The 57,671-nt window shown below is 40.8% G+C and carries 51 protein-coding genes (1 of these 51 cut by a window edge); 35 read left to right on the top strand and 16 right to left on the bottom strand.

From position 1 onward, the window contains the following. Window positions 1-2,030 carry the start of a translocation/assembly module TamB domain-containing protein gene (locus tag FTT74_RS04850; protein WP_179988641.1) on the bottom strand. The gene continues 2,482 nt to the left of window position 1, outside the view, so only the first 2,030 of its 4,512 coding nucleotides appear in the window; its start codon is at window positions 2,028-2,030; its stop codon lies beyond the left edge, outside the window. A 21-nt stretch (window positions 2,031-2,051) separates the two neighbouring features. Continuing rightward, window positions 2,052-4,856: an autotransporter assembly complex family protein gene (locus tag FTT74_RS04855; protein ID WP_179988642.1), complete on the bottom strand. Its 2,805-nt coding sequence runs from the start codon at window positions 4,854-4,856 to the stop codon at window positions 2,052-2,054. 175 nt (window positions 4,857-5,031) lie between these two features. Between FTT74_RS04855 and FTT74_RS04860 the strand changes: the two genes are divergently transcribed. Next, window positions 5,032-6,351: an MFS transporter gene (locus FTT74_RS04860; RefSeq protein WP_167846059.1), complete on the top strand. Its 1,320-nt coding sequence runs from the start codon at window positions 5,032-5,034 to the stop codon at window positions 6,349-6,351. Window positions 6,352-6,355: 4 nt separating this feature from the next. After that, the gene (gene coq7, locus FTT74_RS04865; protein ID WP_004973212.1) at window positions 6,356-6,991 is read left to right on the top strand and encodes a 2-polyprenyl-3-methyl-6-methoxy-1,4-benzoquinone monooxygenase; all 636 of its coding nucleotides are present in this window, start codon (window positions 6,356-6,358) and stop codon (window positions 6,989-6,991) included. A gap of 313 nt (window positions 6,992-7,304) precedes the next feature. Here the strand turns inward: coq7 and FTT74_RS04870 are convergent, their stop codons facing one another. The 8 genes from FTT74_RS04870 to FTT74_RS04905 all read right to left on the bottom strand — a co-directional run bounded on the left by FTT74_RS04870 (window position 7,305) and on the right by FTT74_RS04905 (window position 15,425). Beyond that, entirely contained in the window at window positions 7,305-7,742 is a 438-nt protein-coding gene (locus FTT74_RS04870; RefSeq protein ID WP_167846061.1) for a 2-amino-4-hydroxy-6-hydroxymethyldihydropteridine diphosphokinase, read from the bottom strand. Next, window positions 7,699-8,079 (bottom strand): dihydroneopterin aldolase, encoded by a 381-nt coding sequence (gene folB, locus FTT74_RS04875; protein ID WP_019838257.1) that lies wholly within the window; start codon window positions 8,077-8,079, stop codon window positions 7,699-7,701. The genes FTT74_RS04870 and folB overlap by 44 nt, the downstream gene beginning before the upstream one ends. 152 nt (window positions 8,080-8,231) lie before the next feature. Next, window positions 8,232-9,530, bottom strand: coding sequence for an AarF/ABC1/UbiB kinase family protein (locus FTT74_RS04880; protein ID WP_179988660.1), 1,299 nt, complete (start codon window positions 9,528-9,530; stop codon window positions 8,232-8,234). Window positions 9,531-9,588: 58 nt separating this feature from the next. Continuing rightward, the gene (locus FTT74_RS04885; protein ID WP_096900943.1) at window positions 9,589-10,317 is read right to left on the bottom strand and encodes a HesA/MoeB/ThiF family protein; all 729 of its coding nucleotides are present in this window, start codon (window positions 10,315-10,317) and stop codon (window positions 9,589-9,591) included. 163 nt (window positions 10,318-10,480) lie between these two features. Further along, window positions 10,481-11,191, bottom strand: a complete 711-nt coding sequence (locus FTT74_RS04890; protein WP_004973205.1) for a hypothetical protein — start codon at window positions 11,189-11,191, stop codon at window positions 10,481-10,483. A gap of 255 nt (window positions 11,192-11,446) precedes the next feature. Beyond that, window positions 11,447-13,093, bottom strand: coding sequence for an AMP-binding protein (locus FTT74_RS04895; RefSeq protein ID WP_131260808.1), 1,647 nt, complete (start codon window positions 13,091-13,093; stop codon window positions 11,447-11,449). 276 nt (window positions 13,094-13,369) lie between these two features. Continuing rightward, window positions 13,370-14,506: an acyl-CoA dehydrogenase family protein gene (locus tag FTT74_RS04900; protein ID WP_004973203.1), complete on the bottom strand. Its 1,137-nt coding sequence runs from the start codon at window positions 14,504-14,506 to the stop codon at window positions 13,370-13,372. Window positions 14,507-14,654: 148 nt separating this feature from the next. Continuing rightward, window positions 14,655-15,425, bottom strand: a complete 771-nt coding sequence (locus tag FTT74_RS04905) for a 3-hydroxyacyl-CoA dehydrogenase (protein WP_004973201.1) — start codon at window positions 15,423-15,425, stop codon at window positions 14,655-14,657. A 142-nt stretch (window positions 15,426-15,567) separates the two neighbouring features. Here FTT74_RS04905 and FTT74_RS04910 point away from each other — a divergent pair, with 142 nt between their 5' ends. The 3 genes from FTT74_RS04910 to FTT74_RS04920 all read left to right on the top strand — a co-directional run bounded on the left by FTT74_RS04910 (window position 15,568) and on the right by FTT74_RS04920 (window position 18,319). Continuing rightward, the gene (locus FTT74_RS04910) at window positions 15,568-16,593 is read left to right on the top strand and encodes an AraC family transcriptional regulator (protein ID WP_178865887.1); all 1,026 of its coding nucleotides are present in this window, start codon (window positions 15,568-15,570) and stop codon (window positions 16,591-16,593) included. Window positions 16,594-16,853: 260 nt separating this feature from the next. Further along, window positions 16,854-17,204: a hypothetical protein gene (locus FTT74_RS04915; protein WP_104852119.1), complete on the top strand. Its 351-nt coding sequence runs from the start codon at window positions 16,854-16,856 to the stop codon at window positions 17,202-17,204. 203 nt (window positions 17,205-17,407) lie between these two features. Further along, entirely contained in the window at window positions 17,408-18,319 is a 912-nt protein-coding gene (locus tag FTT74_RS04920) for a bestrophin family protein (protein ID WP_004973196.1), read from the top strand. Between the two features lie 114 nt (window positions 18,320-18,433). Here FTT74_RS04920 and prmC read toward each other — a convergent pair whose 3' ends face one another. Continuing rightward, window positions 18,434-19,264, bottom strand: coding sequence for a peptide chain release factor N(5)-glutamine methyltransferase (prmC, locus tag FTT74_RS04925; protein WP_131260809.1), 831 nt, complete (start codon window positions 19,262-19,264; stop codon window positions 18,434-18,436). Then, complete coding sequence (gene prfA, locus FTT74_RS04930) at window positions 19,264-20,352, bottom strand: peptide chain release factor 1 (protein WP_004973192.1); 1,089 nt, start codon at window positions 20,350-20,352, stop codon at window positions 19,264-19,266. Before prfA ends, prmC begins: the two co-directional genes overlap by 1 nt. A 386-nt stretch (window positions 20,353-20,738) precedes the next feature. Here prfA and FTT74_RS04935 point away from each other — a divergent pair, with 386 nt between their 5' ends. The 5 genes from FTT74_RS04935 to FTT74_RS04955 all read left to right on the top strand — a co-directional run bounded on the left by FTT74_RS04935 (window position 20,739) and on the right by FTT74_RS04955 (window position 24,416). After that, the gene (locus FTT74_RS04935) at window positions 20,739-21,164 is read left to right on the top strand and encodes a hypothetical protein (protein WP_179988643.1); all 426 of its coding nucleotides are present in this window, start codon (window positions 20,739-20,741) and stop codon (window positions 21,162-21,164) included. A gap of 245 nt (window positions 21,165-21,409) precedes the next feature. Next, window positions 21,410-21,934, top strand: a complete 525-nt coding sequence (locus FTT74_RS04940) for a hypothetical protein (protein WP_179988644.1) — start codon at window positions 21,410-21,412, stop codon at window positions 21,932-21,934. A 221-nt stretch (window positions 21,935-22,155) separates the two neighbouring features. After that, window positions 22,156-23,160, top strand: coding sequence for an LLM class flavin-dependent oxidoreductase (locus FTT74_RS04945; RefSeq protein WP_179988661.1), 1,005 nt, complete (start codon window positions 22,156-22,158; stop codon window positions 23,158-23,160). A 72-nt stretch (window positions 23,161-23,232) separates the two neighbouring features. Next, a complete protein-coding gene (locus FTT74_RS04950; RefSeq protein WP_218945593.1) occupies window positions 23,233-23,670 on the top strand; it encodes a hypothetical protein in 438 nt (145 codons plus the stop codon). A 191-nt stretch (window positions 23,671-23,861) separates the two neighbouring features. Next, on the top strand, window positions 23,862-24,416 hold the full coding sequence (locus FTT74_RS04955; protein ID WP_004973179.1) for a hypothetical protein: 555 nt from the start codon (window positions 23,862-23,864) through the stop codon (window positions 24,414-24,416). Between the two features lie 114 nt (window positions 24,417-24,530). Here FTT74_RS04955 and FTT74_RS04960 read toward each other — a convergent pair whose 3' ends face one another. Then, the gene (locus tag FTT74_RS04960; RefSeq protein ID WP_004973178.1) at window positions 24,531-25,367 is read right to left on the bottom strand and encodes a pyruvate, water dikinase regulatory protein; all 837 of its coding nucleotides are present in this window, start codon (window positions 25,365-25,367) and stop codon (window positions 24,531-24,533) included. A gap of 155 nt (window positions 25,368-25,522) precedes the next feature. Between FTT74_RS04960 and ppsA the strand changes: the two genes are divergently transcribed. The 11 genes from ppsA (at window position 25,523) to dnaB (ending at window position 37,095) form a co-directional block, all read left to right on the top strand. Next, window positions 25,523-27,901, top strand: coding sequence for a phosphoenolpyruvate synthase (gene ppsA / locus FTT74_RS04965; RefSeq protein WP_179988645.1), 2,379 nt, complete (start codon window positions 25,523-25,525; stop codon window positions 27,899-27,901). Window positions 27,902-27,975: 74 nt separating this feature from the next. Beyond that, window positions 27,976-28,773 (top strand): RDD family protein, encoded by a 798-nt coding sequence (locus tag FTT74_RS04970; RefSeq protein ID WP_004973172.1) that lies wholly within the window; start codon window positions 27,976-27,978, stop codon window positions 28,771-28,773. Window positions 28,774-29,075: 302 nt separating this feature from the next. Further along, entirely contained in the window at window positions 29,076-30,149 is a 1,074-nt protein-coding gene (gene cyoA / locus FTT74_RS04975) for a ubiquinol oxidase subunit II (RefSeq protein ID WP_004973169.1), read from the top strand. Between the two features lie 3 nt (window positions 30,150-30,152). Beyond that, complete coding sequence (cyoB, locus tag FTT74_RS04980; protein WP_096900904.1) at window positions 30,153-32,141, top strand: cytochrome o ubiquinol oxidase subunit I; 1,989 nt, start codon at window positions 30,153-30,155, stop codon at window positions 32,139-32,141. A gap of 3 nt (window positions 32,142-32,144) precedes the next feature. Beyond that, window positions 32,145-32,762 (top strand): cytochrome o ubiquinol oxidase subunit III, encoded by a 618-nt coding sequence (gene cyoC / locus FTT74_RS04985; protein ID WP_004973159.1) that lies wholly within the window; start codon window positions 32,145-32,147, stop codon window positions 32,760-32,762. Then, the gene (locus FTT74_RS04990) at window positions 32,762-33,088 is read left to right on the top strand and encodes a cytochrome o ubiquinol oxidase subunit IV (RefSeq protein ID WP_004973158.1); all 327 of its coding nucleotides are present in this window, start codon (window positions 32,762-32,764) and stop codon (window positions 33,086-33,088) included. Before cyoC ends, FTT74_RS04990 begins: the two co-directional genes overlap by 1 nt. Window positions 33,089-33,098: 10 nt before the next feature. Further along, entirely contained in the window at window positions 33,099-33,977 is an 879-nt protein-coding gene (gene cyoE, locus FTT74_RS04995) for a heme o synthase (protein WP_004973155.1), read from the top strand. 354 nt (window positions 33,978-34,331) lie between these two features. Beyond that, complete coding sequence (rpsF, locus tag FTT74_RS05000; protein WP_004973153.1) at window positions 34,332-34,721, top strand: 30S ribosomal protein S6; 390 nt, start codon at window positions 34,332-34,334, stop codon at window positions 34,719-34,721. 11 nt (window positions 34,722-34,732) lie between these two features. After that, window positions 34,733-34,960: a 30S ribosomal protein S18 gene (gene rpsR, locus FTT74_RS05005; protein ID WP_004719336.1), complete on the top strand. Its 228-nt coding sequence runs from the start codon at window positions 34,733-34,735 to the stop codon at window positions 34,958-34,960. Between the two features lie 9 nt (window positions 34,961-34,969). Further along, window positions 34,970-35,416: a 50S ribosomal protein L9 gene (rplI, locus tag FTT74_RS05010; RefSeq protein ID WP_004973150.1), complete on the top strand. Its 447-nt coding sequence runs from the start codon at window positions 34,970-34,972 to the stop codon at window positions 35,414-35,416. Between the two features lie 233 nt (window positions 35,417-35,649). Beyond that, the gene (gene dnaB, locus FTT74_RS05015) at window positions 35,650-37,095 is read left to right on the top strand and encodes a replicative DNA helicase (protein ID WP_004973149.1); all 1,446 of its coding nucleotides are present in this window, start codon (window positions 35,650-35,652) and stop codon (window positions 37,093-37,095) included. 21 nt (window positions 37,096-37,116) lie between these two features. Here dnaB and FTT74_RS05020 read toward each other — a convergent pair whose 3' ends face one another. Continuing rightward, complete coding sequence (locus FTT74_RS05020; RefSeq protein WP_026438364.1) at window positions 37,117-37,683, bottom strand: hypothetical protein; 567 nt, start codon at window positions 37,681-37,683, stop codon at window positions 37,117-37,119. A 466-nt stretch (window positions 37,684-38,149) separates the two neighbouring features. On the opposite strand from FTT74_RS05020, the gene alr reads away from it, so the two are divergent. The 5 genes from alr (at window position 38,150) to FTT74_RS05045 (ending at window position 44,058) form a co-directional block, all read left to right on the top strand. After that, entirely contained in the window at window positions 38,150-39,226 is a 1,077-nt protein-coding gene (gene alr / locus FTT74_RS05025) for an alanine racemase (protein WP_167846070.1), read from the top strand. Window positions 39,227-39,756: 530 nt separating this feature from the next. Next, window positions 39,757-40,503, top strand: coding sequence for a beta-ketoacyl-ACP reductase (locus FTT74_RS05030; protein WP_179988646.1), 747 nt, complete (start codon window positions 39,757-39,759; stop codon window positions 40,501-40,503). A gap of 51 nt (window positions 40,504-40,554) precedes the next feature. Next, window positions 40,555-40,899, top strand: coding sequence for a phasin family protein (locus FTT74_RS05035; protein ID WP_004973142.1), 345 nt, complete (start codon window positions 40,555-40,557; stop codon window positions 40,897-40,899). A gap of 125 nt (window positions 40,900-41,024) precedes the next feature. Next, on the top strand, window positions 41,025-42,797 hold the full coding sequence (locus FTT74_RS05040; RefSeq protein ID WP_179988647.1) for a class I poly(R)-hydroxyalkanoic acid synthase: 1,773 nt from the start codon (window positions 41,025-41,027) through the stop codon (window positions 42,795-42,797). Between the two features lie 82 nt (window positions 42,798-42,879). Then, the gene (locus FTT74_RS05045) at window positions 42,880-44,058 is read left to right on the top strand and encodes an acetyl-CoA C-acetyltransferase (protein ID WP_179988648.1); all 1,179 of its coding nucleotides are present in this window, start codon (window positions 42,880-42,882) and stop codon (window positions 44,056-44,058) included. 167 nt (window positions 44,059-44,225) lie between these two features. Here the strand turns inward: FTT74_RS05045 and FTT74_RS05050 are convergent, their stop codons facing one another. Beyond that, complete coding sequence (locus FTT74_RS05050) at window positions 44,226-44,825, bottom strand: hypothetical protein (RefSeq protein ID WP_004973138.1); 600 nt, start codon at window positions 44,823-44,825, stop codon at window positions 44,226-44,228. A gap of 398 nt (window positions 44,826-45,223) precedes the next feature. On the opposite strand from FTT74_RS05050, the gene FTT74_RS13850 reads away from it, so the two are divergent. Continuing rightward, window positions 45,224-46,222 carry a YafY family protein gene (locus FTT74_RS13850; RefSeq protein ID WP_004973137.1) on the top strand — a complete coding sequence of 333 codons (999 nt, stop codon included), beginning with the start codon at window positions 45,224-45,226 and terminating at the stop codon, window positions 46,220-46,222. A gap of 347 nt (window positions 46,223-46,569) precedes the next feature. Here the strand turns inward: FTT74_RS13850 and mnmG are convergent, their stop codons facing one another. After that, window positions 46,570-48,450 carry a tRNA uridine-5-carboxymethylaminomethyl(34) synthesis enzyme MnmG gene (gene mnmG / locus FTT74_RS05060; protein ID WP_096900911.1) on the bottom strand — a complete coding sequence of 627 codons (1,881 nt, stop codon included), beginning with the start codon at window positions 48,448-48,450 and terminating at the stop codon, window positions 46,570-46,572. 242 nt (window positions 48,451-48,692) lie between these two features. Here mnmG and FTT74_RS05065 point away from each other — a divergent pair, with 242 nt between their 5' ends. The 8 genes from FTT74_RS05065 to purD all read left to right on the top strand — a co-directional run bounded on the left by FTT74_RS05065 (window position 48,693) and on the right by purD (window position 56,927). Next, window positions 48,693-49,049, top strand: coding sequence for a hypothetical protein (locus FTT74_RS05065; protein ID WP_004973135.1), 357 nt, complete (start codon window positions 48,693-48,695; stop codon window positions 49,047-49,049). A 187-nt stretch (window positions 49,050-49,236) separates the two neighbouring features. Beyond that, window positions 49,237-50,148, top strand: coding sequence for a bile acid:sodium symporter family protein (locus FTT74_RS05070; protein WP_178319170.1), 912 nt, complete (start codon window positions 49,237-49,239; stop codon window positions 50,146-50,148). An 88-nt stretch (window positions 50,149-50,236) separates the two neighbouring features. After that, window positions 50,237-51,118 (top strand): bile acid:sodium symporter family protein, encoded by an 882-nt coding sequence (locus FTT74_RS05075; RefSeq protein ID WP_004973133.1) that lies wholly within the window; start codon window positions 50,237-50,239, stop codon window positions 51,116-51,118. A 254-nt stretch (window positions 51,119-51,372) separates the two neighbouring features. Then, window positions 51,373-52,275 (top strand): 50S ribosomal protein L11 methyltransferase, encoded by a 903-nt coding sequence (gene prmA, locus FTT74_RS05080; RefSeq protein ID WP_004973131.1) that lies wholly within the window; start codon window positions 51,373-51,375, stop codon window positions 52,273-52,275. Between the two features lie 16 nt (window positions 52,276-52,291). Further along, entirely contained in the window at window positions 52,292-53,146 is an 855-nt protein-coding gene (locus tag FTT74_RS05085; RefSeq protein WP_004973129.1) for a DUF3426 domain-containing protein, read from the top strand. 389 nt (window positions 53,147-53,535) lie between these two features. Continuing rightward, window positions 53,536-53,805, top strand: a complete 270-nt coding sequence (fis, locus tag FTT74_RS05090) for a DNA-binding transcriptional regulator Fis (protein WP_001086304.1) — start codon at window positions 53,536-53,538, stop codon at window positions 53,803-53,805. 92 nt (window positions 53,806-53,897) lie between these two features. After that, window positions 53,898-55,472, top strand: coding sequence for a bifunctional phosphoribosylaminoimidazolecarboxamide formyltransferase/IMP cyclohydrolase (gene purH / locus FTT74_RS05095; RefSeq protein WP_004973127.1), 1,575 nt, complete (start codon window positions 53,898-53,900; stop codon window positions 55,470-55,472). A gap of 171 nt (window positions 55,473-55,643) precedes the next feature. Further along, window positions 55,644-56,927 (top strand): phosphoribosylamine--glycine ligase, encoded by a 1,284-nt coding sequence (gene purD, locus FTT74_RS05100; protein ID WP_004973125.1) that lies wholly within the window; start codon window positions 55,644-55,646, stop codon window positions 56,925-56,927. Window positions 56,928-57,671 lie beyond the last annotated feature (744 nt).

Genomic DNA, 57,671 nt, shown 5'->3' on the forward strand with positions numbered 1-57,671 from the left:
GAAGCGTTTAAATTCCAGCTCACCCCCTGATTCAAATGCAGCAAACCATCCGCCACAATTTGCCCTGCAACACCATTATGGCGTAAGTCGCTAATTTTAATTAGTTCCGGCGTACCCGATAATTTTAGTTTTAAATGTCCTTCACTGCCTTGAATGGCACTGGCATTTAACCCACCATCATAATTCACGGCAAAACTTTTAAAGCCACCACCAGCTTTCACATCATGGAACAATAAAGCGATGGTGCTTTGCCCAGTTAAATGTACGTTTTCATTTTGATTGACCAAACGCCCTGTCAAATTAATATCTTTCAAATGAATAATTTGCTGATTCGGCAATGCAAAACCATTGGCTTTAAACTGCCCATTTAACACATTAACAGGTGCTGCGGTGCTGATACTTTGCGGATTAAAGTTTTTCGCAGCCAATACCGCATTCCATTTCAACTGACGTTTATCAGTTGGTAAATTAATGACGGCGCTGCCTGCCAAATGACTATCTGCAGTATCAAATTTAAAATTAGGAATATTTAAACGATTATTCTTTAAATTCAATTTGGCTTGGTACATGCCCGCAGGTAACATGGTTTTTTCATGTGTGCTGACTTTACTCGCCACAAAAATATCTTGCTGACCTTCTACCAAGGCCAATTGCACATCACCCGATTCACTTTTCAACCAACCCACATACGGCACAGCACGGTCTATGTTGTTCCAGCGCACATCAAGCAACATCGGATTTGCCGCTTTGCCCTGCGCAGGTTTTTGATCGAGTTTTAAATTCCAAGTTTCATATTGGTCAAAATCGACTTGTGCAGTTAAGTGTGTGCCTTTTTCCAAATGACCTTTAGAAGTCAAATTGGCATCTAAACTTGGCGGTAAAAAGTCTTTGACCACTTGAGGAATTATTGGATCTTTAGGATTAATTTTATCCAAACGCCCTGTTAAATCCCAATTGACTTTTTTATCCCAACTGACAATGCCCGCTACATTGGCAGCACCTTGCATAAGTTGTGCATTTAAATTACTGATATTCAGTTGATGAACTAAATCGGTATACATCAAACCTGTATATTGACCTTTAGGAATGTGTTTACCACTCAAATCCGTATTGACATCAATATCTAAACGGTTAATGTCGCCTTTAAATTTGGCTGCGCCCGCTTGAGTAAAAAGTTCCTGCTCGGTCAAAATCGGCCAACGGTAGTCTTTAAATTGTAACTCACCAAACATGGGCACTTGTTTGCGCATAGGGTGCAACACTACCCATCCTGTGAGCAAGTCAGGCGTATTTGTTGCAACACCTGCCTGAATTGTATCGAGCGTGCCTTTGCCCACCACCTTAATATCGTGAATATTTAAGCTGTTATGTAAAGATGGAATATTTAAAACCCCCACCACATTAAGCGGATATTTACCCTCAAACTTCATATTGCCTGTGGCATTACGTACATTCAAATACTCCATATCAATCTTGGAGTCTTCAAATTTAAGCTCTGTGCCTGACCATAAGGCATTGTTTAAATGAATATCGTAAAAATCGACCTGAGTTCCAGAAGAGGTTTGAATCAATAAATGATCGACATCGGCAGTATCTAAACGCAAAACAAAAGGTAAACGGATTTCATTGAATTTGAATGGATCATCACTCGGTGGGCCTTTTGGATAAATCCGCAGATTACGCACATCGGCACTGTTGAGATGGATTTCTTTATCTAAAATCGCACGCCAACCAAGAATGACATCGGCACGGTCAATTTTGACATCAACAGGCTTTAAACTGACGATGATATTGCGCAGAATAATCCCACGCCATAAATTACCGCCTTCATATTCATAATGAATTATTTCTTGGCGCTGCAATACGCTGTCTAATAAGAACTTTGAGCCACGGTCTGTTGAGAACATCACCACCAAAGCGGACACCAATAAAACCAGCATCAACAGCAGTGACAGTAAAACACTCCTGAGTATTCGACGCTTTTTAGGTGGCGTTACTGGAGTTTCTGGTTGCTGTTCAACTTCAGCCATAATGTTCTCTAAGTCTTAAATTTATAGTTGAGAGCCAATAAAGAAATGTAAACGGATTGGATGGTTATCATCTGAAATACCAGAAGCCACATCAATCCGAATTGGGCCAATTGGTGATGCCCAACGTACCCCCAAACCTACGCTATATTCGGTGTCGTTGCTAAAGTCTTTATCGTAAGCATTACCAAAATCACTAAATACTGCTGCGCGCCACCCCTCTTTAAATTGATAGTTATATTCTAATGAACCAACCGCCAAAGCCTGACCTCCAATTTTAAAGCCTTCAATTTGTGGTGTTAAAGACTTGTAGTCAAAGCCACGTAAAGACTGGTCACCACCAGTAAAATAACGCAAATTATAAGGCACTTTATTAAAATCTTCGGTGTAGATATAACCTAAGTCACTGCGTCCGACAAACTGATGATCGTCATTTTCACCCAATGAATAAATAAAACGCCAACCTGCATTTAGAATGGCTAAATCTGCATCGCTGAGCAGTGATTCACTCCCCAGTTCTATTTTATAAATTTGGCGGAAACCTTTGCTTGGGTTAACACGACGGTTACTGTCGGTACGTGAGACTTCATAGCCAAGCAATAACGATTGTTGCTCGACATCACCATTGGCAATAAACGCATCAGGCACTTTTTCCAAAAATACAGTGCCATCTTCAGTTAAGCGATCCAGTCGATAACGCAAGCCAAAAGTATGTTGCCAACTGCCCATTGGGTTTTTAATCACACGGTCTACACCTGCAACCGCAGATTCAATCATCAAGCCGCCACCTTGTGCAACATCGTCACGTTCTTCACGCTCATAACCGCCAACCAACGCGACATAATCATTCAAGGGATGGTTATAAGGAATATTATAACGTCCATCAATGGCTTGACGAATTTGCGAAAGCTCCAAGTTGGCATCGAAAGAGTGACCACGTTTATTGACAATGGCACGGCGATATTGCCCACGCAAACGCACGCCTGTGTCAGTTCCAAAACCTGCACCGACTTCGGCACTATTTAAGCGGTCTGCATTTAAAGTCACAATCACAGGAATTTTTTTGTCGATACGTGCCTGTTGTTTTAAGCGCTCTTCTTCCGATTGTTTATCTTCTTGCTGTGCTTGTAGTATGCGCAGTTTATCATTACTGGTGCTTTCTTCTGTGCCAGCAAATTCAGCTTCGTTCACCACAGATTGCGTCACTTCCTGAGATGACGCCACCCGTTTTTGATCGACGACTGTGGCATCGTAAACTGAGATTTTTTGTTGATCGACCAAAGCCTGAATATCAGGTGGCAATTCCAAAGGATGCTCTACAGGATCAGGACGGATCGTATCAACTAAGGTGTAGTTGAAATAACGCGAGTTGGTGAGGTTATTGGCCAAACCATTTACACGCCAAAAAGTATAGTCAGCATTGTCCTGCCAAGTGACCATACTTTGCAGAATATCCATATCCAAAGGGAATTCTTGATTTGGATCGCTCATACGAAATTCAACATTTCCGAGTTTATAACGCTCGCCTGTTTCATAACGTAAATTGATATCGGCTGTATTTTGAGGTTGAGCGACTTTAACGTCATGCAAACGCCAGTAACTGTCAAAATAACCGTTATCTGAAGCGGCATCGGTAATTCGTTTTTTGGTTTGCTCATACAAACCATGATTAAACACATCATCTACTTCTTGATCAGGCAAGACACCAATAACCTGAAATTGTGCCTCGTATTGTCCTTCACCTGTAAATTCAATATTTTGCTGTTTAATCGCCACAGGTGGATTTGGCACAACCTGCACACGCACGCGGCTATCACTGAGTTTTTCAAACTTAAACTCGGCATTATAAAAACCCACCGCCTGCGCAGCCTGATTTGACAACGTACGCAGTTGCGGCAATGCCGATGGAAAATCTGCAAAAGACTCCTGGGTAAAACTGGACAGTTTGGCCTTAATATTGGCACTTAACTGATCTACCGCTGTACGATAAGCATCGGGCGATACCTCTCCAATTGAGTTTTGTGTACCATTGACACCATTTGCGGTAATGACCACATCTGCACTAATACGCGGCACTTTGGCTGTATTTAGCTCACGCGGTGGACGGACTTTATACAGTAAACGTCTGAAAAAACCGGATTTATCGGCATTTTCCACCTGCGTCATCCAGCCCAATTCAGCCATTAAGGTATCGTTAGGATTGGCTTCCACTACAAAATTACTGTCTGCCTGAATATTGGTTATGAGCCGATCGACATTTACAGGCGCTTGATCAATTTGCAGTAGCTCCTGCTGTGTTGCGTCTTTAACCAACGTTTCTGGCACTTGACCATTGCGGTCTAGCATCGCTTCTTGTTTGGCTTGTTCTGCCACCTGAAAAATTTCATTGGCAAGCCCCTGATCTACAGGTGCAATGGGTAAATCTTCTAAGTCTTCAAATTCGATAGGCTGAAATTCAGCAAAAGATGCCCCTGCCTGTTGTTGCTGTTGCAGCATTTCTAGACTATTAAATTCAGGTGTTTGCGCTTGCTCTAAAGCTTCTTCTATTTTTTGTAGATCTTGGGCACTGTCTTTACCTTGTGCTGCTGCCAGTTGTTTAATTTCTGCAGCTAAATTTTGTGCTTCTTCTGCAGTTGGAGTCTGTAGCGGTACAGGATTTTCAGCAAGCTGAGCGTTTGAATTGGGTACAGTAAGACTTTCTGCAAAACTTGAAGATGCAACTAAACCTAAAAACAGACTTAGTCCGAGCTTTTTCGGCATATTCCAGCATAAAATTGCATGCATACTGGAACACAGTACTGATTTTTTAAAGTTTGTATTTACAAGCATAAAAAACTCTAAACTGATTTAATTTTTATGGAAAAACCCCAATGAACCCGCGTACAAACACCAATTTATTTGATTTTTTCATCAGTGAAAAGACTTGAAACATCATACATGATTTTCTGTACTATTATATCAAGCGGTCACATTTCTTAATAAAACTAAACGAAGTTAATCACGCATGGAAAAAAATGAACATTTGTTGAGGAGTCGTCGCTTTTTGCCGACGTTTCTCACTCAATTTTTTGGCGCACTCAATGATAACGTGTATAAACAAGCGCTGCTTTTAGTCTTTACCTATGGTCTGATTAGCCAGCAATCTGCAAATGTCAGCACCTTGAACAATTTAGCAGCCTTGTTGTTTATTTTGCCGTATTTTATTTTTTCTGCCACCGCAGGGCAATTAGCAGACAAGTATGAACGTGCCCAATTGGTGCGTGCCATCAAACTGCTTGAAATTGTCATCATGCTGATTGGTACCGTTGGTTTTATTTTAGGAAATTTGTGGCTATTGCTGATTGCCTTATTTTTAATGGGCGCACAATCGACCTTTTTTGGCCCAATCAAATATGCCATTTTGCCTGAAGTACTCAAACCGCATGAACTGATGTCGGGCAATGCAATTTTCCAGTCAGGTACATCCATTGCAATTTTATTGGGGATGATTTTAGGCGGTGCAGTGATTTCGGTATCTGCAGGCAATTTAGTCTGGATTAGCTTAACTGTGGTGATTATTGCACTAATTGGTTATGCTTCAAGTCGTTTTGTGCTGACGCAGCGCGTCACGGCACCCGACATTCAAATTGACTGGAATTTTTTCCGTACCAGTTTCCAGACTTTAAAATATGCCAAAAGCCTGCCGATGATTTTTCTAATATTATTGGGCAATTCTTGGTATTGGTTTTATGGGGCAACGTATTTAACCCAAATTCCACAGCTCACTCAACAAAACTTGCATGCTTCTGAAAATGTGGTGAGTTTATTACTGACACTCTTTTCTGTCGGTATTGGCGTAGGTTCTTTGCTCTGCCGTAAAATAGGCGGTACCGAGGTCAATATTAAAATGGTGCCTATTGGCGCAGTCGGTTTAACCGTCTTTGCTTTTTATTTGGCAGGCACATTGGCTTTTGTACCAGAAAAAACAGGCGCACTACTGGGCTTAGCCGAAGTCTTTCAGCAAGGCTGGAGTTATTATCATGTCATGTGTGCAGTCACTTTACTGGGCATTAGTGGCGGTTTTTACATTGTGCCCTTGTATGCCATGATGCAAGCCTATTCCCCTCGCTCGCACCGCGCACGTGTGGTCGCAGCCAACAATATTTTAAATGCGGTATTTATGGTGTCATCTGCCATTTTTTCGATTTTAATTTTAAGCATTTTAAAAATTGATTTAAAAATTTTATTTAGTATTACGGCTGTTTTAAGTGCTGTTTTCACCTTTTGGCTCTTGTTAAAGCTCAAGCCAATGTTAGATACTGCACAGGACTCTTTGGAGGATTAATTTCATGCGTCATTACACAGGCATCGACAAGTTTATTCATTCATTTGACCAAGCCTTACGTAGTTTAGTACCTGGCACAACTTCGGCTCAACGTGAAAACCCGGGCAATACGGTTGAAACCAAATTGGCTGTGAGTGAAGCACGTCATGTTGCAGGCTTAATGCGAGTAAACCATAGTGGTGAAGTCTGTGCACAAGCCTTATATCACGGTCAGGCTTTAACTGCGAAATTGCCCAATGTACGTCGTGAAATGGAACAGGCTGCAATTGAAGAACAAGACCATTTGGCGTGGTGCGAAGACCGCTTAAAAGAGTTAGACAGTCACACCAGTTTGCTTAATCCTGTATGGTATGGCTTGTCTTTTGGGATGGGTGCAATTGCAGGTATTGCGGGCGATAAATACAGTTTGGGTTTTGTGGCAGAAACTGAACGTCAAGTCAGCTTGCATTTAGAACATCATATTAGCCAATTGCCTGAACAAGATGATCGTTCACGTAAAATTCTAGTCCAAATGAATGAAGATGAATTGCATCATCGCGATACGGCGCTCAAAGCAGGTGGTGTAGATTTGCCTGTACCTGTACGTTTGACCATGACTGCGATTTCCAAGCTCATGACCAAGACCAGTTATTATATTTAATGAATTGATAACACTTAAACGCTCACAATTGTGGGCGTTTTTTTATGTCATTGGAATAGAAAACATCTCGATTAAAACGATCAAAAAATAACAGAGAAAGAGCCGATTTTGAGTTATCCCAAGATTTATCCGCAGATTTTGTGGATAGTTTTTAAGTGCAAAGCCGTATAAATACAGAAAAATATTATTTTTGATGGTTTTTCATACAAACATATCAGCAAGATATGACACAATGATGTAAGCCGAAATCAGATCACGTTTCACAGCCAAAATTTAAAAATGCATCACTGATCTGCCAATTTTACTGGCTGATTTACTCTTCACAACTCACAATGGGATAGTCATGCGCAGAATGCACAAAAGCCTCATCTTGCCAAATATCCCACATTGGAATTTTAACATCTAAAGCAAGTGGCATTTTTTTCGGATTGAATTGCATTTGAGCTAAATTTTCACCCCACGCAATAATATCAATATCCAGCGGAATGTCATGCGATGGGCGCACACGCCCTGCTGCAACTTCCAATTCCTTAAGGATGACGTTTAGATGCTCAAAGCTTAAACGGCTTTTTAGCAAACAAGCAGAATTCCAATAGTCTGCACCAATCCCATCACGGCATGGAATCAGATAAATATGCGAAAATTGCACTTCACCCAATGCAGCAATTTGCTGATAGGCACTTTTAAACTGACGTGGTGCTTCGCAGTTACTCGCCAAAGCGAGAGCAAAAATCGTTTCGGTGGCGTTCAAGACGAATTCCTACAGAATTGGCTTCTGGAATAATGGCAGGTTTGCGAATGGTGATGGTAATGGATTCAACTGCGGCAAAAGTCGTAAAAAGTGCATCCAATACCAATTGTGCTGCATGCTCAATCAATTTGGGTGCAGCCTGCTGAATCACTTGCGCTGAAATGCTGCAAATTTCTGCATAATTGAGCGTGTCTTGCAACTCATCTGAAGCTGCAGCTTGGCTTAAATTGGTGGCAATGATCAAATCCAACATGAGTGGTTGTTGAATTTGACGCTCCCATGCAAAACAGCCGACGACTGTTTCCACCTTTAAGCCTTCAATGATAATTGCATCCATGACCACACTCTATATTTCATTTTAAATCCTTCTATCTCTGTCTATTGAAAGGGATATTTGCCGTATTTTAAAGCCACACTGAACTCATAAAACAAAAGATCGGTGGCTTTAAAATATGCAACCAGAAGGCTTGATTCGCCCAATATGGATAATTAATGCTTTAACAACAAATTCGGATCAATGCTTTGTACCATCTGCAATCGTTGATCGGCATAAATATCGGTATAAGGTGCTAAAACGCGCATGAAACGGTCAAAGTACAGCATTTGCTTGAACAGTAAAGCAAAGTCACGCGGGAAACGAATCCCATGACGCTCACCCACAGCAACCATATCGAGCATAATGTCATTTAAATCGGCAGGGTTAGAAGTCAGCAACTCTTGAGGATCGGTCAGCAATACGCCACTAAATAAACGCTCTAAATCTGCTGCCAAAACCTGAGTATCAATTTGCTTGTCGGTCATGCCCATTTTGAGCATATTTTCAGCCATAAGCGTGTAGTTGGTATTTTGTAGAGCATCCATAAAAGCCATACATGCAGTCCACACTTCAGGATTCAGCTGTCCAACAATACCAAAATCAATAAAGCCGACACGCCCATCTTCAAGCAACATCAGGTTGCCTGCGTGTAAATCGGCATGGAAACTGTTACACATCATCAAGCTACCAAACCATGTATTCATGGCAGTAATCAACACTTGCGATGGATCGTTAGATACTTGTTTCACCACGTCAAAATCGGTCAAAGGTACGCCATACAAACGCTGCATGGTCAATACGCGACGGGTGGAATATTGATGATAGACCTTAGGTGCAGTGGCTTTTGTATTTTGGGTTAAATTCAGATAATTAATAAAATCATCTAGGTTACGTGCTTCTTCAATAAAGTCGACTTCACGCACCATACGGGTTTTGATTTCTTCGACAATATCGGCCAATGACGCAAATTTGACTTTAGGTACAGCTTTTTCGAGCAGTTTAGTCGCCCAGTGCAAGACGTTTAAATCGGTATAGAGAATAGTTTCTACCCCCGGTTTTTGCACTTTAATCACCACATCTTCTCCACTTACCAATTTTGCAGCATGCACTTGTGCGATAGATGCTGAAGCTAAAGGCTTTTCATCTATTGAGGCAAATATTTCATCTAAATTGCGCCCTGCAAATTCAGATGCCAATACTTGCTGCACATAGCTAAACGGTAAAGTTGGAGTTTGGTCTAAACAACCTTGAAACTCTTCGACATATTCACGCGGGAACAATGACGGTGTACTGGCAATAAACTGCCCAAGTTTAATGTAGGTTGAACCTAAAGATTCAAATGTTTCGCGCATGAGTTTGGCATTACTTGGCTTTTCAGTGGCATATTTAATGCCTGCTTTGGCTGCCACTACGGCAGTTTCACCCATGCGAGCAACTGAACGTAAACCATCTAACCAGATATTATTTTTCATCATGTCTGAGTCATATTAAAGTAGTGAGAGTTTAACAAAAAATTGCCAAGTAAAAAGGCTATCTTGCCTGACAAACTGGACAGTTGTGGTCTTGATCAAACGACAATAAGCGTTGTTTCATGCTTAAACCATCCCAAAGTAATAGCTTTTGTTTCAGCGCGGTGTTGCCTAAACCCAAGTACAATAAGGCATGATGCGCTTGTAAACTGGCCATGACGTTGGGAGTGGTTGCCAATACGCCACTGTCAGCGCAGCGCAAACTTTCATTGGCATGTTGTTCTTTCGGGAACAGACATTCATAGCAAGCAGAATCACCTTCGACCATGAACATTTGCCCTTGAAAACCAATGGCAGAGGCACTGAGTAAAGGTACATTCAATTGTCGGCAATATTGATTGACCAAATATCGGGTACTGAAATTATCACAACCATCTAAAACTAGGTCTTGTTGGGCAACTAAAGTGCCTGCATTTTGCGCATCTAACAGCGTGGTTAAACAAACAATCTCGATATAAGGATTAATTTGCATTAATCTTTTTGCGAGAATTTCGGCCTTATAAAAGCCTAAATCTGCGGGGGTATAGGCGATTTGTCGTTGCAAATTACTGGTTTCAATCACATCAGCATCAATCAGAGTGATTTTTCCCACGCCTGCACGTGCAAGTAATTCTGCGCTTAAACAGCCAATCCCGCCACACCCAACAACAAGTACGTTGGCCAGTTTTAATTTTTCTTGGGCTTCAATATCCCAGCCATCCAATAAAATTTGTCGGCTATATAGATGCATTTCTGCATCGCTCAATTCCAACTGAGTATCGAATATGCTTTCCAAGAAAATGCCCTATTCTGCAAAACCAAAACGCCAAGTATAACGGGTATTCAAAGCAAACCGCCATGACGGCGGTTGAATTGTTGCGTATTTGAACAGATGGAGATGTGCAACGACTTGCTTAAAAGTGCATCCGCATGCCTACGTTATAAGTAACGCCATCGGCATCGCCTATATATTCATTATAATAGGCAATTCCACCATTCCAGTAACATGCCGTATTCCCGACTTTGTCTGAGGTTGTCCCATCTTTACAGGTGGTATTCGAGGTGCTGTCATATAACCATTTATAACCGGCAGTGGCGTAAATCGAGAAATCAGGAACAAAGTTCAAACCGACTTCTACGCCCACAGGTAAAGTGACAAAATTGACATCATTGGCAAGCAGCTTTGAACTTGCGCCGCTATAACCTAGACCTGCGTATGTATTGAAATAAAAACCATGATAGCTGATCAGGTTTAAATTCCCGCCCATATTGAATTCATAATAATCCAAATCGTATTCATTGTTTTTTAAGAATTCCAATCTGCCATAAAAACCTGAGCGATGTGGCGTGGTGGAAACACCCAAAGCAAAACCATCTAGTTCTACTGTATCGCCACTGTCAAAATCTGCTTCAAAATTGGCGTATTCGGCAAAGACTGCATAATTTTTTTGTGGCGTTTTTGCTGCTGGATAGCTGGAATAGGCTGTACTTTCAGCAGTTGGCGCTGGGTTCCAGTTTTGTGCATAACTGCCAGAGGCACACAACAGTAAAGCTGCGCCCATCCATATCGACTTCGTAAATATCCGCTTTGACGGCTGCGTGAAATTTAAATGAGCTGTTACCATGATGTTCTCCCCCAATATGTATTGCGCTGCCTACATGCTTTTATCGTAATCGAAGTACATGCAGCCTTGTTCATTGTGTCAGCATAAAGTTGAAAATATCACATCACCAATATGATGCACACATTTTCTATCGATTGAGTTCGTGCTTGCATAATCGGGTGGTTTAAATAAAGAATACAGATTTAAAAAAACGCCAATCTGTATGAATGGCGTTTTTCTTATGGCGCAATAATTAACAGGGCCTATTGGCTGAATTTAGCTCACTTTTTTAAAAGCATTTTGTTTTGCAATTTCTTGTTGCTTCAATAAATTACGCTGAATTTTTCCACTGGATGTTTTAGGCAAACTGCTGACAAATTCAATTTCTTTAGGATAGGCATGTTTCGATAAGCGTGAACGCACATACTGTTGCAGCTTTTCCTGCAATGCAGTGCTTGGTTGATATTGATTTTTTAACACCACAAAGGCTTTTACCACTTCTGTACGCTCTGGGTCTGGCTTACCAATTACTGCGGATTCAAGCACTTCCTCACATTCAAGCAAAGTACTTTCTACATCAAAAGGCCCGACACGATAACCCGAAGTTGTAATGACATCGTCTGCACGACCAATAAAATCAATCCCACCAAATTCATTTAAACGTACCGTATCACCCGTTAAATAATACTGTCCCACAAATGATTTACGGTCATCCCCATCGTAACCTTTGAACCACATTAAAGGCGATTGTGATTCATCCAGTGCAAGTGTGCCAATTTCGCCGTGAGCGACTTCCTGATGCTGTGCATTTAAAACCGCGAAACGATGTCCGGGAATAGCATAACCCGCAGAACCTACTTTTTTCTGATGTTCCAGTGCATGATGATTGGCAATCACCATCCCCAATTCGGTTTGTCCATATTGATCATAAATATTGACTTGTAAATCATGCTTAAACCAATGAATCACTTCTGGTGTGAGCGGCTCGCCTGCACTGCTAACCACACGCAGATGTCGTTGAATATCACCATCAAACTTTTCTTTAAAACCAAAGAACATTCTAAATGCGGTTGGTGAACCTGTTAAATTACTCACCTGATATTTACGGATAATTTCCAGTGCATGATCAACACTAAATGGACGTTCATCCATAATAATGCTATGCCCCAAACTCAGTGGCCCTGTAATACCGTAATACAAGCCATAAGCCCAACCAGGGTCGGCTAAATTCCAAAATGAATCTTCTGCTCTTAAATCGACTGCATGCTGCATATAACCTTTAAATGCCACAATGGCTTTTAAAGGCACAGGTACAGATTTAGCTAAACCCGTAGTGCCTGATGTAAACATCATCAGAAAATCATCTTCAAAACTGCGATACACGGTTTCAAAGTAAGTGTCTTGAGTGCTTAGAACTTGCCAAAAATCTGTATCATGGTTTTGAGCTTGATTTGCTGCGTCCACAGTTAAAATTTTCACATTAGACAAGGCATTTAGTTTTGGACGCTGCTCAGTATTGGTCACAATGAGCTGCGTCTTTGCAGTTTGAATACGGTGCTCAATCGCTTTAGATTCAAAGGCTGTAAATAAAGGCTGATACACTGCCCCAATGCGCCATGTGGCAAAAACCGTAATTAACAATTCAGGCGTACGCGGCAATAATCCTGCAATACAATCACCTGCTTTTAAGCCCAGTTGAGTAAAATAATTTGCCAATTTTCCAGATGCTTCTGCCAGTTGATCAAATGTCCACGATGCAGTTTGACCGTGTTTGCCTTCCCAAATTAAGGCAGTTTGTTGAGTACCCGTATAGCGTCCGCAACATTCTTCATAGGCATTAAGTGCCGTTGGCGTTCCTGCCAATTGGGTTTGAATCAGTTGCTCAATATCAAACTGTTGATATGCCTCTTGCAAAGTTTTCATTCTTTTAAGCTCCGTCTTAAACTGATGACACTGCAATTCATTTGCAGCAATATGCGTTATTGTTTTAACCGTTTTTACAAGTTAGGATTGAATCGCTCTTTAAAATTTAAATTAGGTTTGCTGTGTTGAAGTCGATCATGCAACGCAATCACGACATGATCTTCGCGTATTTTTCAATCAAGTTAGCTAAACATGATTTGAACATTTTCTCAATTTCCACATCCTGCAATAACCTTGCAAGCTTTGGACACCGACTAAAGTTTTAGATACTCAGCTTTAACGCTTAGTCACTTCACGTGCAATCACCAAACGCTGAATATCGGATGCACCTTCATAAATTTGGCTAACGCGCACATCGCGGTAAATACGTTCAACTGGGAAATCAGATACATAGCCATAGCCCCCATGTATTTGAATCGCATCTGAACACACACGCTCTGCCATGGTTGAAGCAAAAAGCTTGGCCATAGATGCTTCTTTTAAACACGGTAAGCCTGCATCTTTGAGGCTTGCGGCATGTAGAATAAGCTGTCGTGCAGCTTCAATCTGTGTTGCCATATCTGCCAAGCGAAACGCGACTGCCTGATGTTGCACAATTTCAACTCCAAAAGCTTTACGCTCATTGGCATAGTCCACGGCTGCATCTAAAGCTGCTCGCGCCATACCCACCGATTGCGCGGCAATACCAATACGCCCCGACTCTAAATTAGAGAGTGCAATTTTGTAGCCTTCACCTTCTTGCCCCAATAGGTTTTCTGCAGGAATACGGCAGTTTTCCAACACGATGGTGGCGGTATCGGAACAGTGCTGTCCCATTTTGTCTTCTAAACGTGCCACGATATAACCTGGTGTGTTCGTCGGGACTAAAAAGCAGGAAATGCCTTTTTTACCCGCAGTTTTGTCCGTTACAGCAAAAACTAAAGCAACATCTGCATATTTGCCTGTGGTGATAAACTGCTTGGTGCCATTTAAAACCCAATCCTCGCCATCTTTTTCAGCTTTACATTCAATCGCGCTGGCATCAGAGCCGACTTGTGGTTCAGTTAAACAAAAGCAGCCTAACCATTCGCCTGTTGCCAGTTTAGTTAAATATTTTTGTTTTTGCGCCTCTGTGCCGTAGCGTTGTGTAATTCCGCATGGCAATGAGTTTTGCACACTCACAATCGTTGAAATTGCACCATCACCCGCAGCAATTTCTTCTAAGGCTAAAACGAGAGATACATAATCTAAACCTGCACCGCCCCATTCTTCTGCAACGGTCATGCCCAAAGCACCTAGCTCACCCAGTTCTTTTAACTCCTTTGCAGGGAATTCAGCAGTTTTATCACGTGCCGCTGCAGTTGGTTTAAGCTTTTCCTGTGCATAACTGCGCAGCATATCCTGAATCATTTTTTGTTCATGGCTTAAAATCATGGTGACCCTCTGTTTATATGGTAGATGTTGTTTTTGTCAGGAATGCGCGCAACATCCTTGTGCTGTATTGCAACGGTTTTTTAGTATCCAGTTTTTCAATACTTGAATTTTTGCTTAGGCTATTTTATGGATATAGCATCGTCATAACTTATTTCGGTTGCATACGAATTGCGCCATCCAAACGAATCACTTCACCGTTTAAATAACCATTTTCAAAAATATGACCCACCAATTGCGCAAATTCTTCAGGCTTTGCCAAACGTGGTGGAAATGGCACCATTTGCCCTAAAGCATCTTGCACATGCTGTGGAAATGCTTTCAGCATCGGGGTTTCCATAATACCGGGGGCAATCGTCATCACCCGAATGGCTTCACGTGCCAATTCACGTGCCAAAGGCAGCGTCATCCCCACAATTGCACCTTTCGATGCAGAATACGCACTTTGTCCAATCTGCCCATCAAATGCTGCAACCGAAGCAGTATTCACAATCACACCACGCTCTTCTTCATCGGCGGCTAAGTCATATTTCGCCATCAGTTGTGCCGCAAAACGGATCATATTAAAACTGCCCGTGACATTAATATTCAGCACTTTTTGGAACATTGCCAAATCATGCAAACCATCACGTCCCAAGACTTTAGCAGACGGTGCAATGCCTGCACAATTCACCAAGCCATTTAACTGTCCGTATTTTTGCTCAATATGGTTAAAAAGCTGCTGTACTTGGTTTTCATCGGTCACGTCTACAGCTACGAAGTCTGCATTTTCGCCCAATTGCTGTTGAAGCTGCTGCCCAAGTTCTTGATTCATATCAACCAAAATAACTTTTGCACCTTGCGCAACTAAATGTTGTGCAGTCGCAGCGCCTAAACCCGATGCACCACCCGTGACCACACAGACTTTTCCTTGAATTTTCATTTTATTTTCCTTATAAATTTTCAGGTTGATACAACTTAAGAAACAGATTAATCACACTCAAGCTAGAGTACAATTTCCAAACCCTGCATCGACTATGATGTATTTGAACACTCAACTTGTAAATGGAATACCACGCCATCCCATGAATGCAACTCAGCTCACTTACAGCAAAGGTACAATTTCAATTGCTTTAGTCCATGAAGCTTTGCATACTGCACAGCAACGCGGTATGGATACGCATGCGATTTTGCAGACGGCGGGTATTCCTGCAGAGCTGTTACATTCCAACAAAGCGAGGGTGTCAATTCTGCAATATGGTCAATTGTGGATTGCACTGGCAGATGCCATGAACGATGAATTTTTTGGCATGGACAGCCATGCTATGCGTCGTGGCAGTTATCAACTCTTGTCTAAATGGGTGTACCAAGCAGAGCATTTAAAGGCCGCATTACAGGACATTTTAAATTTCTTTAATTTAATACTGGATGATTTTTCAGGTGAATTAAACGTAGATGGTGAATATGCAATCTTAACCATTCACGATAAAGATCAAGTGAAACCGATGTTTAGTTATGCCACTTATTTAATGCTGATTCATGGCTTGATGTGCTGGCTGACAGGACAACGTATCGCTATTTTAAACATGCAACTCAAATGTGCTGCCCCGCAGGATGATGCTGATTATCGTGTCCGTTTCTGTGATGAAATTGAATATGCGTGTACAGCGCATAAGATTTATTTTGAGGCAAAACATCTTGATTTAAAAATCAAGCAGGATAAAAAAAGTTGGAAACGCTTTTTAAAACAAACACCTTTTAACCTTTTGGTGCGTTATAAAAACCCACATGCGCTGAGTCATAAAATCCGTAAACAATTAATGCGATTGCCGCCGAGTGAGTGGTTAGAACTGAACGAATTAACCCAACATTTCAATATGTCTGAAGCGACGTTCCAACGGCGTTTAAAGCAGGAAGGCACCAGCTATCAGCAATTAAAAAATGAAATCCGTCGAGATACGGCAATTGAATTGTTGAGCAAAACCCAACAATCACTTCAGGAAATTAGCGATCAATTAAATTTCCATGATCCTAGCGCTTTTCATCGTGCCTTTAAAAAATGGACTGGGGTCAATCCTGGTGCATATCGACAATATACCGAAAGCTCATAATTGAAAGCTCATAATTGCGTGACTTATCACCTACTACTCAGCCACTATTTTGTGTATTTTACAAACAACTTAATTATAAAAGAAAACTCATCGCTGTGATTTCAAGGTTGAGCAGTGAACTGGACGTTCATCGGCACTGCATTGTCAAAGTATTAAATTTAGTTTACTTTTCAATCAATTTAAAGCATAAATTTTATGCAATTCGGCTGTCATACTCCCCCTGTAATATTAAATGTACGAGCATCTTTGGAGGTTTCCCCATGCTTAAGATGATGGATGTACTTGAACACAATCTAGTTCAAAATTTCTCTCACTCCCTCAACCAAGCTTCTGACCAATTAGATGAATTACTCAATCAAAGTATTCTAAATACCTCAGAAGAACAGTTACGCAATGTCATGTCTGCGTTTTTCAAACGTGAAGATGCACTTGAAGCAGCGCAAGCCCTAGATATTTGCCAAGAAGATTTACAATCTTTACAAGCAGGTTTAGCACTCAAAGATGAACACCTGTGCGATACCGCTAAAATTGTTGCACTATGTTTAGCTTTAGAAACAGACAGTTTGGCACAAGTTGAAATTCCAGACTGTTTGCAAGATTACCCGATGTAAGCTAAAACTTTGAGCATTCAGTTGCTGAAAGTATTTAAAAAGTGATGTCTTCATGGCATCACTTTTTTATTGGCTGTTGCAATAATAAATAAGAAAAATTGACTTTAAGCCGCTTGCTGCTTTTTGAATCAAAAGCTAGCTATCATCTTGCCAAGCGTTGTTTGTCTATGAAACACTAAGGACAACTTCAAGGATGCATCAAGATGATTATTCGCAATAAAAACAACAGTTTTACCCTACTGTTTGCATGGTATGGGACAATTTTACCCACGGTCTTACCTGCACTTGCAATTGTGGTCTTCCTTTCTACGGTCTTAGTGTATTTGTCTTCTCACCACTTTTTTCAAGTGCCGAGCGTACCAGCCATTGGCTTTACCATTTTCGGTATTATTTTGTCTATTTTCCTCAGTTTTAGAAATAACGCCAGTTATGAACGTTGGTGGGAAGGTCGAAAATTGTGGGGGACGTTAATTGCAACATCACGGCATATTTCACGTGACTCATACGTACTGCCAGATCAACAGCGTCGGGTCTTGATGTATCGGGTCATGTTGTTTAGTAATTTATTGCGTAACCGTTTACGCAATCAAAACCAACCTATCGATTTTTATCAAAACAAAGTCAACCTCACATCTGCAGATTATGAAGCATTATTTCCGCATATTAATGCCGCACAGTTTATTTTAGAAAGCATTCAAAAAGAGTTAGTCAGCGCACTGAAAACAGGTGAAATTTCCGATATTATTTATCAAGGCTTGAATCAACATATTGTTGAATTGGGTAATGTGCAAGCAGGTTGCGATCGAATTCTCAGCACACCCTTGCCTTTTTCTTATTCAGTCTTGTTGCACCGCACTGTGTATTGCTTCTGCTTTATTCTGCCTTTTAGTTTAGAAGCAAGTTTAGGAATCTGGACACCAATTTTGGTGGGTTTAATTGCCTATTTATTCTTAGGTTTAGATGCTCTCAGCGAACAACTTGAAGAACCTTTTGGCCTGCAAGACAATGATTTACCGCTCAACTCCATGGTGCGATTAATTGAACGGGAAATGCTGAGTTCACTTGGCGAAGAACTGCCACCTGCAATTTTGGCAGTGAAAGGCAACCTAAGCTGACATCAGTTGAGTTGAGGCTCATAAATTGGTCTTGCACTTAAACTTTGCTAATCATTCGTCTATGTTTGCAAGCTGATAAATAGATCTCACAAGATTTTTAACTGATATAACACATCAGCCAGCAAGCCATTGTGCTAAAGTCACCCGATCATTGCCTGCATAATCTTTGACTGTACGAATGTCAGAAAAACCGTGTTCTGCAAAAATCGCTTGCACTGCTAAAGCTTGGTCATAGCCATGCTCTAGTGCAATCCATCCATTTGCTTTCAGCCAGTGCTTACCCTGCGAAATAATCTGCAGAATATCTGCCAAACCCTGATCTGCTGCCACCAATGCACGTTCAGGCTCTGCTGCCAAAGCAGACATGTGTGCATCATTAGCATCTATATACGGCGGATTAGATACAATTAAATCAAAACGTGGCTCGGCTGCTGAACCCAATGCCTCAAACCATGCACCACAGGCAAATTGCACCTGATTTAAAGCATGCTTGCTTGCATTTTCTTGAGCAACTGCAAGCGTTGGCAGGTAAATATCGGTTGCGGTTACCTGCCAATCTGGACGTTCAGATGCTAAAGCCAAAGCAATCGCCCCTGTACCTGTGCCTAAATCGACAATTACAGCATCACGTTGTAATGACAAAGCCAACACAGTTTCGACCAAAACCTCGGTATCAGGACGTGGCACCAAAGTATCGTGCGTGACTTTTAAATCCAGTGTCCAAAATGGCTGTGAACCTGTGATATACGCCAAAGGCTCGCCTGCTGCTATACGTGCCAAAGCCTGCACATACATCTGCTCTTGCGCGGCACTCAATTCCTGATCTGCACGATATTTTAATTCAAGCGCACTGAGTCCTAAAAAATGCTCTAACAACCAAATATTTTCTTGACGCTCATAGCTATCGACTTCACCACGTAGCGCCAAGGCTTGTGCAATATTCATTAACCACCGTTTTGCTGAGCAAGCATCGCCAACTGATCTGCCTGATATTCACGATGCAGACTATCTAGTAGTTCAGTTAAATCACCTTCCATCACCGCATCCAACTTATATAAAGTCAGGTTAATACGATGATCTGTCATACGTCCTTGCGGATAGTTATAGGTACGAATACGCTCAGAACGGTCACCCGAACCCACCAAATCACGACGCATTTCTGAAGTTGCTGCATCTGCTGCAGCACGTTTGGCATTTTCCAAACGTGATGCCAACAACGCCATCGCTTTCGCTTTGTTTTTATGCTGTGAACGCTCTTCCTGACATTCCACCACAGTACCCGTCGGAATGTGGGTTATACGCACTGCAGAGTCGGTTTTGTTAACGTGCTGACCACCCGCACCCGAAGCACGATAGGTATCGATACGCAAATCGGCAGGGTTAATATCTACCGTGGTGTCTACATCTACTTCAGGTAAAATTGCCACAGTACACGCTGATGTATGCACACGACCTTGCGATTCAGTCGCAGGAACACGTTGCACACGATGTGCGCCACTTTCAAACTTCAAACGACCATACACGCCTTCGCCATTCACCAAGCAAATGACTTCTTTATATCCGCCGTGTTCACCTTCATTTTCAGATAAAATTTCGATTCTCCAGCCCTGACTTTCGGCATATTTGCTATACATGCGGAATAAGTCACCCGAAAAAATCGCAGCTTCATCGCCCCCAGTCCCTGCACGAATCTCCAAATAAGCCGAGTTAGCATCATTCGGGTCTTTTGGAATCATTAAAATATTTAAATCAGCTTCAAGTTGCTGAATTAGGGCTTTATTGTCTTTAATTTCTTCTTGCGCCATTTCCTTAAAATCAGGATCAGACAACATTGCTTCGGCTGTTTCAATATCGGCTTCAGCTTGTGTGTATTGTGACCACACTGCCGTAATTTCGTCTAAATCACTGTGTTCGCGTGATAATTGACGAAAACGCTTGTTATCTGAAATCACTTCAACATCTGCCAACAAAGCAGTCAATTCTTCATGGCGGTCAGAAAGCTGATCTAATCGTAAACGTAACGATTCTTTCATTGTTTAAAAAATCTCAATGCAAAGGCTGTTACATGCAACACGCAGCACAGCGAAATAAAAAATTGCGCATAGTTTACCGATTCTACCACCCAAATAACATCATTATTAAGTCTGTACGATGTTTGAAATGCCTATCTGCAGATGTTCTAGCAGTATTTCTGCTTGATGATGCTGTGCATTGCGGTGAATGTACAACTCACCAAGTACCGCAATTAGCATCCGCATTTGGACATTTTTTTAGCAATTTTAATCAAACTCATACAAAGCCCACACCAAAGAACACCAATCTCGTCTGCACTCTCCACATTTTAAAAGCGGCGCTTTGTTAAATTGAGCCCATCAAAATTGATCATAAATAAGTCCTGTAAATGGACATGGAGTTCAACATGAAACTTAATGCAATGTTAATGACAGCAGCTTTAGCCACAGCTTCAATGCTCAGTGCCAACGTTTATGCAGACAATACTACGCGCGTTGCCGCAGCCAGTGCTTTAGGCAGTGTTGCAGGTACAGCTATTGGTAAAAATATGGGTGGTACTACGGGTGCAACACTAGGCGCTGCCTTAGGCGGTGCTGGTGGTGCAGCCGTGGCGAGTGATAAGCGTCATCGTACTGAATCTGCAATTGGTGGTGCTTTGGGTGGTGGTGCGGGTTATACCGTAGGTAAAAATATGGGCGGTACCAATAGTGGTTATATTGGTTCAGCTTTAGGTGCAGCAGGTGGTGCAGCACTCGGCAATAAAATCTCGAAAGATAAAGAATATGACCGCTATCAAGAACGTAAATGGAAGAAAAAACGCAACCGTCGTTAATCTTGAACGATAGGCATAGAGCAGCAAAAAAGCATCAACACAGGTTTGATGCTTTTTTATAGGATTAATTTTTCTTCATATATCAGTTCAAAAAAACGACCATAATCAATATGAAGAAATTTAGCAGTGCAATTACAAAGTCTTTACTAAACTTTGCAGATTTACCTCATTGCCCTTCACGATCTTTGCCATCTGTTTCTATATCTTCATTACAAAACATATTAATCAATATTTGGAGCATCCGCATGAAACTTAATCGTATTTTATTGGGTAGCGTTATCGCAAGTTCTGCCTTGCTTATGAGCACTGCGCATGCGAACGATACACGTGTTGCCGTAAGTTCTGCCTTGGGTGGTGCTGTCGGAGCAGCAATTGGTCAACAAATGGGTGGACAAACAGGCGCGATGATTGGTTCAGCCATTGGTGGTGCGGGCGGTGCTGCAGCTTCTGCCAATAAACGTGACCGTAACGGTGCCATGATTGGTGCTGCCTTGGGCGGTGCAGGTGGATATAGCGTTGGTCGCAATATGGCAGGCAACAATGGTGGCTATGTCGGTGCAGGACTCGGTTCTGCAGGTGGTGCAGTATTAGGTCAAAAAGTTAGCGAAGACCGTCGAGATGACCGCTATGACAACAAACACTACGCTGATCGTTATGACCGCCGCTATGATAGCCGTGGCTATCGCTACAATGACTACCGTTATAATGACCGTTACCGCAAAGACAATGGCTTACATTTAGGTCACTATAAAAATGGTAAACGTCGTTAATTTCTCACGATACTTCTAACATCTTCAGCACCTTCGGGTGCTTTTTATTTACTGGTAACTTTTTTGGATAAATATTTTTATGAAGCATGCTTTTTTGATGAATGTCATGCGTTATTAAGTGGCAATATCCCATACCCCACCCATATATCGAAAATTTTCGATATACAAAATCAGTGCAGCGTCGTATGATAAAACTCTCTTTAATCAAGCTGGAATAAATGATGCGTTCCCTGCAAGACACAAAATTTGCCATTCTTGAACTCGCACCTGTACGTGATGATCAATCAGTACAGTTTTCACTGCATCATGCACTTGAATTAGCACGACACGCAGAACAACTCGGCTATGACCGTTTGTGGTTGGCGGAACATCATAATATGGATGGCATTGCCAGCTCAGCAACCGCAGTTCTTTTGGGTTATTTATTAGCAAATACGCAAAAAATTAAACTCGGTTCTGGCGGTATTATGCTCCCCAACCACGCACCGTTAGTGGTCGCTGAACAGTTTGGAACTTTAGCGACTTTATATCCTAACCGTATTGAACTCGGTTTAGGTCGCGCACCAGGCACAGATCAAGTGACCATGCGTGCGCTGCGTCGTGGGCGACAGGACACTGAAGATCAATTTCCGCAAGATGTTTTAGAAATTTTGCATTACTTTAAAGATGCTGAACCACGACAACGTATTGTTGCTACGCCAGGACAAGGGACACACGTTCCTGTATGGTTGCTTGGTTCAAGTTTATTTAGCGCACAACTTGCTGCAAAATTAGGACTACCCTACTCATTTGCCTCACACTTCGCCCCGCGTATGCTTGCTCAAGCCATTCAGTTATATCGTGACAATTTTGAGCCTTCAGAATATTTAGAGCGGCCTTATGTGTCTATGGGTGTGCCAACAGTGGTTGCAGATACCGACCAAGAAGCAGAATTTTTGGCGACTAGTGCCTATCAGCGTGTTTTAGGTTTAATGCGTGGACAAAGCCTAAAACTCAAAGCTCCTGTCGAAAGTATGGAAGGTTTGTGGTCGCCTGCAGAAAAAATGTCCGTCGATAGTTTTTATGGCATGGCACAAATTGGTTCTAAGGCTACAGTCAAAGCAGGATTAGAAAACTTATTGGCAAAGTATGATGTCGATGAGTTTATTTTTTCCTGTGATATCTATGACACAGAAAAACGCTTATACAACTTTGATTTACTCATGCAAATGAAGAAAAATATTTAATTCATTCAACACACCTTACAGCCAAATCAAGGGCTGTAAGGTAACTAAATTCTTAAGGTATTATTGGATCATATGTTAATTTTTAAACAGAAGCTTCTACCCGTTTTCTTTGGCACTTTGTTTACAGTGCTAGGCTGTTCTGAATCGTCACTGAATAATCAAACAGAAATCATCATACCAAAACTACAATATTCAGGTGATGGAAGTAATGCTAGCTACAGTGAAGCAATAATTACCCTTGAAGGAAAATGCTTGTATTTCACAGCAAACCAGACGAATTTTCTTCCTATTTTTGCGACTCAACAAGCTTACTGGGATTCGAGAAATGATGTATTAGTCGTAGATAATAAAACGTATAAAAATGGCGATAGAGTTGCCTATGGTGCAGGTGAAGCCTCTAATATTGATTTAGATTCATATTCATGGATCATAAAACCAAACTCTGCTTGCGTTAAAAATAATTCTATTATTATCAATAAATTAACATCTCCTTTACCAACTTCTGACTAAGAGTGTAAATAATTATAATTACAAAAAATTTGTATTTTCTTGTTTTCTCCCGCTTAAATCTCAGTTGAATTAATTTTCAATCTTTAGGAATGACTGGCTCGCCTGCACAAAAGACTTTACCAAACAGTACTGCCCCAACAAAATAGAGTAAATGTTCTAATTTATAAAATGAATAAATCAAGAGATTCAGCATGGTCAGTCCTAAACACGACGTACATAGACACGCTTTTCAAAACTGCTTGGCAGATTTTCAAGAATTCCAAGGCGAATGCATTCCTGCAACTGAAATCAAACAGCATGACTTCACAGGTTTACGCGTTGCAGTTATTGGTGCAAATCAGGACAGCGTGGCACAACTCGATAGAATTTGTCAGCAAGCGACATCTGTTCAAGTCTTTCAAATTGCACCGCATTTTGTCCTGCCAAGTACAGAACGTGGCATCCATCGCCTAATTAGCCATCCTTTAGTGTTTAAAAATCGACGTTTGTTTAATAACCGCGTCAAAAATATTTTGGCTTTACGCTTTTTAGATGCTCAAGTCAAAGACACGTGGCTTAAACGTCAACTCACACCAAACATTGCAGATACACATCAACGCTATTTTAAATCTGATCATTATTATTCAGCTTTACAACGCGAAAATTGCCATTTGATTACTTGGCCAATTGTCAAAGTCTGTGCACATAGCGTGCATAGTATTGATGGACAAGAACATCCAATTGATACCATTATCACTACATTTTAAGTCACACTAAAAGCATTATCATTTAAATAAATAGTAGCTTGATTTTTATTCTATTTAAATCCAATAAAAAAGAGCCAAAATAAAATTTTGGCTCTTTTAATACATATAGTTTCATTAACCAATACGACGTTTTAAACCTGTCATTTGTAAAACACGTGTTGAAATTTCTTCAATCGACATTTCTGAAACATTTAAATATTTAATCCCTTCTGAAATATAAATACCTTCAATCGCACGCAATTCCATTTGGCATTGATTAAAACTTGCATAACGGCTATTGGCTTTACGTTCAGTACGAATTGCCACAAGGCGTTCAGCATCAATCATCAAGCCAAATAACTTATGTTTATGCGGCTTTAATACGGCTGGCAAACGGTTGTCATCGAGGTCTTCTTCAGTCAATGGATAGTTCGCCACACGAATCCCGAACTGTAAAGAAAGGTAGATGGAAGTTGGCGTTTTACCCGAACGCGACACCCCAATCAGAATCAGATCGGCCTTGTCGTAATGACGTGTACGTGCGCCATCATCGTTATCTAAGGCAAAATGCACCGCATCAATACGTGCCTTGTAAGATTCAGAATCTGTTACGGCATGCGTCTGCCCGACCAAAGTGGTTGGTGGTGTTCCTAACTCTTCAGAAAGCTTACTAATTAAGCCTTCAAATACATCTAAATTAATTGCTTTGGCAGTGTTGATAATGTCACGCACATATTGGTCAACCAAGGTATCAAACACCAAAGGTAATTGACCATCAATTTGTGCTCGGGCATTAATCTCTGCCACCACATTCATAGCCGCTTCTTCAGACGTAATATAAGGATGAATATGAATATCAAAGTCCACATTTGGAAATTGCGCTAAGAGTGAATGTCCAAGGGTTTCAGCCGTAATTGCAGTTCCATCGGAAATAAAAAAAACACTCCGCTTAATTTGTTTACCATCTGACATTAAAATTCTCCTTAAACATTTGTCTTAGTGCTATATAATCTTTATAGTAAACCGATCTTACATGACTGTCGCTTAGTAAAACCAAATTGCTAAGTAGATTTATTATAATTTCATGACAAGATAGTGATTAATACTGCAAAAGTGGAGTAACAACTTTGGAAGCGCGCGTAATTGGTCTGGAAAAATTAGGGAAACACGATGTTGAGCTCGTGGGTGGGAAAAACTCATCTTTGGGCGAAATGATCAGCCACTTATCTAATGCTGGTGTATCGGTACCAGGTGGCTTTGCAACAACAGCTGCTGCTTATCGTGAATTTCTCGAGCAAAGTGGCCTAAACGCTAAAATTCAAGCAGAGCTAAAAACACTCAATGTAGATGACGTGAATGCGCTTGCTGAAACTGGTGCAAAAATTCGTCAATGGATTGTCGACACTCCGCTTACTGCATCACTAGAACAAGAAATCCGAGTTGCTTTTGAAGCACTCTCTAACGGCAACCCAAACATCGCGGTTGCCGTTCGTTCATCTGCAACTGCAGAAGATCTACCAGACGCATCTTTCGCAGGTCAGCAAGAAACATTCCTAAACATCCGTGGCATTGACAACGTATTAATTGCCATTAAAGAAGTTTTTGCATCTTTGTACAACGACCGCGCGATTTCTTACCGTGTACACCAAAACTTTGACCACGATGTCGTTGCTTTGTCTGCAGGCGTACAACGTATGGTACGTTCAGAAACTGGCGCTGCTGGTGTAATGTTTACCCTAGATACAGAATCTGGTTTCCGTGATGCTGTATTCATTACTGCTTCTTATGGTTTGGGTGAAATGGTGGTTCAGGGTGCAGTTAACCCAGATGAATTCTATATTTCTAAGCCTTTATTAAAAGCAGGCAAACACTCAGTTTTACGTCGTAACCTTGGCTCTAAACACCAAAAAATGATTTATGGTGAAGAAGGCGCGACTGGTAAATCTGTAGTTGTGGTCGATGTTGAAAAACAAGATCGCCAACAGTTCTCTTTAAATGATCACGAACTACAAGAATTAGCGAAACAAGCGTTAATTATTGAAGAACATTATCAAGCGCCTATGGATATTGAATGGGCAAAAGATGGTGATGACGGTCAAATCTACATCGTTCAAGCACGTCCTGAAACTGTAAAAAGCCGTGAAAACGTCGGTACTATGGAACGCTACCTATTGAAACAAAAAGGTACGGTCATTTGTGAAGGTCGTTCAATTGGTCAGCGTATCGGTTCTGGTAGAGTCCGCGTTGTAACGTCTATTAAAGAAATGGACAAAGTTCAGGAAGGTGACGTTCTTGTTTCAGACATGACTGATCCAGACTGGGAACCAGTGATGAAACGTGCTGCTGCAATTGTCACTAACCGCGGTGGTCGTACTTGTCACGCTGCAATTATTGCCCGTGAATTAGGCGTACCTGCAATTGTAGGTTGTGGTAATGCAACTGAAGTTTTGACTGATGGTCAGGAAGTTACAGTTTCTTGCGCCGAAGGCGACACAGGTTTCATTTATGAAGGTGCTTTAGATTTTGAAGTTCAAAAGAACTCAATCGAATCTATGCCTAAACTTCCGTTCAAAATCATGATGAACGTTGGTAACCCAGACCGCGCATTTGACTTTGCTCAAATTCCAAACGAAGGGATTGGTCTTGCACGTTTAGAATTCATCATCAACCGTATGATTGGTGTGCATCCTAAAGCATTGCTTAATATTGACAGCTTACCACGTGAAACACGTGCAGCAGTTATGGCGCGTACTGCGGGCTATTCATCGCCAATCGAATTCTATGTAGAAAAATTGGTTGAAGGTATTTCTACCCTTGCTGCTGCATTCGCTGACAAACCAGTGATTGTGCGTATGTCTGACTTCAAATCAAACGAATACGCAAACTTAATTGGTGGTAAGTTATATGAGCCAGAAGAAGAAAACCCAATGTTGGGCTTCCGTGGTGCAAGTCGTTATGTGTCTGACAATTTCCGTGACTGCTTCGAGCTTGAATGTCGTGCCTTGAAAAAAGTACGTGACGAAATGGGCTTAACCAACGTACAAATTATGATTCCATTTGTACGTACCGTTGCTGAAGCAAAACGTGTGATCGAATTGCTTGCGCTGAATGGTTTAAAACGTGGTGAAAATGGTCTGAAAGTGATCATGATGTGTGAATTACCAACCAACGCATTGTTGGCTGAACAATTCCTTGAGCACTTCGATGGTTTCTCTATCGGCTCAAATGACTTAACTCAGTTAACACTTGGTTTAGACCGTGACTCAGGCATTGTTTCTCACCTGTTCGATGAACGTGACCCTGCAGTGAAAGCATTACTTTCTATGGCAATTCACGCATGCCGTAAAGCAGGTAAATATGTCGGTATCTGTGGTCAAGGCCCTTCAGATCACCCTGACCTTGCACGTTGGTTAATGGAACAAGGTATTGAATCTGTATCTTTAAACCCAGACTCAGTTTTAGACACTTGGTTCTTCCTTTCTGAAGAAAAAGCTCAACAAGCGTAGTAAAACGTGTTAAAAGAAAACCCATGCACCTGCGTGGGTTTTTTTTCAAATTCATTTTTTGAGATTTTATATTTATGCAAATTTACTTGGCACGAAATAATCAACAAGCTGGGCCATACACCTTAGAGCAGCTCAACCAAATGCTCGCCAGCCAACAAGTGTTGCTGACAGATTTGGCTTGGCACCAAGGCATGAGCGAATGGAAAGCTTTAGGTGAACTCACCCAAGGTAAACTTGTATATGAACCACAAGGCTACGTCAGCACACCACCTGCCCCTGAACATTCACCTTTTCAAAATACAGATTACACGGCTACAAACACATCACGACCAAGCTCAGCATCATCAAATTCAAGAACACAGGCAACAAAAAATGAATTGGCGAGCATTAACCAACGTGCTTTAGCCAAAATTATAGACATGTTGTTATGGTTGCCTGCAGCAGCACTTCCCTCTTTTTTCTTAAATGCGGACCAGTTTGAACAATTGTCTGGTTTACAACAAAAAATGCAGGCAGCGACAACGTCTGATCAAGCCATGCAATTGCAAACTGAACTCTTTCAGCTCATTCCAATGCAAGCTTGGCAAGCGGTGGCAATTTATTTATTGATTATGCTGGGCATACAAGCCTTCCTGCTGGCTAAAACTGGACAAAGTATTGGCAAACGTCTGACTAAAATTAAGATTGTCGATGCTGAAACCGATGAAAAAGTCAGCCTAATGCGTGTGTTTACTATTCGCTCTATCATTTTCATTATTTTGAATATGATGTTTATGCCCTTCATCACAATTTTAGATTATGGCTTTGCATTTGGTGCAAAACGACAGGCTTTGCACGATAAACTCGCCAAAACCAAAGTCGTAAAGCAATAATTTGATTTTATTTATTCAGGGATGATTGATCATCCCTTTTTTCTTATAATATTGATAAATATAAATAAATTAAAATTAACACAAATAATTCCGAGTATAAAAATTGGTTTTCATTCCCTCCACTTAAAGCCGCTTTATGTGTAGCTTAGTTTGTCGATATCAGGCATAATGCCCTACAACGTAGCGGTGTCCGATGATTAAGAAGACTTTTTCATCTTTTTTGATGTCTTTTTAATCATGCGACACTTTAATCGCTATCCCATATTAAATTAGGGAATGGGACTCTTCACCGAGGTTGTAAAATGAGACAAACGATTTTAGCTGTATTGTCTTTATCTACGATGGCTGCACTCTTAACTGGGTGTGGCGGTGATTTAGTACTTCTGAACTCAAAAGGTCCAGTTGCAGCAGGTCAAAGTAACCTGATGATGACTGCGATTTACCTAATGCTATTGGTGGTTATTCCATCTGCAATTATGGCATTGTGGTTCGGTTGGAAATATCGCGCATCGAATAAAGACGCAGACTATCAACCAACATGGTCACACTCTACTGCAATTGAAATTGTAGTATGGGGTATACCTGTTATTATTATTTGTATTTTAGCTTGGTTAACTTGGTGGGGTTCCCACAAGTACGACCCTTACCGTCCGCTAGAATCCGAAAAAGCTCCTTTAACTGTTCAAGTTATTGCTGAACAATTTAAATGGATCTTCATCTACCCAGAACAGAACATTGCTACTGTTAACGAATTACGCTTCCCAGAGCAAACGCCTGTAAGCTTACGTTTAACATCTAACTTCACAATGAACTCGTTCTTTATCCCTGCATTATCTGGTCAGATTTATGCAATGGCGGGTATGCAAACTCACTTGAACGTTTTAGCAGACAACACGGGCGAATTCCGTGGTTTCTCATCTAACTACTCAGGTTATGGTTTCTCGCAAATGCGCTTTAAAGCTCACTCTGTAACTCAAGCTGATTTTGAGCAATGGGTAACAGCTGTTAAAGCAGGTCAAGGTACGACTATCAATCCTCAAGCTGTTCAAAAAACAGTTTTAGATCAAGCTGAATTTGCTTCTTTACGTGACGGTAACCGTTCACAGAAACAAATTGATGCAATGGTTCGTAACGCCAAAACTGAATTAGAGAAAAAACTTGCTGCAACGGCTTTAAAAGAAGGTCCATATAAGACTCAGCCACATCCTGTGACTTATTACTCTTCTGTTGAGCAAGGCTTGTTTGAATCAGTGATCAATAACTATATGAGTAACTACCATGGTGCTGACCATTCAGCTCCTGTAGTGGCTGGTGAAGCGCCTGCTTCTGAAACTCATGTAGCAGTTGAACATGCGACTGCTTCTCAAGGGGAATAAGACATGAGCTTATTAGGTAAGTTAGGTCCAGATGCAATTCCTTACGATCCAATCGTATTGGTAACTGTTGCAGCGATGATCTTAGGTGGTCTTGCAGCGATTGCTGGTATTACCTACTTCAAAAAATGGGGCTACTTGTGGAACGAATGGTTCACATCTGTAGACCATAAAAAAATTGGTATCATGTATATCTTTGTATCTGTAGTCATGTTACTTCGTGGCTTCGCAGATGCGATCATGATGCGTCTTCAACAGTTCCTTGCGAAAGGTGGTGGTGAAGGCTATTTACACCCAGAACACTATGACCAGATTTTCACCGCACACGGTGTGATCATGATCTTCTTCGTGGCAATGGGTCTTGTTGTTGGCTTAATGAACATCTCTGTACCATTACAGATTGGTGCTCGTGACGTAGCCTTCCCGTTATTAAACTCTTTAAGCTTCTGGTTATTCGCTGGTGCTGCAGGTTTAATGATGGTTTCACTTGCATTGGGTGAATTCGCTGCTACAGGTTGGATGGCTTATCCTCCTCTATCTGGTATCGAATATTCTCCAGGTGTTGGTGTTGACTACTATATTTGGGCACTTCAGGTTTCTGGTCTAGGTACGCTTCTTACTGGTGTTAACTTCTTCGTTACCATCATCAAAATGCGTGCGCCTGGCATGAAACTTATGGACATGCCTGTTTTCACTTGGACAACATTAGTTACTGCGGTACTTATCATTGCAACATTCCCAGTTTTAACTGCGACAATTGCAATGTTAACGCTTGACCGTTACTTCGGTTTCCACTTCTTTACGAACGACATGGGTGGTAGCCCAATGTTGTATGTAAACTTGATTTGGACATGGGGTCACCCAGAAGTTTATATCTTAGTATTACCAGCATTTGGTATTTACTCAGAAGTAACTGCGACTTTTGCTCGCAAAACATTGTTCGGTTACAAATCAATGGTGTACGCAACTGTTGCAATTGGTGTGTTATCACTTGTTGTATGGGTTCACCACTTCTTTACCATGGGTGCAGGTGCCAACGTTAACGCGTTCTTCGGTATCATGACCATGATTATTGCGATTCCTACTGGTGTGAAAATCTTCTCTTGGTTATTCACCATGTACAAGGGTCGTATTACCTACACTACCCCAATGCTTTGGACACTTGGCTTCCTTGTGACTTTTGGTATCGGTGGTTTAACAGGTGTATTAATGGCAGTTCCACCAGCGGACTTCCTTGTACACAACTCTTTATTCCTAATTGCTCACTTCCATAACGTAATTATTGGTGGTGTAGTATTCGCGATGTTCGCAGGTATCATTTACTACTGGCCAAAAATGTTTGGTTGGAGACTCAATGAAACTTGGGGTAAAGCAGCATTCTGGTTCTGGTTCTTCGGTTTCTACTTTGCATTCATGCCACTTTATATCCTTGGTTTCATGGGTATGACTCGTCGTTTGAATACATATGACAACCCAGAATGGGATCCATACTTGGCAATTGCGTTCTTCGGTTCTGTGTTAATTGCTATTGGTCTATTCTGCTTCGTTATGCAGATTGTGGTTGGCTTCCTACAACGCAACCAACGCTTAGACCTTACTGGAGATCCATGGGATGGCCGTACGCTTGAGTGGGCTACTTCTTCTCCAGCACCGTTCTATAACTTTGCTCACCTTCCAAAGATCAATGGTATTGATACTTTCTGGACTGACAAAGAAAATGGTGTTGCATACGCTCGTCCAACTAAGTATGAAGATGTCCATATGCCAACTAACCGTGCAGCTGGCTTCATAATTGCAATGTTTATTACAACTATGGGCTTCGCATTAATCTGGCATATTTGGTGGCTAGCAATCGTTACGTTCATTGCGGCAATCATCAGCTTCATCGTGAGTTCTTTCACGAAGAAAGTGGACTACTATGTTCCTGCTGCTGAAGTTGAGCGTATTGAAAACGAACGCTATGCGATCCTTGAAAAACACTTGAAGAAGGACTAAGACATGGCTGAAGTACTTCATCACGACAACCACGGACATGATGATCATCACCACGATGATACAGACATCACCGTCTTTGGTTTCTGGACCTACTTGATGAGTGACCTTGTAATTTTTGGTACACTTTTCATCGCGTTCGCTGTATTAAGTAGCCACGTTCCAGTAGGCACTCCAACAGCTAAAGATTTGTTTGGCGAGTCATTAGGCTTCGTTTTAACAGAAACTTTTGCCCTGTTGATTTCTTCTGTAACTTTCGGTTTTGCCGTTTTAGCTGCTTACAAGAAAGATGTTGCTAAAGTTCTAACTTGGTTAGGCGTGACTTGGGTTTTCGGTGCGATCTTTATTGGTATGGAACTTTATGAGTTCAACCATTTAGTTCACGCTGGACATGGTCCAAGTGCGAGTGCGTTCTTATCTGCGTTCTTTACTTTGGTTGGTACGCACGGTATTCACGTAACTTCAGGTTTAGTTTGGATGATCGTGTTAATGGTTCAAATCAAGAAATATGGTTTGACTATTCCGAACATGCGTCGTTTAGCTTGCCTAAGCTTGTTCTGGCACTTCCTTGACATCGTTTGGATCTGTGTATTCAGCGTAGTTTACTTGATGGGAGTTCTCTAATGAGTCACGATCACAACTCTGCTGGTGCATCACACGGTAACACTAAGCAATATACGATTGGCTTTATCCTTTCTGTTATCCTTACCATTATTCCTTTTGGTATGGTTATGGCAGGTGGTTTTGGCCGTGGTATTTTGATTACTGTTATTTCGATTACAGCAGTTGCTCAGATTCTTATTCAATTAATTTATTTCTTGCATATGAATTCTTCTTCAGAGCAACGTTGGAACGTGATTGCATTCGTGTATACCATTCTGACCATTGCCATCCTTTTGGTTGGTTCTGTATGGATCATGAACTACCTACACTACAACATGATGATCTAAACTGGTTGTCATGCTGAAAAAGTATTTATTCCTGACAAAGCCAGGAATTCTCTTTGGTAATTTTATTACCACTTTGGGTGGCTACTTTGTAGCTGCCCAAGGTTCTGTAGATTTCCTTCTCCTACTGCTTACTCTGCTTGGTACAACGCTTGTTGTCGCCTCAGGATGTGTGGTCAACAATATTATTGACCAAGACATCGACCAAAAAATGCAACGCACACAAAACCGTGCTTTAGTGAAAAAAACTGTTTCTGTTCCTATTGCGCTGATTTATTCAGTGGTATTGGGCATAATTGGTTTTAGCATTTTATGGTTTGGAGTTAACGCATACGCTTTTCTTTTTGCACTGATTGGTTTCGTGGTTTATGTCGGCTTTTACAGTCTATGGACCAAACGCACAACAATTCATCAAACCATTATTGGCAGTATTTCAGGCGCAAGCCCACCTGTCATTGGTTATACCGCTGTTGCAAATCAATTTGACTTAGCTGCACTACTTATCTTTTTAGGTTATGCACTTTGGCAAATGCCCCACTCTTGGGCGATTGCAATTTACCGTTTTGATGATTACAAAAATGCGGGGATTCCAATTTTGCCAGTTGCTCGTTCAATTTTACGAACGAAAATTGAATCACTAATTTATGTGGTGTTATTTACCGTTGCCATGAATGGACTGTTTGTATTTGGTTATGCAAACTGGCTATATCTGGTTATTTTGAATGCACTTTGTATTTATTGGTTCTATATTGGCGTCATTGGCTTCAAAGCAGAAAATGATCAATTATGGGCAAAACGCTTTTTCCTATTTTCGGTTATTTTAATTACTGTTGTGAGTTTATGTTTTAGCTTTACAGCAACCGCACCAAGCACGCAAATCATACTTTTTTAAAAGATAGAGTTTAGCTCTATCTTTTAATGGAGTGCCTACCCTCTCCACACTTCAATATTTAAATAATAACAATTTATCTGTCTTTGATTTATTCGTCCTTAATAATTTTCGAATTAAACACTCTAAAAGTTAGTGACATACAAATACAAAGTATAAAATTTAAATTCCAATCATAGATGCAAAATATTACATTCCCTTTTTACCCAAGCCGATCTTTTCTTAGACCAAGCCTTGTATTTACTTGGTAAAAGCTCTAAAATTCACGCTTCGCAATTTTGCGACACAACTTCGGTTGTGACTCCTTGCTTCTGGCTCAATTTAGTCAGGGGCTGCATAAACCGTAAGGAGCTGACAATGCGTCACTACGAAATCGTACTTTTGGTACACCCAGACCAAAGCGATCAAGTTGTGGGTATGGTAGAACGTTACCTAACTCACATCAAAGAAGCTGAAGGTCAAATTCACCGTTTAGAAGATTGGGGCCGTCGTCAATTGGCTTACCCAATTAACAAAATTCACAAAGCGCACTACATTCTTATGAACGTTGAATGTGGTCAAACTACGCTTGACGAGTTAGAAGAATTGTTCCGTTATAACGACGCGATCCTTCGTAGCTTGATCATCCGTCGTGAAAACGCTATCACTGAAGAGTCATTATTGGCTAAGAGTGCTGAAGAAAAACGTGCGCGTAAAGCTCAACGTGAAGAAGCACAACACGCTAACCAAGACTCTGCTGAAGCTTAAGGAGAACATCAATGGCACGTTTTTACCGTCGTCGCAAGTTCTGCCGCTTTACAGCTGAGAACGTTACGTACATCGACTACAAAGATATCGATACACTAAAACAGTACATCACTGAAAATGGCAAGATTGTTCCTAGCCGTATTACAGGTACTAAAGCTCGTTACCAACGTCAATTAGCGCTTGCTATTAAACAAGCTCGCTACTTAGCGTTGATCCCTTACACTGACAATCATAAGTGAGGTTGAGCTGTGGATATTATCTTATTACAACGCATTAAGAACCTTGGTAAATTAGGCGATAAAGTTTCAGTTAAAGCTGGTTACGGCCGTAACTACTTGATCCCTCAAGGTAAAGCAGTTGCTGCAACTGAAGCAAACACTGCAGCATTTGAAGCTCGTCGTGCTGAACTTGAGAAGCAAGAAGCTGAAATTTTAGCTGCTGCTCAAGCACGTGCTGACCAATTGAACGAAGTTAACATCGTAATCACTGCTAAAGCTGGTGATGAAGGTAAACTTTTCGGTTCTATCGGTACTCGTGACATCGCTGACGCGTTAACGAATGCTGGTCTTGAAGTTGACCGTGCAGAAGTTCGTTTACCAAACGGTGCGCTTCGTCACACTGGTGAATTCAACATCGCAATCCAATTGCACCATGATGTTGTTGCTGAAGTTCTCGTTACTATCGTATCTGAGTAATTTTCTGCAAAAGAAAAGAGCATGCCTAATCGCATGCTCTTTTTTTGTCTTTAGAATATACAGTTAGTACAATTTTCCTAAATCGATCTATACGCTTTGACTTATCCTTCACCAAAATCTACTCGCTTTTTTTTCTAGAGGGCGTATCATCGGGAAGTGGAAAGAATATGAGTTTCAAGTTCTATCCCCCGTGCATTATTCAGCATTTACTGTTTTAAAAATCAGGGATTTATATGTCACAGGCGACTGCTAGCGCAAAGCAACATACTGCAAAGTCTGATCTAAAACCAAATGAGAACAGCCCGCTTAAAGAGTTTCGTACCCCACCGCATAACTTAGCCATCGAACAAGCTGTTTTGGCTGCGTTAATGACTGTGGCCGAATCTTTTGAACAAGTGGGTGATGTGCTACAAGAATCTGATTTTTACGCGACACGCCACAAATATATTTTCCGCGCCATTGATTCTTTGTCTAAAGAAAACTCACCTTATGATGCCGTATTGGTGAATGACTGGCTGATTAAACAAAATTTACTTGAAGCTGCAGGCGGGGAAGAATACTTAATGCAGCTCATGGCAGACTCGCCTTCTAGTTTTTATAACCTAGAAACCTATGCCACGAAAATTAAAGAATTCTCGACCCTCAGAAACATGATTAAAGTCAGTTCTGAAATTTTACAAAATGCCTATGACACCAAAGGTCGTAGCGTAAGTGAAATTTTAGACTTGGCCGAAACCAATATTTTCCAAATTGCCGAACAACATAATAACAATGCCAAAGCACAAGGCCCAAAAGCCATTTCGAGCGTGGTTGCCGATGTATTCGACAAACTTGATGAACTTTCTAAAATGGAAGGTAACATCACAGGCTTAACCACAGGCTTTGTGGAGCTAGATAATAAAACTTCGGGCATGCAAGCGGGTGACTTGATTATTGTCGCTGCGCGTCCATCTATGGGTAAAACCACCTTTGCCATGAACTTGGTCGAAAGTGTTTTGTTTAACAATGATTTGCCTGCCCTTGTCTACTCTATGGAAATGCCTGCAGACTCAATCGCAATGCGTTTAATTTCTGCATACGGCAAAGTGCATCAAGGGAATTTACGTTCAGGTAAACTCAGTGGCGATGAATGGTCAAAAGTCACAGGCACGATTTTACAACTGCAAGAAAAGCATTTGTATATTGATGACTCATCTGCCCTGCCGCCTACGGAAGTACGTGCACGTGCGCGACGCATTGCCAAACAACATGGCGGTAAAATTGGCTGTATCATGGTCGATTATTTGCAGTTAATGAAAGTCCCAGGCATGGGCGATAACCGTGTCGGCGAAATCTCAGAAATTTCACGTAGCTTAAAAGCCTTGGCCAAAGAGATGAACTGCCCTGTGATTGCTTTGTCACAGCTCAACCGCTCATTAGAGAACCGACCTAATAAACGCCCTGTGATGTCTGACTTGCGTGAATCTGGTGCAATTGAGCAGGATGCGGATTTAATCATGTTTATTTACCGCGACGAAGTTTACAATAAAGAATCTAAAGAAGCAGGTACTGCCGAAATTATTATTGGTAAACAGCGTAACGGCCCAATTGGTACGGTACGTCTTGCTTTTGAAGGGCAATATACGCGTTTTAGTAACTTATCTCCTGAGTATTATGCTCAGTATGATGATGAAGAGTAATGCTTGCATTGCTCTTTTTTATTAAAACCATGTTTTAATCTGACTTATTAACTTTGCCCACCATAGTTTCCAACTTGAGAGTAAATTATAATCTTGACTATTTTCTTCCATTTCAAGTGATGGAAATGCTTTATTTAATTGCTTGCATGTCGGATACTTTTGTTGCAGTTGCGCCAAATAATGTGTCTGATCATAGTCTATAAAACCATCTAAAATCCCAACCTCTGATCTATCGACTGTAGAACAATTTGAGGTCTGCTTATTCCAAGCTAAAAATGGGACAATCGGTTTAGATAAAACAAGCTGGTCATTCTTACAGTTTAATGTTGCAAATGAAACTACTTGATATTGCTGGGGTTTAGCACCATCTGGTGCATAAGCTAAACCAATAATTAATTGGTTTTTAGCTGTACTTTTACCTGAAAATCCACTGTACCATTGAGTAGGCTTTTTATATTTAACCTCATCTAGTATTGAGCGAAAAATAAATTGACCTGAACTGAGTTCAAAAATGAAGTCTGAACTCTCCTGTACTGCCAGTGAACCTTGGTAACGGGCAATAAAAACGTCATTGGGTGAATGTGGCATACAAGCCATAACTGACTGACAAAAAAATAAAGTACTCCATCCCAGATAACAAAATATTTTCATTATTTATTCAACATATCCAAGTTTAAAATGCATTGTTTAATCTCTCTTTGAGTTCATTTAAATTACGAACCCACTCTCCACAATCATCTGAATCTTGCCATAACTCGTACAGTTTAGAATTTCCTGAGTGAGAGCATCTAACACCATAATAGCTTTTAGAACGTATAGTTTTATATGAAAAATAAAGTCTGAAACTTTTACAAATTATTTGCAATCAATAACCTAATAGATTTTTCGATCTTAAATTAATTTATGATCAAAAACTTAAATGTTCATGTCTATTTGAGGTTGATAGGTCTACAATAGTGAATATTTTTAAATAGAACTATTTTTAGTATTTATTTATCACTCCACAGTGTATCTAACACAAATTACCAATTGTCATTCCCAAGGAGTATTTAGGGTGCGCCAAGCAACAGTTTATATTGACAGTCAGGCACTGCAATATAATTTAAACCGTGTCAAACAACTTGCCCCAACAGCGAAAATTGTTAGCATGGTCAAGGCCAATGCTTACGGACATGGTGTAAAAGACTGCTTAGCAGCCTTAAAAGACAGCGATGCCTTTGGTGTCGCTTGCGTTGAAGAAGCCTTAGAAATTCGTGAATTGGGATATACGCAGCCCATCACCCTGATTGAAGGTGTTTTTTCTGCCGATGAAATGCAAAGTGTGTTAGCACACAAATTAGAATGTGTGGTGCATCATCAAGCACAGCTCGACTGGCTGCTACAACATAAAGCTGATTACATCACACAAGGCTTAAAAGTCTGGGTCAAACTCAACAGTGGCATGAATCGTTTAGGTTTTAAAATTCCTGAAATTATTGATGTGATTCACATGCTCAAAGCCGAAGGTTTTACCTGTGTGTTGACCATGCATTTTGCCAATGCCGATGGTGATCATGCTTTAAATGATCAACAAGTCGCGCAATTTTTGCATGTCAAAGACAATTGCAGCCCTATTCTTGCTTCTTGCTGTAACTCTGCTGCAATCTATCGTTATCCCGAATTGCATTTTGATTATGTACGCCCAGGCATTATGCTTTACGGTGCAACGCCTTTTGCCGCACATAATGTGCATACACTCGACTTAAAGCCTGTGATGACTTTAAGCGCAGAAGTGATCGCACTAAATGAAATTGATGCAGGCGAACACGTCGGCTACGGTTCAACCTTTACTGCAGAACAAGCCATGCAAATTGCGATTGTTTCAATTGGCTATGGCGATGGTTATCCACGTACATTTGTGCAGCCAAATTTTGTTGCGATTGGTACAAAATTAACGCCTGTACTTGGTCGTGTGTCTATGGATATGATTGCCATTGATGTCACAGGTTTAGACGTTGAATTAGGCACACAAGTTGAACTATGGGGCAAACACCGTTTGGTGGATGATGTTGCCACAGCCAATGGTACGATTGGCTATGAGTTGTTGTGTCGTTTAAGCCCTCGCCCACAGCGCAAGGCAACCAGCATTTAACTTTCTTTTTTCGATCTGTTGCATGTAGCAGTTTTGCTGCATGCAATCGTCTAAGCCATTCTCTTTTTCTTTCTTATATTTTTCTTTTCGCTTTTTATTTTCTTAAATTCACTGTATTTCCATTCATATTGATAAAAATTTGTGGTCACCCACATTTGCATTTAGCGCTTTACAGTCATCCAAATATTTAGCTGAAAATCACACTCAAAATCTCAAGAAAAAACAATATGCTCGCGCACTGTCTTTAAACTGCCACATCGCTTCAAATTCATGGATTAATCACATTTCACCAGTTCTCAGAAGTTTGTGCTGCGCGCTACGATGAATCAATGACTTCACGACTATTTAAGCCATTTATAAAAGCATCCACATGATAAGAAAATAATCTATTACCAATATTTGTTTACTTTTGACTTCAAAGCATCATCAAACTGCAGCCTCTTTGAAATATAAAACGCTTAATTTCTAAACAAGAATAAAGAGGAAAAACTCCTTAATTTTTATAACCTTATTCTGCTTAGGAAAAGAATATGTCTGAACAAAAAGTAGCTTTAGTGACGGGTGCATTAGGTGGTATTGGCAGTGAGATTTGCCGTCAACTGGTTACAGCAGGCTATAAAATTATTGCAACGGTTGTACCAAGAGAAGAAGATCGCGAAAAGCAATGGCTTAAAGACGAAGGCTTTACAGAAAGTGATGTGCGCTTTGTTTTAACCAACTTAAATGAGCATGAAGCGGCTACAGCAGCCATTCAAGAAGCAATTGATGCTGAAGGTCGTGTAGATGTGTTGGTCAACAATGCTGGTATTACCCGCGATGCAACTTTCAAAAAAATGAGCTATACGCAGTGGGCTGAAGTGATTGAAACCAACTTAAAAACACTTTTTACCGTGACTCAGCCTGTATTTAACAAAATGTTAGAACAAAAGTCTGGTCGCATTGTGAACATTAGTTCGGTGAACGGTTTAAAAGGTCAATTTGGTCAAACCAACTACTCTGCAACTAAGGCAGGCATCATCGGCTTTAGCAAAGCTTTGGCGCAAGAAGGCGCACGTTCAAATATCTGCGTGAACGTCGTTGCACCAGGTTATACCGCAACCCCGATGGTCACAGCCATGCGCGAAGAAGTAATTAAAAGCATTGAAGCACAAATTCCTCTGCAACGTCTTGCCGCCCCTACCGAAATTGCGGCAGCAGTTATGTATTTAGTGAGTGATCATGCTGCATACGTAACAGGCGAAACCTTATCAATCAACGGCGGCTTATACATGCACTAAGCGTGTAACACCTCATTTTAATCTACAAGTTTATTTACTGGAGTGACACCCATGCTATACGGCGACTTATTTTCAAACATGAATGCTCAATACAAAAACGTGTTTGAACCGTACACCAAATTCAACAGTATAGTTGCAAAAAATTTTGCTAACTTAACCAACCTACAATTAGAAGCAGCACGCAACTATGCCAACATTGGTTTAGCACAAATGTTTGCCAATAGCGAAGTGAAAGACATGCAAAGCATGGTGAACTGCACCACCAAGCAATTAGAAACTATGAACAAACTCAGTCAGCAAATGATTGAAGATGGCAAAAAATTAGCAACACTGACTTCAGAAGTCAAAGCAGAATTTGAAAAGTTAGTCAGCGATTCAATGCCAAATAATAAATAAACACTGCTCTGAAAACCATGCGTTATCAGGACGAATGTTACGGGGAAGTGTGAAAATTTCCCCGTTTTAGTTTCAGCCTTGCACTCAATTTGATTGCTAAAAGCCATGTGCTATGGAGCGATGAAATGAAACAGAACTCATTTCAATTCAAAGAAAATATATTACAATTTTTCTCTAGCCACGATGATATCTGGAAAAAACTACAAGAATTTTATTATGGGCAAAGCCCTATTAATGACGCCTTAACACAGCTCAACAAAGAAGATATGTCTATGTTCTTTGAAGCTTTGTCTAAAAATCCAGCACGCTTGATGGAAATGCAATGGAGCTGGTGGCAAGGTCAAATGCAAATCTACCAAAATGTGATGATGCGCAGTGTGGCAAAAGACATCGAACCATTCATTCAACCTGAAAGTGGTGATCGTCGTTTTAACAGCCCATTATGGCAAGAACAACCCAATTTTGACCTGTTATCGCAGTCTTATTTGCTGTTTAGCCAACTGGTACAAAATATGGTGGATGTCGTAGAAGGCATTCCAGACAAAGTGCGTTACCGCATTCACTTTTTTACCCGTCAAATGATTAATGCTTTATCACCAAGCAATTTTCTTTGGACTAACCCTGAAGTGATTCAGCAAACCATTACCGAACAAGGCGAAAACCTTGTCCGTGGTATGCAAATTTTCCATGATGATGTGGTCAATAGCGGAAAATATTTATCTATTCGCATAGTCAATAGTGACTCTTTTAGCTTGGGTAAAGATTTAGCCTATACACCAGGCGCAGTGGTCTTTGAAAATGAAATTTTCCAGTTGTTGCAATATGAAGCAACGACAGAAAATGTATATCAAACCCCGATTCTAATCGTGCCGCCATTTATTAATAAATATTATGTGCTGGATTTACGCGAACAAAACTCATTGGTGAACTGGTTACGTCAGCAAGGTCATACGGTCTTTTTAATGTCTTGGCGTAACCCAAATGCTGAACAAAAAGAACTCACTTTCGCTGATCTGATCACCGCAGGTGCGGTTGAAGCTTTGCGTGTTATTGAAGAAATTACAGGAGAAAAAGAAGCCAACTGTATCGGCTATTGTATTGGTGGTACTTTACTTGCTGCAACGCAGGCTTATTACGTGGCAAAACGCCTGAAAAGTCATGTGAAATCTGCCACGTATATGGCAACCATTATCGACTTTGAAAACCCAGGCAGCTTAGGCGTATTTATTAATGAACCTGTGATTAATGGTTTAGAAACCTTAAATAATCAATTCGGTTATTTTGATGGTCGCCAATTGGCAGTTACGTTCAGTTTGTTACGTGAAAATACCCTGTACTGGAACTACTACATCGAGAACTATTTAAAAGGCAAAGAGCCTTCAGATTTCGATATTTTGTATTGGAACAGCGACGGCACCAATATTCCTGCCAAAATTCATAATTTCTTATTGCGTAATTTGTATTTGAATAATGAATTGATTTCACCAAACGCAGTGAAAGTAAACGGTGTTGGACTCAACCTTTCTCGTGTCAAAACACCAAGCTTTTTTATTGCAACGCAGGAAGATCATATCGCACTTTGGGATACAAGCTTCCGTGGTGCAGATTACTTAGGCGGTGAATCTACACTGGTACTTGGTGAATCTGGACACGTGGCAGGCATTGTGAATCCGCCAAGTCGTAATAAATACGGCTGCTATACCAACTCTGCCAAGTTTGAAAATACCAAGCAATGGCTAGATGGTGCAGAGTATCATCCTGAGTCTTGGTGGCTACGCTGGCAGGCTTGGGTTACACCGTATGCAGGCCAACAATTCCCTGTCCGTGCCTTAGGTAATGCACAATATCCAACAATAGAAGCAGCACCAGGTCGCTATGTTTTGGTAAATTTATTTTAATCAGTCATATAACATCAGTAATGCACATGCTATATATCATGTGCATCCACAGAAACGTGAACATAAGATTTAAGGATATAAAATGAAAGATGTTGTCATTGTTGCTGCAAAACGTACTGCAATTGGTAGCTTTTTAGGTAGCCTCGCTTCTTTATCTGCACCACAATTGGGGCAAACAGCAATTCGTGCGGTATTAGACAGTGCCAAAGTACAGCCTGAACAAGTCGATCAGGTGATTATGGGCAACGTACTCACTACAGGTGTAGGACAAAACCCTGCACGCCAAGCCGCAATTGCTGCAGGTATTCCTGTGCAAGTACCTGCATCAACGCTTAACGTGGTGTGTGGTTCAGGTTTACGTGCCGTACATTTGGCTGCACAAGCGATTCAGTGTGATGAAGCAGAAATTGTGGTTGCTGGTGGTCAAGAATCAATGTCACAAAGCGCACACTATATGCAATTGCGTAACGGTCAAAAAATGGGGAATGCCCAGTTGATCGACAGCATGGTGGCTGATGGTTTAACCGATGCCTATAACCAATATCACATGGGTATTACTGCAGAAAATATTGTAGAAAAACTTGGTTTAAACCGTGAAGAACAAGACCAATTGGCACTGACTTCACAACAACGCGCGGCTGCAGCACAAGCGGCTGGTAAATTTAAAGATGAAATTGCGGCTGTAAGCATTCCACAGCGTAAAGGCGACCCAATTGTATTTGCTGAAGATGAATACATCAAAGCCAATACTACCCTTGAAAGCCTGAATAAATTACGCCCTGCGTTCAAAAAAGATGGCAGCGTAACCGCAGGCAATGCTTCTGGTATTAACGATGGTGCAGCAGCAGTGTTGATGATGAGTGCAGACAAAGCTGCAGCCTTAGGTCTACAACCTTTAGCACGTATTAAAGCCTATGCAATGTCGGGTATTGAGCCTGAAATTATGGGTCTTGGCCCTGTTGAAGCGGTAAAGAAAACCCTGAATAAAGCAGGCTGGAGCTTAGATCAAGTTGATTTGATTGAAGCTAACGAAGCCTTTGCCGCTCAGGCTTTAGGCGTTGCCAAAGAACTAGGCTTAGACTTAGATAAAGTAAACGTGAATGGCGGTGCAATTGCCCTCGGTCACCCGATTGGTGCTTCTGGTTGCCGTATCCTTGTGACGTTACTACACGAAATGCAACGCCGTGATGCAAAAAAAGGCATCGCAACGCTTTGCGTCGGCGGTGGTATGGGTGTTGCACTTGCGGTTGAACGCGACTAAGTAACCGAGCCGAAAGTACTGCACGAGTCAAAGCTATTGAATTTGATAGCTGTTCAAAGCCAGTAATAAGTTAAGACATAATGGGAGCTTCGGCTTCCACTATTTTTTTAACTACACAGAGCTTAAAATAATATTGTTGTCGATTAATTTGACATGACAAGTTCTGCTTAATCCACCGAAAGTAAGTGCTGAATATGATCACTAAAGTGATAAAAATGCATGGTATCGGGTTGCTGTTTCAGCTGTTGCCATGCGTCTACAAACGACGTCCAACCTAAATCTTTTAGGCATTGCACAATCATTTCCAATTGCGACAAAGTCTTTTCAGTCGATTGTTTTAACCGAATTTGTCGGTCTAATTGTTCAATTTTTTGCCCCAATTGGAAAAATAAATATATCTGCTGTGGTTCTGCATCTAATAGTGCTTCGCAGTCTTGTACCACATCACAAATATAACTCGCGTTATCGCACGCATTTTGAATACATTGCTGTAATTCAACATAAGTAGCTTTAGAAAACACCTGTGCCAAGTTTTGAATTTTTGTCCGTGTTTGCTCAAACTGCATCGCAAATGAAGCAGGCTGTTCTTCGTTTAAAATCAATTCATTTAAAGAAGCTGCATCAAATGCAGGCAAACAAAAGGCATGTGCATAAGTCAAAGCAGCATCATTTTGTTTAAATGGAAATTGCTGACATACATATTGAATACGGGTTAAATATCGGGCTAACCAAAAAATTTCTCGCGCATCGCTGCTAGATAAATTCACGGTTGTTTCATCCTCCTAACTCTAAGGTCTGTTGATAATTCATCGCGATAAAGCACCTCAATCGCCTTGCCCAATTAACCTACAGCACTCATCCACTCAGACCGCTTTTATTTACATAAACCTGTATCTACCATACAAAACAATGACGGGTTTTCACTTAAACACAACTATTCAATCTTGCTTTTCTAATTGATCCAAGTATGGCTTGAGGTCATAGTTTCTGATTCACTTCTATTATTTGATTAACTTTGCCCGTCCAAATTTTGTGATATTTACTGCAAAATCTGCGGTTATATTTTGCCCTTTTTCAGTAAAAAACTTGCTAATCATTCCGAGTTTTCTTATTGTGTGGAAGAACAAGTTTTCATCCGTATGAATTGACCTAGTAAATATTGAATATGTCTATACAAGAAAAAGAAACATCGAATAGTTTATATCGCCAATGGCAAATTTTATCGCGCCTTTCTACAGGTAAATGGATGGGCACACGTGAATTACACGATGTCCTGCAACGTGAAGGTATCGACATTAGTTTGCGTACGATTCAACGTGACTTAAATCAAATTTCTCAGCGCTTTCCAATTGAAAGTAATGGTACCGTACCACAAGGTTGGCGCTGGCGTTCAGATGCACCGATTCAAAGTTTACCGCACATGACCAGCTCTCAAGCGGTAACGTTTATGATGGTCGAGGAACATTTAAAACATCTGCTGCCGCCAAGTTTGATTGAAGAAATGAACCCATGGTTTGATTTGGCACGACGCAGTCTATCGACCCAAAACAATGTCCGCCAATGGATTAATCGTGTGCGAATTGTGCCTGCAACACAACCTTTAATTCCACCAGTCGTAGACCGCAATGCACAACAGGCGATATATGAAGGCTTGCTCCAAGACAAACAACTAGAATGTATTTATCAATCACGCAGCAATTCAGGCGAAGAAAAAACTTATGTGCTGAATCCTTTGGCTTTGGTGCAAAAAGGTGCGGTGATTTATTTAATCTGTACTCGATTTGACAAAACCGACATTCAAACCTTTGCCCTGCATCGTTTTAAAGCAGCCAAAGTTTTAGATTCACGCGCCTTGCATCCTGTTAATTTTGATATTGATGCCTATATTGAATCTGGCGAATTAGGTTTTAGAGTCGATTTCAGTAAAGCTACTGAAAATATTCAGCTCAAACTTACCATGCAAAAAGCTGATGCCATATACTTCGATGAAAGCCAATTAAGCAAAGATCAAACTATGGAAACACTGGAAAATGGTAATGTGTTGGTGACTGCCACTGTGCCGTTTACCTCACAATTGGTTTGGTGGTTGCGTAGTTTTGGTAAAAAGCTAATTCAGATTGAACCTGTAGAAGTTGCCAATGCGGTGCATCAAACTCAGGAATAAAAAAGCCCCAAATATATTGGGGCGATAGCATTATCGTTCTCTTTTAAATCAAATTATTGTGATTGCTGATTGAAGTTAAAATTAAAATTGACTCGGCATCGTTCAGCGTGGGCATGCCAGTTCAGCTGTACTATAACGAATGCTTTTTAAAGTCATATTTTGCTCCTATCTGTGTTGATAAGTGTCACTTTAAATGCTCCTGATCTAGCTGTGAAATCATAAGATATGCAGTCGAAATCAGATTTATTCTTATACGCAACTTCTTCTTTGCTTAGCATCTGATTTACTTTGGCGCATAAAAAAGCCCGCAATTTAAATTGTGGGCTTCTTCATCAATCCATCAAACCTTAAGCAGATTTACGTGACTGTGCATTTTTACGAATGGTGATCATCACCAATTGAACTGCGGCAGGTGTCACACCTGGAATACGACTGGCTTGTGCCAAAGTTTCAGGCAAAACATGCTTCAATTTTAGCGTGATTTCACGCGATAAACCTGACACTGCATCATAATCAAAATCGGCAGGGATTTTGGTTTCTTCCAAGCGTTTTAATTGTGCGACATCTTCATGCTGACGGTTGATATAACCTGCATATTTCACTGCAATTTCAATTTGATCGCCCACTTGTGCAGAAACGTCTGAACCCGTTAATTCTGCGATTTGCGCAAAACTGATATTTGGACGTTTTAACAGATCAATCGCAGAACATTCTTTGGATAAATCTGCACCTGTCATTTCAACAAATTTTTTACCCATTGGGTTGTTTGGTGCAGCCCACAAATGTTGTAAACGCCCTGTTTCACGTTCTACTGCTTCCATTTTTTCACAGTAAGCTGCCCAACGAGTGTCATCCACCAAACCAAGCTCACGACCAATTGGCGTCAAACGCTGATCGGCATTATCTTCACGCAACATCAAACGGTATTCCGCACGTGAGGTAAACATGCGGTACGGTTCTTTGGTACCTAGCGTGATCAAATCATCAACCAATACACCAATATAAGCTTCGTCACGTTTTGGTGTCCATTGTTCCTGATCCCAAGCGCGACGTGCCGCATTCAAACCAGCTAACACACCTTGCGCACCCGCTTCTTCATAGCCAGTCGTACCATTAATTTGACCTGCAAAATACAAGTTATTAATGGCTTTGGTTTCCAAAGTGAATTTCAAGGCTTGTGGATTGAAGTAATCATATTCAATCGCATAACCTGGACGCAAAATATGCGCATTTTCCATACCACGAATTGAACGAACTAACTCGAACTGCACATCAAACGGTAAAGAGGTTGAAATCCCGTTTGGATACAATTCATGTGTATCTAAACCTTCAGGCTCCAAAAATACCTGATGCGAGTCTTTATCAGAAAAACGGTGAATTTTATCTTCAATCGATGGGCAGTAACGTGGGCCAACACCTTCAATCACACCTGTATACATCGGTGAACGATCTAAACCACCACGAATAATTTCGTGAGTACGTTCATTGGTATGGGTGATATAGCAGTTCACTTGTTCAGGGTGCATCGACACATCACCCATGAATGACATGGTTGGTGATGGGAAATCACCTGGCTGCGGAATCATGACCGAAAAATCGACTGAGCGTGCATCAATACGTGGTGGCGTACCTGTTTTTAAACGCCCAACAGGCAAATTTAATTCACGTAAACGTGCCGCCAAAGCAATTGATGGAGGATCGCCTGCACGACCACCGCTCGATTTTTCTAAACCGATGTGAATCACACCACCCAAGAATGTACCTGTGGTCAATACCACGGTTTTCGCATCAAAACGAATCCCCATTTGAGTGACTACACCTTTTACAGTATCGCCTTCTACAATCAGGTCATCGGCTGCTTGTTGGAAAATATCTAAATTGGCTTGGTTTTCTAAAGTGGCGCGAATCGCAGCTTTAAAGCGAACTCGGTCTGCCTGCGCACGTGTTGCACGAACAGCAGCACCTTTACGCGAGTTTAAAATACGGAATTGAATCCCGCTTTTATCGGCAGCCAATGCCATTGCGCCGCCTAAGGCATCAATCTCACGTACCAAATGCGACTTACCAATCCCGCCAATTGCAGGGTTACAGCTCATCTGCCCTAAAGTCTCAATGTTATGAGTTAAGAGTAAGGTTTGACGACCCATACGTGCTGCTGCAAGCGCCGCTTCGGTGCCTGCGTGACCGCCACCAATAACAATGACATCGTAAACTTTAGGATAGTGCATAATGGTCAATGAGAGATAAAAAATAAAGACGGAATATTATAGCAAAACTTGTGGCATAAGTTGACAGATTCAGTCGATTTTATTGGCTTAACCGCGCTACAAAATTAATATTTTGTAATCCAAATTTGCATTTTTACTGTACATAAAAACATTTAGACCTAAAAATTAACCAGATCACCGTTGTTTTAATTTGTCTATTTTTTATCCTAATAGCACAGATATGAGAAACAAAGGGAAACATCATGAATAAGAAAATTTTGCTGTCCTCTATGCTTTGTGGCTTATTTTTCAGTCCATTTGCAGTGCAGGCAAATGATAAAGTAGAAACCGTCTATAACGCGCAAAAATTCCAGCAAGTCTGTAAAGGTAAAACTCAGGGCGCACCTGTAAGCTTTGCTTATCGTGGGATTATCTGGAATGGTACCTGTGAACCACAATTCTTTAGTTCATCTAAAGCAGTGCAATTACAAGGCAATGAGCCTGAATTATACCGTTCTTGTATGGCAGATGCGCAAAGTACCGTCATTACAGTCAATGGTACTGAGTTAAAAGGCAAATGTGCCTTAGGCTTTACGCCACCACGCCCTGCTGCCATGTGATCAATCACTTAATCTATATTTTCATGAACAGATCGGCTTGTATTCATTCAAACTGAAAGCATGAAAATAACACCAAAGCAGTCATTTATAAGAAGTGACTGCTTTGTTTATTGCACAAGCTCAAAAAACAATTACACTGCAAAGAGAGGGAAAATTATACCCATAAGAAAAAAATAAAGGATGTGCTATGGATTCAGGCTTTTTTACCTTTTTTCTACCACTGACCTTGGCTGTGATGATGATGGGCTTAGGCTTACAACTCACGCCTAAAGACTTTATTCGGGTCAATCAATTTCCTAAAGTCATTTTTTTAACGCTTTTTTCACAATTGGTCATTTTGCCTGTTTTAGCATTTTCAATTTGTTTATTTTTAGAATTGCCACCGCTATTGGCAATTGGCTTAATGCTGCTTGCTGCCTCACCAGGGGGGCCTACTGCGAACTTATTTAGCTATGTCTATAAAGGTGACGTTGCCCTAAATATTACCCTAACCGCAATGAACTCTGTGATGGCAACCTTTACCCTGCCTTTTATTGTTAATTTGTCTTTTCTATATTTTATGACCGATCAACAACAAATTGGCATGCCTATTGAAAAAATGGCACAGGTTTTTTTACTGATTATTGTGCCTGTATGTGTAGGAATGGCGGTGCGTAATGCGATGCCACAAATTGCATTACAGTTGGGCAAACCTATGCGTTTGATGTCCATTTATTTCATTTTCGCTTTATTCTTTTATGCGCTTTTCCGCGAACGCGCCAATGTCTTTGACTATTTCAGTGCAATTGGCATCGCAACTGCACTATTTTGCTTTTTAAGTTTACTTATTGGTTATCTGGTGCCGTATTTGGCGGGTGTGCCTGATCAACAAGCACGCTCCTGTTGTTTTGAAATTGGCATTCATAACACTGCCGTTGCTTTAACCATTGCACTATCAGTTTTGCAAAGCACTGAAATTGCCATTCCTTCTGCGATTTACACCATTTTTATGTATATGTTCAGCTTTATTTTAGGGAGTATGTTAGCTAGACAATCGGCCAAACTTGCCCTTCAAAACAAACAGGAGCAGAGTTTAAACCACAATAAAAATACAATTTAAGATGTGAGCAATATTCAATTAACCACAGATTAAACAAATAGTTAGATATTAAATAGATCATTATAGATGTAAAAACAAAGGAGTGTTTATGGATTCAGGATTAATCACAATATTTTTGCCGCTGGCTTTGGCCGTGGTCATGGCTGGACTTGGCTTAGAACTCACTCCTAACGACTTTAAACGGGTGAGCAAACACCCCAAAGCAGTGTTTATTGCTTTATTTTGTCAATTGGTCGTCCTGACAGCAATTGCATTTTTTATTTGTAAACTGCTGAATTTACCACCATTGCTTGCAGTCGGACTCATGCTACTGGCAGCATCTCCTGGCGGGCCAACAGCCAACTTGTTTAGCTACTTATATAAGGGCGATATTGCCCTAAACATCACCCTTACTGCCGTCAATTCCGTGATTGCAGCATTTACCTTACCACTGATTGTCAACTTTGCCATTCAGCATTTTATGCAGGATGGGCAACAAGTTGGCTTACAATTTGCCAAAGTATTGCAGGTGTTTTTAATTATTATTATCCCTGTCACTTTAGGGATGTTAGTACGCCATTTTAGCCCTCAAACGGCAGACCGCTTAAACAAACCTGTGCGTATTTTTGCTGTGGTTTTTCTAATTGTGATTATTATTGGCGCAATTGCCAAAGAGCGAAACAACATCATGCTTTATTTGGCAGATGTAGGACTTGCCACTGCCCTGTTCTGTGCCTGCAGTTTATTGATTGGTTATTTTGTCCCGCGTTTCTTTGGCGTAAATAGCCAACAAGCCCGAGCCTGCGCCTTTGAAATTGGCATTCACAACAGTACCCTTGCAATGACTATCGCCCTAACCGTTATGTCAAGCTCAACCATTGCCATGCCTGCTGCGGTTTATTCTATTTTCATGTATATTTTTGCCGCAATTTTAGGCACATTACTAAATAAATTTGTGCCGACACCTGCATCGGAGCAATCTGCATCCTAAACAAGTCTCTCAATCATCCCCAATCCAGCAATTTGACTGTTTTGGGGATGATTGAGCGATGATGGTTCAAACAAATTCTTAACTTATATTTTTTAGAGTTATATTTTTGTCACATTATTCGACTATAAGCATAAAGCGAATTTGAAACTTCCAATCGTATAGAGTTTTCCCTTTCGCAATCCGAATAAAAAATAACAGCGTCTGCAGCAGTTCAGTTACAATAGCGCTTTCGCATTAAATTTTAGGTTATCTCCGTGAAGTGGTTACAAATACATATTACTGTTGATCAAGCGCAAGTCGATTTTACTGAAACCCTGCTCAGTTCATTGGGTGCAGTCAGCGTAACCTTAGATGATGCGGAAAATCAGGACTTACTTGAGCCACTGCCAGGTGAAACACCACTTTGGAACAAAGTCATTGTGACAGGTATTTATGCACAAGACGAAGGTGAAGAAATTGATGTTGCAGCCTTAGAAACCTTTATTCGTGCGCAAATGCCAGATGCCCCTTTACGCAGTGAATTTTTGGAAGATCAGGTTTGGGAACGCTCATGGATGGATTACTACGAGCCAATCCAGATTGCAGAGAAATTCTGGATTGTACCTGAATGGTTAGAACCACCTGAGGCAGATGCAGTCAATATTAAACTTGACCCAGGTTTGGCTTTTGGTACAGGTAACCATGCCAGTACGTTCCTGTGCCTGCAATGGTTAGGTAAAACCAATGTAAAAGATAAAGTCGTGATCGACTACGGTTGTGGTTCAGGTATTTTAGGAGTAGCGGCTTTGTTGCTCGGTGCAAAAAAAGTCTATGCGACTGATATTGACCCGCAAGCAGTTTTAGCGACCAAACAAAATGCAGAACTCAACGGTGTACTTAAAAACTTATATGTGGGACTTCCAGAAGAGTTCAATGAAACCATCGGTAATGAAAAAGCAGACATTTTAGTTGCCAATATTTTGGCAGGCCCATTGATGATGCTTGCGCCAGAGTTTGCAACTTTAATTAAATCTGAGGGCGAGTTCGCACTTGCAGGTGTAATTGAAGAGCAAGTTGCTGAAGTTTCTAGTGTTTATTCTGAATTTTTTGATATAGTACAAGTCGAAAAACGTGAAGAAAACTGGTGTCGAATTTCTGGGAAACGCCATCCCCACTAACTGTAATTTTTGAGTTATGAGTGACAAGCAAACCAAGTGCCCTGAATGCCAAACTGTTTATAAAGTATCCGTTGCGCAGCTGACCGTTGCGCAAGGGATGGTTTGTTGTCCTAAATGCGACAATACCTTTAATGCTCTTTCGCATTTGGTATTTGCCTTTCCTCAAAATAAAAACTCAGTCACATCACAATTACATCACATTCAAAACCGCAGTTTTATGCAGGCAACTGCTGAACTTGCGCAACCGCAACATATTTTAGATATTTTTCAGCGTAAAGTTGAACATTCCAATATTGATCTGAAAACCTATCTGAATAACCTCAATTATTTCAGTACTGAACCGATTGGCAACATTCCTGCCATGAAGTTGTCTGCGCCTGATCTTGAAAGTGAAAAAAAGCATGGCAATGGTTACTACTTACTTTGGGGAATTATTAATCTTTTATTGATTGGCTTGTTGATCTTCCAAATTTTGTGGTTTAACCCAAAGTTTTTAAACAGCAGCCCTGCACTGAATTCTGTGTTTACCCAAGTCTGTCAATTTTTTAACTGTAGCAGTTTAGAAGAACGCTATAGCTTAATTTCAGCAAATCGCGTGAAGGTTAAACGTGTAGATCGTATGAATACACAATTTACGGGTGAGCTGATCAATTACTATGATAAAAGCTTGGCTTTGCCTAATATCAAAGTCACTTTAAAAGAAAAACAACAAACATTATCGACTTACATCTATTCCCCACAGGAGTATTTGGTCGAAAGTCTTTCGAGCATTCAACGTATTCCTAAAAACAGTCCATTTAAGTTTGACATTTTAGTTCCAATATCACGAAACGACTTCGATGCCTATACTTTAGAAATTATCAAGCCTTAATTCACAAAAAAATAGTGAAAAAATAGCGAAAAAAATTAAAAAAATTGCAGTTTTCTTGCTCACTTTTTCTCATACAATGGTATCATACGCGCCACGAAAGCTTTGTGCTGCAAACTCCTCGCAAGATTCACAACAAATATAGATCTGTCTAATGCGCTTTATTTTTATATATCGCGTACAGAGTAGATTTTTTGTTTTGATTTTGGTCTGTAACAATTATTAATGTATTGTTACGCTTAAATTTCGACCAATGCCTAGAGTTGTGGCAAGCTAAATGTTCCAGTTTTAGAACTTCCCGTTTTAGGATCTAAAACGGAGTTCATTTAATTTATAGACCACATTGATATATCACTTTATCCCAGTGATATCTGATTTTCGGATTAATTCGCATGAATAGCAAATCTCCTATTTTTACTGCACAATCTGATGTTGCTTTACGTATTCACGTAGATCGCGCAGTTCGCCATTATTTTGCACAACTACAAGGTGAACAACCTTCACAAGTGTATGACATGGTGTTAGCAGAAATGGAGAAACCTCTTTTATCTGTTGTTCTTGAATACACTCGCGGTAACCAAACACGCGCTGCTGAAATTCTTGGACTAAACCGTGGTACTTTACGTAAAAAGTTAAAAGCTCACGGTTTAATGAGTGAATAAGTGATAAAATGCTTGCGACCTCCGCAGGCATTTTTTTTACCTGCATTTTGCTAGTTTGTTTTAATCTGTAATTGAAAACTGTGACGAAGATCATGACTATTAAACGCGCTTTAATCTCTGTTTCTGACAAAACAGGTATTGTTGAATTTGCACAAGACCTTGCTGCTCTTGGGGTAGAAATTTTATCTACTGGCGGTACTTATAAGTTGCTTAAAGACAACAATATTGCTGTCGTAGAAGTATCAGAGCATACTGGTTTCCCTGAAATGATGGATGGTCGTGTAAAAACGTTACACCCAAAAATTCATGGCGGTATCTTGGCTCGTCGTGGTCTAGACGAAGCAGTCATGGCAGAACACAATATTGATGCCATCGACTTGGTTGTTGTTAACCTTTATCCATTTGCTGCGACTGTTGCAAAACCAAATTGTTCACTTGCAGATGCGATTGAGAACATCGACATTGGTGGCCCTACTATGGTTCGCGCTGCAGCGAAAAACCATGCTTCTGTAGGTATTGTAGTAAATGCTTCTGACTATGCGACTGTTATTGCAGAAATGAAAAGCAACGGTGCATTGTCTTACGAAACTCGTTTTGATTTGGCAGTGAAAGCATTTGAACACACTGCACAATATGACGGCATGATCGCCTCTTACTTAGGTGCACGTGTAGGTAAAGAAGAAGGTACTGCTGACCAATTTGCACGTACATTCAATACACAATTGAACAAAGCGCAAGATTTACGTTACGGCGAAAACCCGCATCAATCTGCAGCGTTCTATGTAGACCCTGCTGCAACTGAAGCTTCTGTTTCTACAGCGAAACAGCTTCAAGGTAAAGAATTATCTTATAACAACATTGCAGATACTGATGCCGCACTTGAATGTGTGAAATCATTTGCAAAACCTGCTTGTGTGATCGTAAAACACGCGAACCCATGTGGTGTTGCTGTATCTTTAGACGGTATTCAAGCGGCTTATGACCTTGCTTATGCAACTGACCCTGAATCTGCATTTGGTGGCATCATTGCGTTTAACCGTGAGTTAGACGTTGCCACTGCACAAGCGATTGTAGACCGTCAATTCGTTGAAGTAATCATTGCGCCTAGCATTGCAGATGGCGTACTTGAAGTGACTGGCGCGAAGAAAAACGTACGTGTACTGGTATGTGGCGAACTTCCTGCGATTGATGCACGCGCTCCACAAATGGATTACAAACGTGTCAACGGCGGTTTATTGGTTCAAGATCAAGACTTGGGCATGATCACTAAAGATGACTTAAAAGTTGTGACCAAACGTGCACCAACTGAACAAGAAATTGACGACATGATCTTTGCTTGGAAAGTTGCGAAATACGTAAAATCGAACGCAATTGTTTATGCAAAAAACCGTCAGACCATTGGTGTTGGTGCAGGTCAAATGAGCCGTGTAAACTCTGCTCGTATTGCTGCCATTAAAGCAGAACATGCAGGTTTAGTGGTTGAAGGTGCAGTAATGGCATCTGACGCATTCTTCCCATTCCGTGATGGTATTGATAACGCAGCTAAAGCTGGTATCAAATGCATTATTCAACCGGGTGGTTCTATGCGTGATGAAGAAACGATTGCAGCAGCAGATGAAGCTGGTATTGCAATGGTCTTCACTGGCATGCGTCATTTCCGTCACTAATTAAACTCATTAATTAGAAGTCGTATTTAATAATCCTCCGAAATCCCCCTTTTTTATAAAAGGGGGACTTTTCACGTAAGGGAACTGTGTTTTTATGCACAATCTCCTTCCTTTTCAAGGGTGAAAAGCATAGCTTCGCTAGGGGGATTTTATTCTTTGAGGGATTTTTAGATGAATATTTTAGTTTTAGGTAGCGGCGGTCGTGAACATGCGTTGGCATGGAAAATCGCACAAGATGACAAAGTCGCTAAAGTCTTCGTTGCACCGGGTAATGCAGGTACGGCAACAGAAAACAAATGCGAGAATGTAGCGTTAGATATTCAAAATAACCCTGCAATCATCGACTTTGCCAAAAATAATGCTGTTGATTTAATCATTGTTGGCCCTGAAGCACCACTGGTCAATGGTGTAGTAGATGCCTGCCGTGAAGCGGGTTTAAAAATTTGGGGCCCAACCCAGTTTGCTGCACAGCTTGAAGGTTCTAAAGCCTTTGCCAAGCACTTTTTAAAACGTCACAACATTCCAACTGCATTCTATGACGTATTCACCGAAGTTGATGCGGCAAAAGCATTTGTTGAAAAAAATGGTGCTCCAATCGTGATCAAGGCGGACGGTCTTGCTGCAGGTAAAGGCGTGATCGTGGCGATGACCAATCAAGAAGCATTTGATGCAATTGATGACATGCTAGCAGGCAACAAATTTGGTGATGCAGGTTCACGTGTAGTCATTGAAGAATTCCTTGCAGGTGAAGAAGCTTCTTTCATTTGTATGATTGATGGCGACAACATCCTTCCTATGGCAACTTCACAAGACCACAAGCGTATTTTTGAAGGCGACCAAGGTCCAAATACTGGTGGTATGGGTGCATACTCTCCTGCCCCTGTCGTGACTGCAGACGTATTTGAAAAAACCATGAATGAAGTGATGCGTCCTACTGTTGAAGGTATGAAAAAAGACGGTCATGTTTATACAGGTTTCTTATACGCAGGCTTAATGATTGACGACAAAGGTCAACCAAAAGTGATCGAGTTTAACTGCCGTTTTGGTGACCCAGAAACACAACCAATTATGATGCGCTTAAAGTCATCTTTGGTAGATTTGGTTGAAGCAGGTATTGCTGGCAACTTACCTGCCGAAGCAGACTGGGATGAACGCAAAACTGTCGGGATTGTATTGGCGACTGCGGGTTACCCTGAAACTTCAGGCAAAGGTGATGTGATTTCTGGTTTAGAAACACAAATGGCAGATGCGAAAGTATTCCACGCAGGTACAGCAAGCAATGCCGATGGTGAGATTGTGACCAATGGTGGTCGTGTACTGTGTGTAACTGCGCTCGGTAATACCATTGGCGAAGCGCAAGCTAAAGCCCTTGAACTGTGCGAAAAAGTTACCTTTGATGGTGTGCAATATCGTAAAGATATTGGCTATCGTGCCATTGCTCGTGAAAATGCTTAAAATTTTTAGTTTAGCCTAAAAATTTAAGTCCATAAAAAAGCTCGTCACTGTACGAGCTTTTTGTTTATCAGGTTGTAACCCATGTACATTGTGATGATCTACGTTTATAAAATACTTTAGATCAATAAACATGCAAAAAATAAAAAGCTTCAAAGAATTTTTAATTTCAATATTCGTTGAGTTTACATTGCAAATACTTTTTATTTTTGCAGGATTAATATATTTGGCTTATGTTTTTATAGGGATAGGTTCATTGTTACTCTGTTTGCCTTATATATGGGCGATATATTATCGTTGGAAAAATCATTCATAACTTCTTTTATGTATTTACAGCCATGTTCTGATTCTTGTAACTAAGCCGATTTCATACCGACAATTTCATATCTCGTTTTTTACTATCGATTGCAGAATAAATTTTAAAGCACCTAAATATTTAAACACTTGTTCAAATCCTTAATCTTTACAGAATATATTTATTTATAAGAACTTATTTTGACTTATTCGCTTTCTGTTGTAAAACAGTGATATGCATAACATACACAGCACTATATAGAATTATTTTTTATTGTTATGATGGTGCATCTTTTGAAAAAGTGAATTGCCCATCCATCTCAAAATTATTGATTGAGCTGTGGGCTGACTTTTTCAGTACTCAAACAATACCTACAACATATTTGAGAAACATACAAAATCATCATCATGCGATTCCATCCATCGTGCTGATTTGATTCTTCTCAATCATTG

The sequence above is a fragment of the Acinetobacter sp. YH01007 genome (genome assembly GCF_013420425.1).
GTDB lineage: Bacteria > Pseudomonadota > Gammaproteobacteria > Pseudomonadales > Moraxellaceae > Acinetobacter > Acinetobacter towneri.

Excerpts from the sequence above, each read along its gene's own strand:
- FTT74_RS04940 (WP_179988644.1), top strand. The coding sequence starts at position 21,410 with ATGAAACTTAATCGTATTTTATTGGGTAGCGTTATCGCAAGTTCTGCC.
- FTT74_RS13850 (WP_004973137.1), top strand. The coding sequence starts at position 45,224 with ATGTCTATACAAGAAAAAGAAACATCGAATAGTTTATATCGCCAATGG.
- FTT74_RS05040 (WP_179988647.1), top strand. The coding sequence starts at position 41,025 with ATGAAACAGAACTCATTTCAATTCAAAGAAAATATATTACAATTTTTC.
- FTT74_RS04855 (WP_179988642.1), bottom strand. The coding sequence starts at position 4,856 with ATGCTTGTAAATACAAACTTTAAAAAATCAGTACTGTGTTCCAGTATG.
- rpsR (WP_004719336.1), top strand. The coding sequence starts at position 34,733 with ATGGCACGTTTTTACCGTCGTCGCAAGTTCTGCCGCTTTACAGCTGAG.
- FTT74_RS04950 (WP_218945593.1), top strand. The coding sequence starts at position 23,233 with ATGTTAATTTTTAAACAGAAGCTTCTACCCGTTTTCTTTGGCACTTTG.
- cyoB (WP_096900904.1), top strand. The coding sequence starts at position 30,153 with ATGAGCTTATTAGGTAAGTTAGGTCCAGATGCAATTCCTTACGATCCA.
- cyoC (WP_004973159.1), top strand. The coding sequence starts at position 32,145 with ATGGCTGAAGTACTTCATCACGACAACCACGGACATGATGATCATCAC.
- coq7 (WP_004973212.1), top strand. The coding sequence starts at position 6,356 with ATGCGTCATTACACAGGCATCGACAAGTTTATTCATTCATTTGACCAA.
- FTT74_RS04990 (WP_004973158.1), top strand. The coding sequence starts at position 32,762 with ATGAGTCACGATCACAACTCTGCTGGTGCATCACACGGTAACACTAAG.
- FTT74_RS04920 (WP_004973196.1), top strand. The coding sequence starts at position 17,408 with ATGATTATTCGCAATAAAAACAACAGTTTTACCCTACTGTTTGCATGG.
- FTT74_RS04910 (WP_178865887.1), top strand. The coding sequence starts at position 15,568 with ATGAATGCAACTCAGCTCACTTACAGCAAAGGTACAATTTCAATTGCT.
- FTT74_RS05030 (WP_179988646.1), top strand. The coding sequence starts at position 39,757 with ATGTCTGAACAAAAAGTAGCTTTAGTGACGGGTGCATTAGGTGGTATT.
- cyoE (WP_004973155.1), top strand. The coding sequence starts at position 33,099 with ATGCTGAAAAAGTATTTATTCCTGACAAAGCCAGGAATTCTCTTTGGT.
- FTT74_RS04960 (WP_004973178.1), bottom strand. The coding sequence starts at position 25,367 with ATGTCAGATGGTAAACAAATTAAGCGGAGTGTTTTTTTTATTTCCGAT.
- FTT74_RS04880 (WP_179988660.1), bottom strand. The coding sequence starts at position 9,530 with ATGAAAAATAATATCTGGTTAGATGGTTTACGTTCAGTTGCTCGCATG.
- FTT74_RS05070 (WP_178319170.1), top strand. The coding sequence starts at position 49,237 with ATGGATTCAGGCTTTTTTACCTTTTTTCTACCACTGACCTTGGCTGTG.
- FTT74_RS05075 (WP_004973133.1), top strand. The coding sequence starts at position 50,237 with ATGGATTCAGGATTAATCACAATATTTTTGCCGCTGGCTTTGGCCGTG.
- FTT74_RS04905 (WP_004973201.1), bottom strand. The coding sequence starts at position 15,425 with ATGAAAATTCAAGGAAAAGTCTGTGTGGTCACGGGTGGTGCATCGGGT.
- FTT74_RS04885 (WP_096900943.1), bottom strand. The coding sequence starts at position 10,317 with ATGCATCTATATAGCCGACAAATTTTATTGGATGGCTGGGATATTGAA.
- folB (WP_019838257.1), bottom strand. The coding sequence starts at position 8,079 with ATGGATGCAATTATCATTGAAGGCTTAAAGGTGGAAACAGTCGTCGGC.
- dnaB (WP_004973149.1), top strand. The coding sequence starts at position 35,650 with ATGTCACAGGCGACTGCTAGCGCAAAGCAACATACTGCAAAGTCTGAT.
- prfA (WP_004973192.1), bottom strand. The coding sequence starts at position 20,352 with ATGAAAGAATCGTTACGTTTACGATTAGATCAGCTTTCTGACCGCCAT.
- purD (WP_004973125.1), top strand. The coding sequence starts at position 55,644 with ATGAATATTTTAGTTTTAGGTAGCGGCGGTCGTGAACATGCGTTGGCA.
- FTT74_RS04890 (WP_004973205.1), bottom strand. The coding sequence starts at position 11,191 with ATGGTAACAGCTCATTTAAATTTCACGCAGCCGTCAAAGCGGATATTT.
- FTT74_RS04970 (WP_004973172.1), top strand. The coding sequence starts at position 27,976 with ATGCAAATTTACTTGGCACGAAATAATCAACAAGCTGGGCCATACACC.
- mnmG (WP_096900911.1), bottom strand. The coding sequence starts at position 48,450 with ATGCACTATCCTAAAGTTTACGATGTCATTGTTATTGGTGGCGGTCAC.
- FTT74_RS04900 (WP_004973203.1), bottom strand. The coding sequence starts at position 14,506 with ATGATTTTAAGCCATGAACAAAAAATGATTCAGGATATGCTGCGCAGT.
- rpsF (WP_004973153.1), top strand. The coding sequence starts at position 34,332 with ATGCGTCACTACGAAATCGTACTTTTGGTACACCCAGACCAAAGCGAT.
- FTT74_RS04915 (WP_104852119.1), top strand. The coding sequence starts at position 16,854 with ATGCTTAAGATGATGGATGTACTTGAACACAATCTAGTTCAAAATTTC.
- cyoA (WP_004973169.1), top strand. The coding sequence starts at position 29,076 with ATGAGACAAACGATTTTAGCTGTATTGTCTTTATCTACGATGGCTGCA.
- FTT74_RS05035 (WP_004973142.1), top strand. The coding sequence starts at position 40,555 with ATGCTATACGGCGACTTATTTTCAAACATGAATGCTCAATACAAAAAC.
- prmC (WP_131260809.1), bottom strand. The coding sequence starts at position 19,264 with ATGAATATTGCACAAGCCTTGGCGCTACGTGGTGAAGTCGATAGCTAT.
- FTT74_RS05020 (WP_026438364.1), bottom strand. The coding sequence starts at position 37,683 with ATGCCACATTCACCCAATGACGTTTTTATTGCCCGTTACCAAGGTTCA.
- fis (WP_001086304.1), top strand. The coding sequence starts at position 53,536 with ATGAATAGCAAATCTCCTATTTTTACTGCACAATCTGATGTTGCTTTA.
- FTT74_RS05085 (WP_004973129.1), top strand. The coding sequence starts at position 52,292 with ATGAGTGACAAGCAAACCAAGTGCCCTGAATGCCAAACTGTTTATAAA.
- FTT74_RS04935 (WP_179988643.1), top strand. The coding sequence starts at position 20,739 with ATGAAACTTAATGCAATGTTAATGACAGCAGCTTTAGCCACAGCTTCA.
- FTT74_RS05065 (WP_004973135.1), top strand. The coding sequence starts at position 48,693 with ATGAATAAGAAAATTTTGCTGTCCTCTATGCTTTGTGGCTTATTTTTC.
- FTT74_RS05045 (WP_179988648.1), top strand. The coding sequence starts at position 42,880 with ATGAAAGATGTTGTCATTGTTGCTGCAAAACGTACTGCAATTGGTAGC.
- FTT74_RS04860 (WP_167846059.1), top strand. The coding sequence starts at position 5,032 with ATGGAAAAAAATGAACATTTGTTGAGGAGTCGTCGCTTTTTGCCGACG.
- purH (WP_004973127.1), top strand. The coding sequence starts at position 53,898 with ATGACTATTAAACGCGCTTTAATCTCTGTTTCTGACAAAACAGGTATT.
- FTT74_RS04945 (WP_179988661.1), top strand. The coding sequence starts at position 22,156 with ATGCGTTCCCTGCAAGACACAAAATTTGCCATTCTTGAACTCGCACCT.
- FTT74_RS04955 (WP_004973179.1), top strand. The coding sequence starts at position 23,862 with ATGGTCAGTCCTAAACACGACGTACATAGACACGCTTTTCAAAACTGC.
- FTT74_RS04895 (WP_131260808.1), bottom strand. The coding sequence starts at position 13,093 with ATGAAAACTTTGCAAGAGGCATATCAACAGTTTGATATTGAGCAACTG.